The sequence below is a fragment of the Bacillus sp. UMB0893 genome (assembly GCF_002858905.1).
GTDB lineage: Bacteria > Bacillota > Bacilli > Bacillales > Bacillaceae > Bacillus_P.
On sequence record NZ_PKLB01000003.1, the window covers coordinates 57672 to 112739 of the forward strand.

At 38.4% G+C, this 55068-nt stretch carries 69 protein-coding genes, 1 tRNA gene, 1 pseudogene and 2 riboswitches (1 of these 73 cut by a window edge); of the genes and pseudogenes, 13 read left to right on the forward strand and 58 right to left on the reverse strand.

Annotated features, from left to right (window positions below; translation table 11 throughout):
* Positions 1-90: 90 nt before the first annotated feature.
* The 17 genes from CYJ36_RS08120 to CYJ36_RS08200 form a co-directional block, all read right to left on the reverse strand.
* The gene (locus CYJ36_RS08120; RefSeq protein WP_101566653.1) at positions 91-975 is read right to left on the reverse strand and encodes a polyprenyl synthetase family protein; all 885 of its coding nucleotides are present in this window, start codon (positions 973-975) and stop codon (positions 91-93) included.
* Positions 975-1208 carry an exodeoxyribonuclease VII small subunit gene (locus tag CYJ36_RS08125; protein WP_101566655.1) on the reverse strand — a complete coding sequence of 78 codons (234 nt, stop codon included), beginning with the start codon at positions 1206-1208 and terminating at the stop codon, positions 975-977. The genes CYJ36_RS08120 and CYJ36_RS08125 overlap by 1 nt, the downstream gene beginning before the upstream one ends.
* Complete coding sequence (gene xseA, locus CYJ36_RS08130) at positions 1201-2553, reverse strand: exodeoxyribonuclease VII large subunit (protein WP_101566657.1); 1353 nt, start codon at positions 2551-2553, stop codon at positions 1201-1203. The genes CYJ36_RS08125 and xseA overlap by 8 nt, the downstream gene beginning before the upstream one ends.
* A gap of 15 nt (positions 2554-2568) precedes the next feature.
* Positions 2569-3444, reverse strand: a complete 876-nt coding sequence (folD, locus tag CYJ36_RS08135; protein ID WP_101566659.1) for a bifunctional methylenetetrahydrofolate dehydrogenase/methenyltetrahydrofolate cyclohydrolase FolD — start codon at positions 3442-3444, stop codon at positions 2569-2571.
* Between the two features lie 28 nt (positions 3445-3472).
* A complete protein-coding gene (gene nusB / locus CYJ36_RS08140; protein ID WP_101566661.1) occupies positions 3473-3865 on the reverse strand; it encodes a transcription antitermination factor NusB in 393 nt (130 codons plus the stop codon).
* A gap of 340 nt (positions 3866-4205) precedes the next feature.
* Entirely contained in the window at positions 4206-4613 is a 408-nt protein-coding gene (locus CYJ36_RS08145; RefSeq protein WP_101566664.1) for an Asp23/Gls24 family envelope stress response protein, read from the reverse strand.
* 23 nt (positions 4614-4636) lie between these two features.
* A complete protein-coding gene (gene accC / locus CYJ36_RS08150) occupies positions 4637-5989 on the reverse strand; it encodes an acetyl-CoA carboxylase biotin carboxylase subunit (protein ID WP_101566665.1) in 1353 nt (450 codons plus the stop codon).
* 11 nt (positions 5990-6000) lie between these two features.
* Positions 6001-6501, reverse strand: coding sequence for an acetyl-CoA carboxylase biotin carboxyl carrier protein (gene accB, locus CYJ36_RS08155; protein WP_101566667.1), 501 nt, complete (start codon positions 6499-6501; stop codon positions 6001-6003).
* 397 nt (positions 6502-6898) lie between these two features.
* Positions 6899-7492 carry a SpoIIIAH-like family protein gene (locus CYJ36_RS08160; RefSeq protein WP_180850217.1) on the reverse strand — a complete coding sequence of 198 codons (594 nt, stop codon included), beginning with the start codon at positions 7490-7492 and terminating at the stop codon, positions 6899-6901.
* 17 nt (positions 7493-7509) lie between these two features.
* Entirely contained in the window at positions 7510-8163 is a 654-nt protein-coding gene (gene spoIIIAG, locus CYJ36_RS08165; RefSeq protein WP_101566671.1) for a stage III sporulation protein AG, read from the reverse strand.
* A complete protein-coding gene (gene spoIIIAF / locus CYJ36_RS08170) occupies positions 8160-8783 on the reverse strand; it encodes a stage III sporulation protein AF (protein ID WP_101566673.1) in 624 nt (207 codons plus the stop codon). The genes spoIIIAG and spoIIIAF overlap by 4 nt, the downstream gene beginning before the upstream one ends.
* Before the next feature lie 12 nt (positions 8784-8795).
* Positions 8796-9962, reverse strand: a complete 1167-nt coding sequence (gene spoIIIAE, locus CYJ36_RS08175) for a stage III sporulation protein AE (protein ID WP_101566675.1) — start codon at positions 9960-9962, stop codon at positions 8796-8798.
* Between the two features lie 27 nt (positions 9963-9989).
* Entirely contained in the window at positions 9990-10379 is a 390-nt protein-coding gene (gene spoIIIAD / locus CYJ36_RS08180; protein WP_224768358.1) for a stage III sporulation protein AD, read from the reverse strand.
* Between the two features lie 12 nt (positions 10380-10391).
* Entirely contained in the window at positions 10392-10598 is a 207-nt protein-coding gene (gene spoIIIAC / locus CYJ36_RS08185) for a stage III sporulation protein AC (RefSeq protein WP_029279768.1), read from the reverse strand.
* Positions 10599-10619: 21 nt separating this feature from the next.
* Positions 10620-11135, reverse strand: a complete 516-nt coding sequence (gene spoIIIAB / locus CYJ36_RS08190; protein WP_101566679.1) for a stage III sporulation protein SpoIIIAB — start codon at positions 11133-11135, stop codon at positions 10620-10622.
* A complete protein-coding gene (spoIIIAA, locus tag CYJ36_RS08195) occupies positions 11132-12052 on the reverse strand; it encodes a stage III sporulation protein AA (protein ID WP_101566681.1) in 921 nt (306 codons plus the stop codon). The genes spoIIIAB and spoIIIAA overlap by 4 nt, the downstream gene beginning before the upstream one ends.
* A gap of 73 nt (positions 12053-12125) precedes the next feature.
* Complete coding sequence (locus tag CYJ36_RS08200) at positions 12126-12407, reverse strand: YqhV family protein (protein WP_101566683.1); 282 nt, start codon at positions 12405-12407, stop codon at positions 12126-12128.
* A gap of 117 nt (positions 12408-12524) precedes the next feature.
* On the opposite strand from CYJ36_RS08200, the gene CYJ36_RS08205 reads away from it, so the two are divergent.
* A complete protein-coding gene (locus CYJ36_RS08205; RefSeq protein WP_101566685.1) occupies positions 12525-12755 on the forward strand; it encodes a hypothetical protein in 231 nt (76 codons plus the stop codon).
* A 246-nt stretch (positions 12756-13001) separates the two neighbouring features.
* Here CYJ36_RS08205 and efp read toward each other — a convergent pair whose 3' ends face one another.
* From efp to CYJ36_RS08225, 4 genes are all read right to left on the reverse strand, one after another.
* On the reverse strand, positions 13002-13559 hold the full coding sequence (gene efp, locus CYJ36_RS08210) for an elongation factor P (protein WP_101566687.1): 558 nt from the start codon (positions 13557-13559) through the stop codon (positions 13002-13004).
* Positions 13560-13608: 49 nt separating this feature from the next.
* Positions 13609-14670 carry a M24 family metallopeptidase gene (locus tag CYJ36_RS08215; RefSeq protein ID WP_101566689.1) on the reverse strand — a complete coding sequence of 354 codons (1062 nt, stop codon included), beginning with the start codon at positions 14668-14670 and terminating at the stop codon, positions 13609-13611.
* A 1-nt stretch (position 14671) separates the two neighbouring features.
* Positions 14672-15112 carry a type II 3-dehydroquinate dehydratase gene (gene aroQ, locus CYJ36_RS08220; RefSeq protein ID WP_101566691.1) on the reverse strand — a complete coding sequence of 147 codons (441 nt, stop codon included), beginning with the start codon at positions 15110-15112 and terminating at the stop codon, positions 14672-14674.
* Positions 15113-15326: 214 nt separating this feature from the next.
* Positions 15327-15863, reverse strand: a complete 537-nt coding sequence (locus tag CYJ36_RS08225) for a YqhR family membrane protein (protein WP_101566693.1) — start codon at positions 15861-15863, stop codon at positions 15327-15329.
* Positions 15864-16145: 282 nt separating this feature from the next.
* Between CYJ36_RS08225 and CYJ36_RS08230 the strand changes: the two genes are divergently transcribed.
* Both CYJ36_RS08230 and CYJ36_RS08235 read left to right on the forward strand, forming a co-directional pair.
* Positions 16146-17093 (forward strand): DUF1385 domain-containing protein, encoded by a 948-nt coding sequence (locus tag CYJ36_RS08230; RefSeq protein ID WP_101566695.1) that lies wholly within the window; start codon positions 16146-16148, stop codon positions 17091-17093.
* A 42-nt stretch (positions 17094-17135) separates the two neighbouring features.
* Positions 17136-17513 carry an SA1362 family protein gene (locus CYJ36_RS08235; protein WP_101566696.1) on the forward strand — a complete coding sequence of 126 codons (378 nt, stop codon included), beginning with the start codon at positions 17136-17138 and terminating at the stop codon, positions 17511-17513.
* A gap of 79 nt (positions 17514-17592) precedes the next feature.
* Here the strand turns inward: CYJ36_RS08235 and CYJ36_RS08240 are convergent, their stop codons facing one another.
* The 5 genes and pseudogenes from CYJ36_RS08240 to CYJ36_RS08260 form a co-directional block, all read right to left on the reverse strand.
* Positions 17593-18477: a patatin-like phospholipase family protein gene (locus CYJ36_RS08240; protein ID WP_101566697.1), complete on the reverse strand. Its 885-nt coding sequence runs from the start codon at positions 18475-18477 to the stop codon at positions 17593-17595.
* A 214-nt stretch (positions 18478-18691) separates the two neighbouring features.
* The gene (gene mntR / locus CYJ36_RS08245; RefSeq protein ID WP_101566698.1) at positions 18692-19123 is read right to left on the reverse strand and encodes a transcriptional regulator MntR; all 432 of its coding nucleotides are present in this window, start codon (positions 19121-19123) and stop codon (positions 18692-18694) included.
* 130 nt (positions 19124-19253) lie between these two features.
* Positions 19254-21056, reverse strand: a complete 1803-nt coding sequence (locus CYJ36_RS08250) for a vitamin B12-dependent ribonucleotide reductase (protein WP_374702795.1) — start codon at positions 21054-21056, stop codon at positions 19254-19256.
* 315 nt (positions 21057-21371) lie between these two features.
* Positions 21372-22160, reverse strand: a pseudogene (locus CYJ36_RS08255) (ribonucleotide reductase N-terminal alpha domain-containing protein); the annotation flags it as partial.
* A 313-nt stretch (positions 22161-22473) separates the two neighbouring features.
* Positions 22474-23310: a lipoate--protein ligase family protein gene (locus tag CYJ36_RS08260; RefSeq protein ID WP_101566700.1), complete on the reverse strand. Its 837-nt coding sequence runs from the start codon at positions 23308-23310 to the stop codon at positions 22474-22476.
* Between the two features lie 221 nt (positions 23311-23531).
* On the opposite strand from CYJ36_RS08260, the gene CYJ36_RS08265 reads away from it, so the two are divergent.
* Positions 23532-23903, forward strand: coding sequence for a rhodanese-like domain-containing protein (locus CYJ36_RS08265; protein WP_257962441.1), 372 nt, complete (start codon positions 23532-23534; stop codon positions 23901-23903).
* A 219-nt stretch (positions 23904-24122) separates the two neighbouring features.
* Here the strand turns inward: CYJ36_RS08265 and gcvPB are convergent, their stop codons facing one another.
* From gcvPB to gcvT, 3 genes are read right to left on the reverse strand one after another with little or no spacing between them, the layout of a single operon-like run.
* Entirely contained in the window at positions 24123-25583 is a 1461-nt protein-coding gene (gene gcvPB / locus CYJ36_RS08270) for an aminomethyl-transferring glycine dehydrogenase subunit GcvPB (protein WP_101566701.1), read from the reverse strand.
* Positions 25576-26922, reverse strand: coding sequence for an aminomethyl-transferring glycine dehydrogenase subunit GcvPA (gene gcvPA, locus CYJ36_RS08275; protein ID WP_101566702.1), 1347 nt, complete (start codon positions 26920-26922; stop codon positions 25576-25578). The genes gcvPB and gcvPA overlap by 8 nt, the downstream gene beginning before the upstream one ends.
* A 25-nt stretch (positions 26923-26947) precedes the next feature.
* Positions 26948-28051 (reverse strand): glycine cleavage system aminomethyltransferase GcvT, encoded by a 1104-nt coding sequence (gene gcvT / locus CYJ36_RS08280; protein WP_101566703.1) that lies wholly within the window; start codon positions 28049-28051, stop codon positions 26948-26950.
* A gap of 155 nt (positions 28052-28206) precedes the next feature.
* Positions 28207-28329, reverse strand: a riboswitch (glycine riboswitch).
* 304 nt (positions 28330-28633) lie between these two features.
* On the opposite strand from gcvT, the gene CYJ36_RS08285 reads away from it, so the two are divergent.
* The 4 genes from CYJ36_RS08285 to CYJ36_RS08300 all read left to right on the forward strand — a co-directional run bounded on the left by CYJ36_RS08285 (position 28634) and on the right by CYJ36_RS08300 (position 32125).
* The gene (locus CYJ36_RS08285; RefSeq protein ID WP_101566704.1) at positions 28634-30316 is read left to right on the forward strand and encodes a DEAD/DEAH box helicase; all 1683 of its coding nucleotides are present in this window, start codon (positions 28634-28636) and stop codon (positions 30314-30316) included.
* Between the two features lie 27 nt (positions 30317-30343).
* On the forward strand, positions 30344-31138 hold the full coding sequence (locus CYJ36_RS08290) for a YqhG family protein (protein ID WP_101566705.1): 795 nt from the start codon (positions 30344-30346) through the stop codon (positions 31136-31138).
* 305 nt (positions 31139-31443) lie between these two features.
* A riboswitch (cyclic di-GMP riboswitch) is annotated at positions 31444-31530 on the forward strand.
* Between the two features lie 31 nt (positions 31531-31561).
* Positions 31562-31693: an anti-repressor SinI family protein gene (locus CYJ36_RS08295; protein ID WP_224773256.1), complete on the forward strand. Its 132-nt coding sequence runs from the start codon at positions 31562-31564 to the stop codon at positions 31691-31693.
* Between the two features lie 96 nt (positions 31694-31789).
* Positions 31790-32125, forward strand: coding sequence for a helix-turn-helix domain-containing protein (locus CYJ36_RS08300; RefSeq protein WP_101566706.1), 336 nt, complete (start codon positions 31790-31792; stop codon positions 32123-32125).
* Between the two features lie 126 nt (positions 32126-32251).
* Here CYJ36_RS08300 and CYJ36_RS08305 read toward each other — a convergent pair whose 3' ends face one another.
* The 3 genes from CYJ36_RS08305 to CYJ36_RS08315 form a co-directional block, all read right to left on the reverse strand.
* Positions 32252-32449, reverse strand: coding sequence for a hypothetical protein (locus CYJ36_RS08305; protein WP_101566707.1), 198 nt, complete (start codon positions 32447-32449; stop codon positions 32252-32254).
* Positions 32450-32461: 12 nt separating this feature from the next.
* Positions 32462-32761 carry a DUF5658 family protein gene (locus CYJ36_RS08310; RefSeq protein WP_101566709.1) on the reverse strand — a complete coding sequence of 100 codons (300 nt, stop codon included), beginning with the start codon at positions 32759-32761 and terminating at the stop codon, positions 32462-32464.
* Positions 32762-33204: 443 nt separating this feature from the next.
* The gene (locus CYJ36_RS08315) at positions 33205-33432 is read right to left on the reverse strand and encodes a hypothetical protein (RefSeq protein WP_101566711.1); all 228 of its coding nucleotides are present in this window, start codon (positions 33430-33432) and stop codon (positions 33205-33207) included.
* 230 nt (positions 33433-33662) lie between these two features.
* Here CYJ36_RS08315 and CYJ36_RS08320 point away from each other — a divergent pair, with 230 nt between their 5' ends.
* On the forward strand, positions 33663-33986 hold the full coding sequence (locus tag CYJ36_RS08320; protein WP_180850173.1) for a DUF3889 domain-containing protein: 324 nt from the start codon (positions 33663-33665) through the stop codon (positions 33984-33986).
* Between the two features lie 162 nt (positions 33987-34148).
* Here CYJ36_RS08320 and CYJ36_RS08325 read toward each other — a convergent pair whose 3' ends face one another.
* The 9 genes from CYJ36_RS08325 to comGA form a co-directional block, all read right to left on the reverse strand.
* A complete protein-coding gene (locus CYJ36_RS08325; protein ID WP_101566715.1) occupies positions 34149-34328 on the reverse strand; it encodes a YqzE family protein in 180 nt (59 codons plus the stop codon).
* Positions 34329-34361: 33 nt separating this feature from the next.
* Entirely contained in the window at positions 34362-34871 is a 510-nt protein-coding gene (locus tag CYJ36_RS08330) for a shikimate kinase (protein WP_101566717.1), read from the reverse strand.
* Between the two features lie 77 nt (positions 34872-34948).
* Positions 34949-35323: a competence type IV pilus minor pilin ComGG gene (gene comGG / locus CYJ36_RS08335; protein ID WP_101566719.1), complete on the reverse strand. Its 375-nt coding sequence runs from the start codon at positions 35321-35323 to the stop codon at positions 34949-34951.
* The gene (comGF, locus tag CYJ36_RS08340) at positions 35323-35814 is read right to left on the reverse strand and encodes a competence type IV pilus minor pilin ComGF (protein WP_257962443.1); all 492 of its coding nucleotides are present in this window, start codon (positions 35812-35814) and stop codon (positions 35323-35325) included. Before comGF ends, comGG begins: the two co-directional genes overlap by 1 nt.
* Positions 35744-36079: a competence type IV pilus minor pilin ComGE gene (gene comGE / locus CYJ36_RS24795; RefSeq protein WP_374702792.1), complete on the reverse strand. Its 336-nt coding sequence runs from the start codon at positions 36077-36079 to the stop codon at positions 35744-35746. Before comGE ends, comGF begins: the two co-directional genes overlap by 71 nt.
* On the reverse strand, positions 36063-36512 hold the full coding sequence (gene comGD / locus CYJ36_RS08345) for a competence type IV pilus minor pilin ComGD (RefSeq protein WP_180850177.1): 450 nt from the start codon (positions 36510-36512) through the stop codon (positions 36063-36065). Before comGD ends, comGE begins: the two co-directional genes overlap by 17 nt.
* On the reverse strand, positions 36496-36798 hold the full coding sequence (gene comGC, locus CYJ36_RS08350) for a competence type IV pilus major pilin ComGC (protein WP_101566724.1): 303 nt from the start codon (positions 36796-36798) through the stop codon (positions 36496-36498). Before comGC ends, comGD begins: the two co-directional genes overlap by 17 nt.
* A gap of 16 nt (positions 36799-36814) precedes the next feature.
* Positions 36815-37849, reverse strand: coding sequence for a competence type IV pilus assembly protein ComGB (gene comGB, locus CYJ36_RS08355; protein WP_101566726.1), 1035 nt, complete (start codon positions 37847-37849; stop codon positions 36815-36817).
* On the reverse strand, positions 37839-38906 hold the full coding sequence (gene comGA / locus CYJ36_RS08360; protein WP_101566728.1) for a competence type IV pilus ATPase ComGA: 1068 nt from the start codon (positions 38904-38906) through the stop codon (positions 37839-37841). The genes comGB and comGA overlap by 11 nt, the downstream gene beginning before the upstream one ends.
* Before the next feature lie 195 nt (positions 38907-39101).
* Between comGA and CYJ36_RS08365 the strand changes: the two genes are divergently transcribed.
* A tRNA-Gln gene (locus CYJ36_RS08365) sits at positions 39102-39173 on the forward strand.
* 161 nt (positions 39174-39334) lie between these two features.
* On the opposite strand, the gene CYJ36_RS08370 is transcribed toward CYJ36_RS08365, so the two are convergent.
* Complete coding sequence (locus CYJ36_RS08370; protein WP_101566730.1) at positions 39335-39715, reverse strand: Spx/MgsR family RNA polymerase-binding regulatory protein; 381 nt, start codon at positions 39713-39715, stop codon at positions 39335-39337.
* 270 nt (positions 39716-39985) lie between these two features.
* Between CYJ36_RS08370 and CYJ36_RS08375 the strand changes: the two genes are divergently transcribed.
* Positions 39986-40231, forward strand: a complete 246-nt coding sequence (locus CYJ36_RS08375) for a DUF2626 domain-containing protein (protein ID WP_070876617.1) — start codon at positions 39986-39988, stop codon at positions 40229-40231.
* 58 nt (positions 40232-40289) lie between these two features.
* Here CYJ36_RS08375 and CYJ36_RS08380 read toward each other — a convergent pair whose 3' ends face one another.
* Both CYJ36_RS08380 and CYJ36_RS08385 read right to left on the reverse strand, forming a co-directional pair.
* Positions 40290-41381, reverse strand: coding sequence for a class I SAM-dependent methyltransferase (locus CYJ36_RS08380; protein ID WP_101566732.1), 1092 nt, complete (start codon positions 41379-41381; stop codon positions 40290-40292).
* Positions 41382-41383: 2 nt separating this feature from the next.
* The gene (locus CYJ36_RS08385) at positions 41384-42016 is read right to left on the reverse strand and encodes an MBL fold metallo-hydrolase (RefSeq protein WP_101566734.1); all 633 of its coding nucleotides are present in this window, start codon (positions 42014-42016) and stop codon (positions 41384-41386) included.
* Between the two features lie 83 nt (positions 42017-42099).
* Here CYJ36_RS08385 and CYJ36_RS08390 point away from each other — a divergent pair, with 83 nt between their 5' ends.
* Both CYJ36_RS08390 and CYJ36_RS08395 read left to right on the forward strand, forming a co-directional pair.
* Positions 42100-42564 carry a hypothetical protein gene (locus CYJ36_RS08390; RefSeq protein WP_101566736.1) on the forward strand — a complete coding sequence of 155 codons (465 nt, stop codon included), beginning with the start codon at positions 42100-42102 and terminating at the stop codon, positions 42562-42564.
* Positions 42565-42649: 85 nt separating this feature from the next.
* Positions 42650-42823, forward strand: a complete 174-nt coding sequence (locus CYJ36_RS08395; RefSeq protein ID WP_101566738.1) for a DUF2759 domain-containing protein — start codon at positions 42650-42652, stop codon at positions 42821-42823.
* Here CYJ36_RS08395 and CYJ36_RS24040 read toward each other — a convergent pair.
* The 14 genes from CYJ36_RS24040 to CYJ36_RS08465 all read right to left on the reverse strand — a co-directional run.
* A complete protein-coding gene (locus CYJ36_RS24040; protein WP_101566740.1) occupies positions 42815-43048 on the reverse strand; it encodes a hypothetical protein in 234 nt (77 codons plus the stop codon). The genes CYJ36_RS08395 and CYJ36_RS24040 overlap by 9 nt on opposite strands.
* 200 nt (positions 43049-43248) lie before the next feature.
* Complete coding sequence (locus CYJ36_RS08405; protein WP_101566743.1) at positions 43249-43560, reverse strand: MTH1187 family thiamine-binding protein; 312 nt, start codon at positions 43558-43560, stop codon at positions 43249-43251.
* Positions 43561-43584: 24 nt separating this feature from the next.
* Entirely contained in the window at positions 43585-44691 is a 1107-nt protein-coding gene (locus tag CYJ36_RS08410; protein ID WP_101566745.1) for a hypothetical protein, read from the reverse strand.
* Positions 44692-44754: 63 nt separating this feature from the next.
* Positions 44755-45894: a M14 family metallopeptidase gene (locus CYJ36_RS08415; protein WP_101566747.1), complete on the reverse strand. Its 1140-nt coding sequence runs from the start codon at positions 45892-45894 to the stop codon at positions 44755-44757.
* Positions 45895-46198: 304 nt separating this feature from the next.
* On the reverse strand, positions 46199-48109 hold the full coding sequence (locus tag CYJ36_RS08425; RefSeq protein ID WP_101566751.1) for an LTA synthase family protein: 1911 nt from the start codon (positions 48107-48109) through the stop codon (positions 46199-46201).
* Between the two features lie 331 nt (positions 48110-48440).
* Positions 48441-49409, reverse strand: coding sequence for an ROK family glucokinase (locus CYJ36_RS08430; protein WP_101566753.1), 969 nt, complete (start codon positions 49407-49409; stop codon positions 48441-48443).
* A gap of 61 nt (positions 49410-49470) precedes the next feature.
* On the reverse strand, positions 49471-49677 hold the full coding sequence (locus tag CYJ36_RS08435; protein ID WP_101566755.1) for a YqgQ family protein: 207 nt from the start codon (positions 49675-49677) through the stop codon (positions 49471-49473).
* Between the two features lie 328 nt (positions 49678-50005).
* Positions 50006-51172, reverse strand: coding sequence for a rhomboid family intramembrane serine protease (locus tag CYJ36_RS08440; protein ID WP_101566757.1), 1167 nt, complete (start codon positions 51170-51172; stop codon positions 50006-50008).
* Positions 51173-51279: 107 nt separating this feature from the next.
* Complete coding sequence (locus CYJ36_RS23590) at positions 51280-51456, reverse strand: hypothetical protein (protein ID WP_180850179.1); 177 nt, start codon at positions 51454-51456, stop codon at positions 51280-51282.
* 242 nt (positions 51457-51698) lie between these two features.
* The gene (locus tag CYJ36_RS08445) at positions 51699-52457 is read right to left on the reverse strand and encodes a DUF92 domain-containing protein (RefSeq protein ID WP_257962429.1); all 759 of its coding nucleotides are present in this window, start codon (positions 52455-52457) and stop codon (positions 51699-51701) included.
* A 4-nt stretch (positions 52458-52461) separates the two neighbouring features.
* Complete coding sequence (locus tag CYJ36_RS08450) at positions 52462-53025, reverse strand: 5-formyltetrahydrofolate cyclo-ligase (RefSeq protein ID WP_101567134.1); 564 nt, start codon at positions 53023-53025, stop codon at positions 52462-52464.
* Between the two features lie 380 nt (positions 53026-53405).
* Positions 53406-53555 carry a 50S ribosomal protein L33 gene (gene rpmG, locus CYJ36_RS08455; protein ID WP_070875478.1) on the reverse strand — a complete coding sequence of 50 codons (150 nt, stop codon included), beginning with the start codon at positions 53553-53555 and terminating at the stop codon, positions 53406-53408.
* Between the two features lie 117 nt (positions 53556-53672).
* The gene (locus CYJ36_RS08460) at positions 53673-54722 is read right to left on the reverse strand and encodes a sugar phosphate nucleotidyltransferase (protein ID WP_180850181.1); all 1050 of its coding nucleotides are present in this window, start codon (positions 54720-54722) and stop codon (positions 53673-53675) included.
* 13 nt (positions 54723-54735) lie between these two features.
* Positions 54736-55068, reverse strand: partial view of a 1,4-alpha-glucan branching protein domain-containing protein gene (locus tag CYJ36_RS08465; RefSeq protein WP_180850183.1) — the 3' end only. Its footprint extends 2322 nt past the window's final position; only the last 333 of its 2655 coding nucleotides appear in the window; the start codon falls outside the window, past its right edge; its stop codon occupies positions 54736-54738.

The following is a 55068-nucleotide window of genomic DNA, read 5'->3' on the forward strand; positions in this document are numbered from 1 at the left end:
TTACATGCAAAATTGAAAAGGGTGAGGTGGAACAGTTACTTAGTGGTTTAACATAAAAAAACGTGACATCCACAAGTCACGTTTTCCTTCTTAATGATCTCTCGAAGCAATCAAGTCGCATAAATCTCTAAGCAGACCAGACTGAATATTGATTTTTTCAAGGATGTGTTTCGCTGAGGAAATATGGTCTTCAAGCTTTGCCTTAGCCCCTTGTAGTGATAATAAAGAAGGATAGGTTGTTTTTTGATTGGTTTCATCAGATCCAACAGGCTTTCCTATTTTCGATTGCTGCCCTTCAATATCCAAAATATCATCCTGAATTTGAAAAGCGATGCCAATATGATAGGAAAATTCACGAAGGAGACTTATTTCTTCCTTTTTTGCATCAGACAGAATTGCACCTGCAACTATGCTGAATGCTAATAACTTTGCTGTTTTATGCTCATGAATATATTGTAAATCCTCAAGGGACAAGCTTTTCGCTTCACCAAGCATGTCTGCAACCTGACCGCCGACCATCCCTTCGATACCTGCTGCAAGAACCAATTCGCTGATGAGTTGTAAGCGTACATCAGCAGAAATACTTTGCTGTTCAGCAATCAGCCCAAAACTATGTGTCAGCAGTCCATCACCAGCAAGAATAGCAAGGGCTTCACCAAACACTTTATGATTTGTCGGTTTTCCCCTTCTAAGATCATCATCATCCATAGATGGCAAATCATCGTGGATGAGGGAATATGTATGGACCATTTCAACTGCACAAGCAGCCGGGATGCCAATTTCTTCGTTTTTCCCAAATGCATGCAGCACAGCTAAAACCAGGATAGGACGCAGTCTTTTGCCGCCTGCACTTAACGAATAAATCATGGATTCTTTAATGGATGACGGTGCCTGAAGCTGACTTATATATACTGGCAGCTTCTCTTCTATTCGTTCTTTTCGTGAAGAAAGAAAAGCGTCGAGAGCTGCCGTCATTATTCTTCCACCTGAAGATCAAATGGTGCAAGTTCCCCGTCCTCGCGAAGAATAAGATCCATTTGTTTTTCAACGGCCTGCAGTTTGTCATGACAAAGTTTAGATAATTTCATGCCATCTTGAAAATAAGCGATTGCTTTTTCTAAAGGCACATCACCCTCTTCAAGCTTTTCTACAATTTGTTCCAGCTCTTCCATTGCTTGTTCAAAAGTAACTTCCTTTTTCTCACTCATGCGCTTTTCGTTCCTCCACTCCTGTTACTTGACACACTAGTTGTCCATCTTGCATCTGAACGTGAAGTTCATCGCCTGATTTCACTTGGGAAATGCTTTTCACAAGATCTTCTTCATGGTAGGCGATGCTATATCCGCGTTCCATAATTTTCAGCGGGCTTAGTGCGTTCAGGTTTGCTGCCATGGCTTGAAATTTTGCCTGCTTTTGGCGATAAAGAACAGACATATCACGAGTCATTTTTGCAATTAACCGTTCATGCTTTTCTTTTTCCCGATTCACTTGGTCACGGGGATGCAGCCGGTATAATCGATTTTTCAATTGATCATACTTGTCCTTTTTCAGCTGGATGGACCTCATGCTTTCTTTTTGCAAAGACTCTACTAAATCATCAAGCTGCTGTTCTTTTTGCTGATACAGCTGCTTAGGATATTTGAAAGCATATGATTTTTGATAATATGCCAATTGTTCTTTTTTTGATGAAAGTTTTTCCTGCATGGCACGCAATAAGCGCGTTTGTCGATTTGACGTTCTTTCTAACAGTTCAGCAAAATGCGGCACTGCAAGTTCCGCTGCTGCTGTTGGCGTTGGCGCTCTTAAGTCAGCAACAAAATCCGCGATAGTGTAATCTGTTTCATGTCCAACAGCTGAGATGACCGGCACATCAGAATGAAAAATTTCTCTTGCCACTATTTCTTCATTGAACGCCCATAATTCTTCAATCGAACCTCCGCCGCGACCTACAATTAATACATCCAAATAACCTAATTCATTTGCATGTTTAATCGCTTTGACAACAGACGGACCAGCATGAATCCCTTGAACGAGTGCAGGCAGAATGATCACCTTTGCAGCTGGATAACGGCGGTTTATTGTGATCAATATATCTCTGATTGCTGCGCCAGTAGGCGAGGTAATCACGCCTACTGTTACAGGGTATTTAGGTATCGGCTTTTTATGCTTTTGGTCAAAAAGCCCTTCTTGTTCGAGTTTCTTTTTTAGTTCCTCGTATGCCAGATAAAGGTTTCCAATTCCGTCCGGCTGCATTTCTTTCACATACAGCTGGTAGTTTCCGCTCGGTTCATAAACAGATATTTCTCCTCGAAGGAGAACCTTCATGCCGTTCTCAGGTTTGAATTTCAGGGATGAATTCTGTCCTGCAAACATAACGGCAGCGATTCGCGCCTGTTCATCTTTTAACGTGAAATACATATGTCCGCGGCTGTGCATCTTAAAATTTGAAAGTTCACCTTTAATCCAGATATCTTTCAGATGAGGATCAGCATCAAACTTTCGTTTTATATACTTTGTTAAAGCCGTGACTGTCACATGCTTGATTTCACTCATTTTTAAACTGCTCCTTTAAAGCTCTTTTGCTGCATGTTTTCTTTCTGCTGAGATTTTAGCAGATTTAACGACGTTGTGTGCAAGCATTGTAATCGTCATTGGGCCTACTCCCCCTGGAACAGGTGTGAGGTGGCTTGCTATTTGCTTCGCATCTTCAAATACAACATCTCCGCACAGTTTTCCAGTCTCGAGTCTGTTGACGCCAACATCGATCACCACTGCACCTTGTTTAATATGCTCACCTGTAATGAAGTTCGCTCTGCCTACTGCTACAACCAAAATATCTGCCTGATTCGTAACTTCACTTAAGTTTGGCGTTCGGGAATGACAATAAGTTACTGTAGCATGTTCATTTAACAAGAGAATCCCGACAGGTTTGCCTACAATATTACTGCGTCCTACAACAACTACATGTTTTCCGGAAATCTCGATATTGGCAGATTTGATCATTTCAACAATTCCTGCTGGTGTACATGGCAGAAATGTATCTTCTCCAACCATCATTTGACCAATATTCAAAGGATGAAATCCATCTACATCTTTATCGGGAGAAATTTTTTCAATGACTGCTTTTTCTTTAATATGATCAGGAAGAGGAAGCTGAACAAGGATGCCATGGCAGCTGTCATCATTGTTATATTTATCAATTACATCAAGCAGCTCTTTCTCTTTCATTGATTCAGGAAAATGCTCGAGCGTAAATGCAACACCGATTTCTTCTGATGCTTTTTGCTTTCCTTTGATATATGAAATAGAAGCCGGGTGATTGCCTACTAAGATAACAACAAGACCAGGCTGAACACCTTGCTCTTTTAACTCTTGTACATCTTTTGCAAGCTGGGTTCTTTTTTCCTGTGCTAATTCTTTTCCGCTAATAATTGAAGCTGTCATTGTGTTGTTCCTCCTCTAGAGTGATTGGTTAACGTTCAATCGTTTGTTTAATATTCGAGAGGACACCATTAATAAACTTAGGTGATTGATCATCTCCAAAAGTTTTAGCAAGTTCAATCGCTTCATCAAGAGATACATTGACAGGGATTTCATCAATGTACATCATTTCGTATACAGCGAGACGCAAAATAGACCGATCCACATTTGCAAGTCTTTCAAGTTTCCATTTCACTAAATGCGGTTTAATTTGTTCATCAATTTCTGCTTTGCGTTCAATTGTTCCTAAAACAATTGAAGTCATAAACTCGTCTAATTCTTCTCCGTCAAGCGCATGTGACATCGCTTCTTTTGGATCAATATCACTTACATCTATCTGAAATAGTGCCTGAAGGGCTTTTTCCCTAGCTTCTCTACGTTTCATTTGTTCTTGCTCCTTTATGTACAAAAATGTCGAAATGTCATAAAAAGATAATATCATATTTTAAGGATAGAAGCACATCGGTAAAATCGATTTTTATAGAAATGACGAATAAAAAACTCGAATTATCATTTAATATTCGTCCTTGATTAAATGTTCAATCTATTTCAAGATCAAAAGCGCAGTCGTCTTTTACATCTAGCAAAGGGAATAAGCATTTTAAAAGGAAGGAGCTTTTTGCTTTTCTGTGAAATTGTCTTTATCACAGGGAGCAAGACGGGGATATCCACAAACAATAATTTTTAAAGGAACAAAAAAAACCAAAGGAAGAACTCCTCTGGCTTTACATTTCCTGGTCGATTTCAATTTCCTGTGATTTTGTTTCAAATTGAATTCCGACTACATGGATATTAATTTCGTTGATTTCAAGTGCTGTCATGTTAAATAAAGCTTGTCGCGTATTATCCTGAATACGCTGGGCTACCGTAGGGATTGAAACTCCGAACATCATGACACAATAAACATCAATTGTAATGCCATCTTCTGAAAGATCAACTTTTACACCTTTGCCGTGATTTTTTTTCCCTAAACGCTCAACTACTCCTGATGCAAAATTGCCGCGCATTTGTGCCACGCCTTCTACTTCAGAAGCCGCTATCCCGGCAATGACTTCAATTACTTCTGGAGCAATTTCAACCTTGCCAAGACCAGTTTCTTCATGAGTCATCTCAAGCAATCTGTTTTCTTTCAAGAGTCAGCACCTCCATATATTTTTCAAGCTTCCATTACTTTATGGATTTCTAAAAATTTAGTATTGAAATCACCTGAAACAAACGTTTCGTTTTCGAGCAGTTTTTGATGAAAAGGAATCGTTGTATGAATTCCTTCAATTACGAATTCCCCAAGTGCACGTTTCATCCTGGCAATCGCTTCATCCCGTGTAGATCCATATGTAATTAGTTTAGCAATCATGGAATCATAATAAGGCGGAATGGAATAGCCCGGATACACTGCTGAATCAACTCTAACACCTAGTCCGCCGGGCGGCAAGTACATTTCTATTTTACCAGGTGAAGGCATAAAATTCTTCTCTGGGTTCTCCGCATTTATGCGGCATTCAATCGCCCAGCCATTAAAAGTGACTTCATCTTGTTTAACAGACAGCGTCTCGCCAGAAGCGACCTTTATTTGTTCTTTAATCAAGTCAATTCCTGTTACCATCTCTGTGACAGGATGTTCTACTTGAATGCGCGTGTTCATTTCCATAAAGTAGAATTTGTCTTCCCGGTAGTCAAAAATAAATTCAACTGTACCCGCACCTGTATAATTCACTGCTTCTGCTGCCTTCACTGCAGCTCTACCCATTGTTTCGCGCATTTCCGCTGATAAGGCAGGAGAAGGCGTTTCTTCAAGCAGTTTTTGCAGACGACGCTGAATGGTACAGTCTCTTTCTCCTAAATGAATGACATTTCCAAGCGAGTCAGCCATCACCTGAATTTCTACATGTCTGAAGTCTTCGATGAACTTTTCAATATAGACTCCAGGATTGCCAAATGCTGTTGCAGCCTCCTGCTGAGTAATTTGAATGCCTTTAATCAGCTCCTGCTCTGTTTTCGCAACCCGGATTCCTTTACCTCCGCCGCCTGCTGTCGCTTTGATAATAACCGGATAGCCAATATCATTTGCCAATGAGACTGCATCACCGCTGTCTTTAATGATCCCTTGTGAACCTGGGACAATCGGCACTCCCGCTTTTCTCATCGTTTCCCTGGCAACATCTTTCGTACCCATTTTAGAAATAGCGTCTGCACTGGGACCGACGAAAATAATATTGCATTCATGACAAAGCTCTGCGAAATCTGCATTTTCTGCAAGAAATCCATATCCAGGATGAATCGCGTCACTTCCGGTCAGTTTTGCTACACTTATGATGTTCGTAAAATTTAGGTAACTGTCCTTTGAAGCTGTCGGCCCGATGCAAAATGCTTCGTCCGCAAGCTGAACATGCAGAGAGTCTCTATCAGCTTCAGAGAAAACTGCAACCGTTTCTACCCCCATCTCCTTGCATGCCCGGATAATCCGTACCGCAATTTCTCCTCTATTTGCAATAAGCAATTTGTTAATCATAGTTTCTCTCCTTACTCTGGTCTAACAAGGAATAATGGCTGGCCGTATTCTACAAGCTGCCCGTTCTCAGCTAAAATCTCAACGATTTCGCCTTTTACTTCTGATTCAATTTCATTAAACAATTTCATCGCTTCAACGATACAAACGACTGAATCTGCAGTAACCTTCGAACCAACCTTCACATAGTCGTCCGTCTCAGGTGATGATGCGGCATAAAATGTTCCGACCATAGGGGATGTGATTTTATGTAATTCCTCTTCTTGAACAGAAGCTGTTTCCGTTTCTTTCTTAGGTTCCGCTTTTACTTCCTGAAGTGCTTGAGCTGCTTGCGGCACAGGCTGCAAGTATTGTTCTCCAGCCGGCATTGCAACAACTTGACTAACAGATTTCTCAAGTTCATCTGAACGTTTTTTTAATTTAATTTTAGAACCTTCATGCTCATACATAAATTCATCAATGGAAGACTGGTCAATGAGTTTGATCAGTTCTCTGATTTCTTGTATCTTCAACATCTGTTGGCACCCCTATTCAAATTCTTGATGATTTTGACCATCTTAATTTAGTGATTAAGAAAGTATAAATGGTGTTCTGCATACATGTCTAGCTCCATCGCCCAACTCCTAGGCCTGACATCAATAAATCAAATCCTGGCCATTATTCTTATCTGTCATGCGTGCGCTAAACGGGCGATTCCGCTTTTCTTATTATAGTCTAGTACTAAAACGTAGTCCTATATTATACATCTTACGACAGGTGGGTGATATAATTCAATATTAATTCTTTCCTATTCTAGTTGATCTTAAAATGTGAGACTACTTTAAATTATAAGTTAAATCTGTAAAATATGAAACGTTTACAGCCAGAAAAGAAAAATTCCCGCTGTGCAAACGCACGGCGGGAACAAGATGTTTACTGATTTGACGGCTGTAAGGTAACGGCTACATCCTTCATATCTTCCATTTCACTGCTTACTAGCTGAATAATTTTATTTGCTTCAGTTTTAGAACTTTTTTCCGCTTTAACCGTTACTTGAACTTTCTGGCCATCGATGCGGACAAGTGCATCATCATATCCTTTTGCTTTTATAAAAGTTTCAAGCATTTCTTCTGTTGCATCAGCCTCGTCAATCGCATTTATTTCATCTTTGGCTGCACTTTTTTCTGCTGCAGAAGCATCTTTGCTGACAATTGTATCTTCAAGATTTTCTTTTCTTTCATTCCTTGAGTCTTCCAGCTGCATACGAATCGCTGCGAACAGATCATCATTTGAGACAGATACAACTGTCCCATCTTCCGCTTCTTCTACAGTTACTTCCCCTTTTTCATCTTCAGTTACTTCTTTTCCAATGTCTTTCGCAGCTTCAGCTTTTTCCCCTTTCTCAGCTTCGGCACCGGTTAGAGCTACATCCTGTTTCGTTTCTTCAGGAGTTGTAATATAGTAAACAGACAGAACAACAACTAAGCTTAACATTGTTAATAACCAAACCGTTTGTTTTTTCAGCATCATTCATGAATCCTCCTTTATTTCCCTTTTTTAGCTGCCACTGCAACACGATGGCTGGGGACTCCCAGCACTCTTGTTACCGCCTCAACTATTGATTTTTTTATTTGAATGTTATCAGCACCCGCTGCTACAACAAGCACTCCTCTAATTTCAGGTTTTTTCGTTTGCAGGATAATCGGAGTTTCCTGTTCGCCCTTTCGGATAATGACAACTGATTCTTCTGTATTACCATCATCAACTGTCCTCTTTCCCCCTTGAGGATCTGTTTCTTCTGTCGTCTGGTTTTGAGTCACGGTGTTTTTTTCAAGAACTTGTTCTGATGTTGCTTCCACATTGACAACAACCGTAACGTTCTCAATGCCTGCCATAGACTCCAGCGCTTCTTTTAGTTGATTTTCATATTCCTGCTCATATTTATCGATCGATCCTGTCCCCCCCTCGTCTCCAGAGGGCTTAAAAACATCGGTATCTTTATCTGAGGAAGATGTTAGACCGGAAACTTGTTCTATTTGAGTTAAACTGGTGTCCTTTGAAAGAAGATTGCTGACAAGCATAAATCCGATTCCAAGAGCCAGGACGATTAAAAAATAATGATACTTGGCAGGTTTTTTTCCGCCTTCTAAACTTAATAAATTTTTTATTTTATGAAATAAATTCTTTGAATCACTCATTTGTGCTGCCCTCCCCCCCCGTCCATCTTCAAGGATATTTTCTCAGGTTCGATCTCCCAAATATTAGCTAAATATTCTTGTATCTCTGATGCTTGATCTATCTCTTTTTCAGGCTCCGACTTCTCTGAAGAATTTATATCTACTGGCTGAATGGTTTCTATTGCTGCAGAACCTTTTTCTGCTGCTTCAACAAAAACATTAATTCCAAGAAGTTTTTCATGATTCCCTTCAAAGGACTCATCTACTGAAAGTGAGACTTTTTTAATCGTTAGATCATAGCTTCGCACCAGCTCCTCTTTTGCCTGCTCTTTTAATTGGACAGCCATGTTTTCTAAAATATATGCATCATTTGAAGCTTGTATTTCTTTTTTCTGCAAATCTATCAAATTTTTTATTTCTTCTTCGTTTGAGGGGTTTTCTGACTGAAGTTCAGCTACGAGAGAATTGATGTCTGCTGATAATAAATGAAAGATTGGTGTAAGGATAATGACAATGAGCAGAAGGCTGATGACCATCTTGGCATACTTTTGCATCGCTGAATTAGGAAGAAGCAAGTCAATGATGACGGCAAGCATAATAAAAAGAATGATATTCGCAATCCACTCTGTTAAAAAAGACATGCTTGCTTCCCCCTAACGCACCATCATGGTAATATTTCCAGCCGCGATAATGACGGTTATGCTTAAAAAAAACATTAACGAGACAATGGCGAGCGCTGCAAAAATATAGATGACACTTTTGCTTATAATATCGAGGCATTTAATAATGGGTCCTCCGCCCAGGGGCTGCAGCAGTGCAGCGGTAAATTTATAGATAAAGGCAAGCGTCAGTACTTTTATTGCCGGAAATGCAGCAATTAAGAGCAGGATGGCCACCCCGATAATTCCAACGGTGTTTTTCAATAGCACAGAAGCACTTATGACTGTATCTGTGGCATCTGTAAACATCCGCCCAAGTACTGGTATGAAGTTGCCTGTCACAAATTTAGCCGTTCGGATCGCCATACCGTCAGAAACTGCAGCTGATGCGCCTTGGACTGAAATGACTCCCAGAAAAACGGTAAGAAATGTACCAAGCAGGCCAACTCCTATATTCCGCAGAAGCTGTGCAAGCTGAGTCACTTTGTATTGATCAGTCAATGTACTTACAATGCTGAGCAGCGCTGACAGGAATAAAAGCGGAAGAACTATCTTTTCAATCAAAACCCCGCTTGTGTTCATGAGGAAAAGAATGACAGGATGGAAAAACGCCGCTGATATTAGTCCACCGGATGACGCCATTAATGCAAGAAGCAGGGGGATGAGAGCCAAAATAAAGCTAGTCATTGTTCGAATGGCTTCCACTGTATAGTCAATCGCAATATGAAAACTATTCAGGGCAATAATTATTAACACCATATAGACAAGTGCATAAGCCACCTTGCTTACAGTACTCTGGCTGAAAGCATCCTGCAGCAGCTGCAAAAGCATACTGAATATCGTCAGCAGAATGAGGGTGCCAAGCAATTTACCGTTTGCAAGAATTTCGTGGAAAATATATTTAAAAAGCGCTTTTGTCCATTCCTGGAAGGATAATTCCTTTTCTCCATTTAAAAATTGAAGCAAGCTTCCCTTTTGACTCTCTGGAAGATACCCTCCATACTCTGTCATAATGTCATCCCAGAATTTTTTGATTTCCTGAATTCCGAGCTTGTCTATTTGCTGATCAACTAAATCCTGATGCGGTGGAGGGGGAGAAGCTTGTACAATGACAGGAGATAAAAAGAAAAGAAAAAAGATAGCAATGATTCCTTTTTTCATTTTACTCACCCCTTAAAAACCTCACTATTATGCTGGTATAAAACTAATAATTGTTTCGATAATAACGGTCAAGATTGGAACAGCCATTGCAAGAATCAGGATTTTTCCGCCAAGCTCAATTTTTGAGGCAATGGCGCCTTGTCCAGCATCCTTTGTGATTTGTGCCCCAAATTCAGCAATGTAGGCAATTCCAATAATTTTCAAGATGGTTTCGACATACATCATGTTTATATTTGCATTCAGCGCTATTTTTTCAATCATCGTAATGATTTGGGAAACTTGATCAACGAGAAATAAAAAGATGACACAGCCGACAAAGACGACAAGCATAAACGCATATGTCGGCTTTTGTTCTTTTACAATCAAAGCAAGAAAAGTAGCGACTAAACCAAGTCCGACAATCTGAATAATTTCAATCGCTAAGCCCCCCTAGCCCTGGAAAAGGAAGACTGATTTTATTTTTTGGAAGAGATCCTCAACAATGGAAGCTACCATGAACAGAATATATATAAATCCAAGCAATGTGACCCATTGTGCATACTCTTTCTTTCCCATTTGATCGAGTATTGTATGAAGAAAGGCTACTACAATTCCAATTCCAGCTATCTGAAAAATGATATTTACATCTACTCCCATTGCATGTAATCCTCCTGACTGCTACATCAATAAAATAACGAGCAATAATCCAGATAAAAAACCTAAGCTTTTAAGCATTGTTTCATAACGGCTTTGTTTATCAAGCGCGTCTGCTTCTTCTCTTTCCAAATGTGTCAAGGTTAATCGGATATGCTTTTGCTGTGAGGAAATATCATGCTGGCCAAGCGTTTCTCCAAATTGCTTTAATATTTCATATTCACCCTGCTTGAAAGCGGTCATGCGCCAAACTTCCTGAAGACTGCTTTCCCAAGCAGCCTTGACGCTCGTATGTCCCGCTGATAAGCGTTTGGAAAACTCTTCAAAGAACCAGGAAAGCGGCTTGGGCATTTGTTTTGAAAGAGTCGCGGCAGCTTCCTTTAGCGGTGTATGGGCATACATAATTTCAGCTTCTAAAGCCTGCAGCGCAACCTTAAGCTGTCTTAGCTGCCTCGGACGCTCGCTTATGTGTCTAGCCACTTCAAAACCTGTCCATGTTGTCGCCAGCAAGATAAAAACAGCACCAAGTATTTTAATCATGAAGGAATACTCATTTCATTTTTTAATAGACGATGGTCTCCGTCCAATATTCTTTGAACGGTTCCTGGTCCTCTAGATCTAGATAGCTCGAAATAGCGTTTAAAGATTCCGTGATCCAGCAACGGCTTAATGGTCGGACGGGAAAGCAAATCTGCCAGAGAATGCCCATGAACTGAAATGAATAGTCCGACACCAGCATGCACGGCTTCTAAAATAGCTTCTGTATCTTCCATTCTTCCAACCTCATCTACTACCAGAACTTCGGGACTCATTGATCTGATCATCATCATCATCCCTTCAGCTTTCGGACATGCATCAAGCACGTCCACTCTCTCGCCGAATTCATGCTGCGGAATTCCATTAATGCACCCTGCAATTTCTGACCGTTCATCGACAATTCCAACTTTAACGGATGGAATGCTGCTTTTTCCTGTACTCATAATCCTGGCGAAATCACGGAGAAGTGTTGTTTTTCCTGTTTGCGGAGGCCCTATAATCAGTGTGTTAAGCCATATTTTGTCATAACAGCTTGGAATATAAGGTTCAGCCATTCCAAGTTTCTGTCTTGCAACCCGAATGTTAAAGGAAGTCACATTTCTGATTGCTTTTACTGAACCATTTTCAGTAATCACACGTCCGGACAAACCGACACGGTGTCCTCCCTGAATCGTAATAAACCCTCGCTTAAGCTCTTCCTCTAACGTGTAAATCGAGTATTGGCTTAACTCATTTAATAAAGAAATACCATCTTGATGCGTCGCTCTGCATGGTAAAAACACAGGCTCGCCTGAAATCACAATTTCTACTCTTTTTGAAATCCTGATGCGGATTTCCTCCATTTTATCCAGAGCTCCCTGCGGCAGGTTCTGAATTTGATTTCTAATTGCTTCAGGAAGCAGCTCGAAAATCTCGTCCAATTGGCTTCCTCCTTGCATAGTTCTCTTGATACTCTAATGTTTATGCCAGCTTGGACACAATATGACTTTAAAGTTACTTGTAAACGCCAATTAATATAAAGGCTACGCCGATTGCGATAAAAATAAGTTTTGCATAGGAAAGCTGTTCGGCAATCTGAAAAATTCCGATTGTCATTGTCAAAATGAAAATGATGGGACCAACGATAGCTAACAAGGAATTAATTAATACGGCTTTCCTCACATCATTAAAAACGAGCATCAAAATAGCTGCCGTCATTTCAATGCTTGCAGATAAAAACCGTAAAAGAGCCATTGACCTTACAGCTGGATCTAAATTAGCGAGGTAGTGTTTCATCTTGTCCTCCTCCATGTTTATTACTAAAACTTATGAGGAGAGAAGGATGATTAGACAAAAAGAATTCTTGACAGAATTTTCAGATTTAATAATAATTAGAAGAAAGGGGGATGTGTCATGGGATTTGGAGTAGAAGCTTATGAATTATATAACTATTTGCAATGGGTACTTGGAATTATGATTTATATCTTCCTTCCTGCAGTATTTCTTTTTAAAACGGGGAAAAGAAAAGAGGAGCAAGGACAAGCCTTTCAGACGCAGCCAATATTTAAGGATAGAACAATAGAGGATGCGCCTTGGTCAGCTCCGACAGGCAGAAAAGGAGCTGACAGAAAAGTCCGGTTTTGACTTGACTGGCAGATCCGTTCTGACCGAGGAGTTAGGCGCTGTAGCTGGACGCAGATAACTTTATTTTATTTTCCACAACCAATTACCTTTTATTATTTCCTAAATAACAAAAAACTCCATCTGAGCCAGATGGAGTTTTTTAAAGTGATACGAAAGTATATGATTTTGCGCAATGATGGCGAGCGTAATCACCCAACTCCTCGGCTTTTCGTGTCTGCGCAAAACGGGCGATTCCGCTTTTCTAAATTACGCTCTTGATACGTATGAGCTGTCAGTAGTATTAATAATAAGAACGTCTCCTTCATTTACGAAGAAAGGCACGTTAACAACTAAGCCAGTTTGAACCTTAGCAGGTTTTGTTCCGCCTGAAGCTGTATCGCCTTTAATGCCAGGTTCTGTTTCAACAACTTCTAATTCAACTGTATTTGGCAGTTCAACACCAAGTGTTTCGCTTCCGAACATCATGATTGAAACTTCCATGTTTTCTTTTAAAAATTTCAATTCATATTCAATTGCAGCTTCAGATAATTCAACTTGATCGTAGGATTCTGTATCCATAAATACATGCTGATCACCATTTGCATATAAGTATTGCATTTTACGGTTTTCAATTTGAGCTTTCGCTACTTTTTCTCCTGCACGGAACGTTTTTTCCTGTACAGCACCTGTGCGCAGGTTACGAAGTTTTGAGCGAACGAATGCAGCTCCCTTACCTGGTTTTACGTGCTGAAAATCCATTACACGCCAAATGCCGTTGTCCACTTCAATTGTTAAACCAGTACGAAAATCATTAACTGAAATCATTTGTGTTCCTCCTATGTAAATCTTGCTTTTTATCAGTTGGAAGCTTTCATTATAAAATGATAAGCTCTTTTGGAGAATGAGTTAGAGACTCATTGCCAGCTTCTTTTACGATTGTATCATCCTCGATACGCACTCCGCCAAGCTGTGGAATATAGATGCCCGGCTCAACTGTTACAACCATGCCCGGTTCAAGTACTGTTTCAGATTTCATGGAAAGTGACGGACCTTCATGCACTTCCATTCCAAGACCATGCCCTGTTGAATGGCCGAAATATTCCCCGTAGCCGTTCTCAGAAATATAATCTCTGGTGAGTGCATCTGCCTCGATACCAGTCATGCCAGCTTTAATTCCTTTCATTCCGCGCAGCTGTGCTTCAAGTACAATTGAATAGATCTTTTTCAGTTCATCACTTGGATCTCCTACAGCAATCGTTCTTGTAATATCTGAACAATATCCCTTGTAGTATGCGCCAAAATCCATCGTTACAAAATCGCCTTTTTCAATTTCTTTTTCGCTCGCTACACCATGCGGCAATGCAGAACGGTGTCCTGATGCAACTATAATATCGAATGATGAAGAAACAGCCCCCTGCTTTCGCATAAAAAATTCAAGTTCATTCGCTGCTTCGATTTCTCTTATGCCTGGGCGAATAACGGTTAAAATGTGCTTAAATGCAGCATCTGCAATCTCCGCAGCTTCCTTTAATATCTTAATCTCTGCTGCAGACTTAATCAAGCGTAACTTTTCTACCGCACCAGACACAGGAATAAACTCGATTTCTTTTAATGCTGCCTTGTATGCTGAATAAGAAGCAAAGGATAAATCATCCTGTTCAAAACCCAGTCGTTTAATATTCATTTTTTCTGCTTGAACTGCTACCTCTTCAAGGATTGGACCTTTGTGCTGAACAATCTCAAAGCCTTCCACCTGTTTCGCAGCCTGCTCTGTGTATCTGAAATCGGTAATAAAAACAGCCTTGGAATCAGTAATAAGTGCAACACCTGATGAGCCTGTAAAACCTGTCATATAACGGCGGTTATAACTGCTCGTAATAAAAATTCCATCCACATCAAGTTCTTTTAATCTGTTTCTCATTTTTTCAAGCTTCATATCATTTCTCCCCCATCCTATTATATAAAGCGAGTAAAGCATATTGATAACCATGGAAACCAAGACCGATAATCTGTCCAGCTGTTACAGGAGCTGTTACAGACTGATGCCGGAAAGATTCACGGCTATGTACATTTGAGATGTGCACTTCAATAACCGGGAGTGAAACACTTGCAATAGCATCTCTTATTGCATAGCTGTAGTGGGTGAAGGCACCGGGATTCATCACGATTCCATCATATTGCTCATCAGCCTCATGAATAGCATCGATGAGATCCCCTTCATGATTAGATTGAAAACACGTAACCTGAAAACCTTGTTTTTCTGCAAAAACCATCAGTTCCCGTTCTAAGTCAGTAAGGGTTTTGCTTCCATAAATATCTGGTTCCCTAAGTCCCAGCCGATTGAGGTTTGGTCCATTAATAATTAAAAAATGTCGCATCTAAAAACTCCCTTTTAAGAAATGCGCAGCACCTTGTTCAGTTCTGACAATCCGCCCTTTATTGTACGATACCCTTCAACATAAGGTCAGCTTGTGCAGGAAGGTCTAAAGAGCTGCCCCTGACTGCTAAGCAGAAAACGAATACATTAATATACGACAAAAAAATAGAATGTTCAATTTATGAACATTCTACCATAATTGCTGATGACTTTCCTTAATGTTGGGAATGCGCTTGAGCATTTTTTTTGCTTACTATTTCATTATGCTCGAAGGAAATGGTATAGCCTACAAAAACTCCATATAAGATGTATAAACAGATTGTAGTCACTGAAGTCATCCGATCAAGCTCAAAAACAGATTTTAAGTTTGGAAAAATTGGATTGAGAAGAAAGAAAACAAGCGCCCACAATACAATTCCATAGGCAAGACCCACATACATGGATGAGAATCTTTTCAGCACAAAAAAGTAGATGAGGGCAGCCACAATCGACAGAAGTCCGATGCCGAAAACAGCAACAAAATTTCCGAGCACACCATTTTTCCAATCCCCTAAAATAAATGGCTGCAGAAGTAAATTCGGGCTGATCTCTGTAAGGTTTAATGCATAAGCTAAATAACCGAGCAAACTCCAGAAAACACCACCGGCAAATCCAGTGAACATTACTCTGACAATAAAAGGAATTGATTCACCTGGCTTATCTGGATCCCTTTCTTTTTCACCGGCAGAATTTGACTGAAAATCATCTGACATATGTACACCTCCTGCTATTAGTATGTACACATGACATGATCCATCATGCATAATAAGGAAATCCAGCTTGGGTAATAGGATTGGCAGCTAATTTTAAACAAAAACAAATGTCTAGTAAAAGAATCGAAGGATATACTAGTAAAAATGATGAAGTTCACAAAGAATTAAATACAACTGCCTAGAGGTTTATCTTGTTTTTATGTAGAATATAAACATAACATTCTCTTCACCCTTAGTTTAAAATCATTTAAAAAAGAGAATAGATAGGTAGGTTGGTGAAACATGTCAAAGCAGAACAAGCCTGCATATGGCGGGCAAGCAGTGGTAGAGGGCGTCATGTTTGGCGGAAAGCATCATTATGTTACGGCAATCAGGCGCAAAAATAAGGAAATTGAGTATCTTCGATTACCGCGAAAATCAAGCAGTATGATGACAAGCTTAAAAAAGATTCCATTTATTCGCGGCATCGCAGCTATTATAGAAGCAAGCGCAAATGGAACAAAGCACTTGAATTTTTCCACAGAACGGTACGATCTCGATCCTGCCGAGGATGATATTTTAAATCAGCCTAAAAAAGAATCAAAGCTTACCATGCTTCTAGGTGTTGCAGCAATCGGTGTCCTTTCCTTTCTCTTTGGAAAATTCATTTTCACTTTAGTCCCGCTCTTCCTGGCAGAGCTTACAAGACCTGTATTCTCTTCTGATTTCGCACAAATATTAATTGAAGGGTTTTTCAAATTAATTCTTCTGCTGGTCTATATTTACGCAATATCGTTTACTCCGCTGATTAAGCGTGTCTTTCAATATCACGGTGCAGAACACAAAGTCATAAATTGTTATGAAAATGCTCTGCCATTAACAGTGGAAAATGTCCAAAAGCAAACCCGTCTGCATTATCGATGCGGCAGCAGTTTTCTCTTATTTACAGTCATCGTCGGGGTATTTGTCTATATGCTCGTACCAACAGAACCTTTATATGTACGTGTATTAAACAGACTTGCCTTGATTCCAGTCGTCATCGGCATTTCATTTGAAGTCCTGCAATTCACAAACAAATTAAGAGATGTTCCGGTATTAAAATGGTTAGGCTATCCCGGTTTAAGTCTTCAGCTGCTGACAACAAAAGAACCAGGTAATGACCAAGTCGAAGTAGCAATTGCAAGCTTCAATGAATTGCTCCGAATGGAAAAAGAAACTGAAGAAGGTATAAAAACTGAGCAAATTGTATAAGCTGAACTTCATTAATTCATTTTCATCTTGGGAGGTGGACTCATGAAAAATCGTATGAATCCATTTGTGATGATTGTGTTAGCTCTTGGAGGAATTGGGTTTATCTTGACGCTGATCAACAGACCCGCATTCCTATTTAGAGAAATGCTGATATTCGTTATTGTTCTAGCCATCATCTTTTTTGTTGTTCGTTACTTTACTAAACAAAAAATGGGGAAAGACTCCTCCTCATATTCGAAAGCTGCTAAACAATCTAAAAAACGTTTCAGTGAGCGCAATTCAAACGGCTCCCATTTGAAAAGTGTTTCAACGCCAAAAAAGAGCAGCAAAACATCGACTGCCCTGAAAAAGAAACAAGCATCTCATTTAACGGTCATTGAAGGGAAAAAAGGAAAAAAGAAAAGCAGGGCATTTTTTTAAAAAGCTCATAACTTGATATTTAAAGTCAGTTTACGCGGAAATAAATTTCTGAGCGAAACAACAACCTATTGAAAACCTTTTAATACGTCCATTTCTTCAAAAATAATTCAGTACGACTTCTTCCTAGCTCAATGAGAGCTAGTTTTTTTTGTTCAGTTAAGTCAAATTCTGTCGTCAGAATACTTTCCACTGGCAAGAAGATTATGTTCTTTTCATGTCTGCTTGCAATATGACGGGCATCATGCGCCTCCTTCATTGTTTCAAAAAGAGCGCCATACATTTCAATGGCGTTGCGTATGTTGTTTCTTGGTCTCTCTTCTTCCCTCGGACTCAATTTCACCCCAAGAACAGGTCGTGCTTGAATAGATTTCTTCTCCTTAAAAAGCCATATTGGAAAATTGCTTAATACACCGCCATCTACAACGATATTGGTTCCACTGGAAGTTGTCAGTTTAACAGGCTCAAAAAAATAGGGAAGACTGCAGCTCATTCGAACAGCTCTTGCAACAGAAAATCGTTCTGGAATTAGGCCGTACCTGGGCAAATCATCAGGCAAAACAATAATTCTTCCGTTGGTAAGATCAGAAGCAATTATTTTCAGTGACCCGTGCCTTAAATCTCCAAATGTAGAAACCCCCCTGTCTTTCAGCTTGCCGGCTATCCACTCTTCAAGCTTTACACCTTTATATAGCCCAAGCCGCCAATATATATTAATCCATTTCATAAATTTAAACGGAAGAATGGATGGATTTTTATCTAATAATTTACCAATCTCTATTTCATCCATCATTCTTTCGACTTCATCGCTGCGATATCCTGCAGCAATAAAAGCAGCAATGATTGATCCAGCGCTGGTTCCTGCAACCCTGATAAATTGCAGCCCTCTCTGCTCAATTGCCTGATATGATCCAATAAGTGCAAAACCCTTTATTCCGCCGCCAGAGAAGACGCCATCAATGTACAAAGAAGTTCCCCCCCTTCTCCCTATCTTACATTGTAAGATGAGTATGCAGGAAATAGACCTTTGATATTTATGATGGATTCATGCTTCACTAATCCAATAATATAAGAAAAGCGCAAGCGCCCTTGCAGGCAGAAAAGCCGAGACATCGATTCGCAATATTATCTACGTTCCAACAACTTAAAAAAGACGAGGGCTATTGTTCACCCTCGTCTTTTTAAGAATCGCTGTCTTGTTCATTTTGTTTTTGAATGGCACGCAGAGCTGCAACTCTTGTTTCGTCTCCTTCAAAGAACTGCACGAGATCACCAATGCGATCAATAGCATTCCAGCTGAGATGATGTTCGATGCCTTCTACATCATTGTAAATTTTTTCTTCATCCACGCCAATCAGCCTCATGAATTGTTCAAGCAGTTCATGGCGATAAACAAGGCGTTTTCCAATTTTTTTGCCTTTCGGCGTTAATATGAGTCCACGGTATTTTTCATATATGAGATATTCATCTTTATCAAGTTTTTGGACCATCTTCGTTACTGAGGAGGGATGAACGGATAAAGCTTCCGCAATATCAGATACGCGGGCATACCCTTTTTCTTCTATTAATATGTAAATCTGTTCAATATAATCTTCCATACTTGGTGTTGGCATATGGTCCCCTCCAAAAAAACGTTCAATACATAGGAAATCATTACAAGTGTACACTAGTTTATATTCAATGACAAGGAAGCCTTCGATTTAAAACCCGAAAAGAAAAGAGCTGGAAATCCAGCTCTCTCTGTTATAGCCCACACTTTAATTGTGCACCACAGCTCGTACATGTATTACAGCCGCCGATATCTTCAACCGTACCTTCGCGGCAAACCGGGCACGTATTACCTACTTCGTTCCCGATTGTCACATTTGTTGATCTTAATGCTTGAATCGTATCTACAAGCACGACTTTTCCCTTATCCTGAGCAGGTGCCTCTTCGTTTTCAGAGAACGTATTTTCCTCCGCTTTTAAAGTAAGAACCTGCGTGTCACGGCTTCCGTCAACGTAAACCGTTCCGCCTTTTGCTCCGCCTTTATATAAACGTTCATATACTTTTTGAACTTTATCAACCGTATATCCTCTTGGTGCATTGACTGTTTTGCTGATTGAACTGTCAATCCAGCGCTGAATCACACACTGTGCATCCGCGTGAGCTTCTGCGCTGAGCTCCATTGCTGAAATAAACCATTTAGGCAGATTGTCAGGATCTGCTTCTGGATGCTGATCCAGATATTCCTGCACGATATCCGCTTTCACTTCAATGAACTTTCCTAATCTTCCGCTTCTGTAATAAGAGAAAGAGAAGTAAGGCTCTAAACCAGTGGAGACGCCAACCATTGTCCCTGTGCTGCCTGTTGGAGCTACAGTTAATAAATGTGAGTTTCGAATGCCGTATTCTTTAATTTCATCTAAAAGATCAGCCGGCATTTTGCTCATAAAACCTGTCTTTGTGAATGCATCACGTAAACGGTTTGTTTCTTTTTCTGTTTCACCAGTCAAGAATGGGAAGCTTCCTTTTTCTTTTGCAAGCTCCACAGAAGCCTTATAAGCCGTTACAGCAATCGTTTCAAATACTTGATCGATTAATTGATTGCCTTCTTCTGAGCCGTACTCTGTTTCACAGTAGATCAGAAGATCGTGCAAGCCCATAACACCAAGTCCTACGCGGCGTTCGCCTAAAGCTTGTTTTTTGTTATCTTCTAAGAAATAAGGTGTAGCATCTATTACGTTGTCCTGCATGCGAACACCGACTTCTACAGTCTTTTTCAGTTTTTCAAAGTTAACCGTTTTGTTCTCTTTATCTGCCATTTCAGCAAGATTTACTGCTGCGAGATTGCAGACAGAATACGGTGCGAGAGGCTGTTCTCCACACGGATTTGTTGCTACTACCTTCTGACCATAAGCCTTTGCATTCGTCATGTCGTTCGCATTATCAATGAAGAAAATGCCTGGCTCTGCTGAATAGGTCGCACAGATGTTAATTAAGTTCCAAAGCTCTTTTGCTTTAATTTTACGGTATGTGCGGACTTTGTAGCCAAGCTTTTCCCATTCACGAACATCTCCATGATTATGCCAATCTTCGTTGTAAGCTTTCATTTGCTCTTCATCATAGCTCTCAACATCCGGGAAGCGAAGTTCATATTCCTCATCATTTTCAACAGCATCCATAAAGTCTTTTGTTAATGTGACTGAAATGTTGGCACCTGTAAGGAATTCAGAGTTATGAACGCTGTATGTTCCTCCAGTAACCAGCTTCAGCTCTGCATCTTTAATGATTTTTTCATTAAATCCGCCTAAGCCCGGAATTTGTTTGTAGTTCATAATGCTCTGGTACATCGCGGTTTCCTGCTCTGTCAGCGGTTTGAACTTTAATTTTTCCTGAGCGTATTTTTTGATTGTATCGTCATTCGTATTTTCTATTAAATAGCGTAAAATGCGAGGATTCTGCATTTTTGAAATAATGAATTCAATAATGTCAGGATGCCAATCGGCAAGCATGATCATTTGGGCGCCACGCAAATTGTTACTCCTCTTTTCTAGAGGGGCCAGGTCATTTCTGCCTGGCTCTCATGTTTTCACATGAGTTCGGACTCTATCATCAAAACCTTTATTAAAGGCTTTGTCTCGCGCCTCGGAAGAATGCTCTCCCGATTTACTCACACCACGTATTTAAAGGTGTTTTCAATAGTCTCTGAACGTTCGTCTTCATTTCCAAAGACGCTTCGCTGCTGATTGCCCATTGTATATCTTTTTCATTTTTAAACCTTCACGCTCACTGTTGCCAGTCACGTTGTGGTTGAAAAAGCTTTAGGGTGTTCCAGCAATTCACGAGATTTTAATCCCGCCGTGTGGACTTATTTTTTAACGGGATCCGCCCTGCTCAACAAGATGAGTCAGCTTTGCTATATCATCAAGCCATGATACAGAGCCTGAGGATTTGCCGTTCACTCCTCGTGCAAGCGTATTTCTTGGACGAAGTGTTGATCCGTTCGTGCCAACTCCGCCGCCTCTGCTCATAATTTCCATGACTTGCTTGCGGTGTTCTGAAATGCCTTCCCTTGAATCTTGGACAAATGGCATCACATAACAGTTGAAGTAGGTAACGTCAGTTCCTGCCCCAGCTCCGTACAGCACACGTCCTGCAGGAATAAAGTTCATGCTGACTAATTCCTGATAGAATTTTTGAAACCATTCCTGGCGCTTCTCTTCAGTTGTCTCAACAGATGCAAGTCCAGTAGCATTTCTTTTTGCAATTTGCTCATAGTAGACTTCAAGCGGCTTTTCTATCACATCTAATGAGCGAAGAATGACTCCTGTTTCAATCTCTTCAGGCTTATCAAGAGAATGGCGGTATTCTTCCTCAACTTGAACAGTTGCCATTTTTGTCTGCCAATCAATCTCTAGGATGTAGCCAAGTCCTCTAGCCGGGAATTTAGGATCTTCTTTGATCGTCAGAACAACGAAATCACCTTTTGACAGCGTCAGCTTTTCTGTGTCTTTAAACGTGTATCGGTCAAGCATGACTAAACGAGATACACCTTTGTGAGTCAATTTCATATCTTCTGTTATTGGGTGAACTTGGGGAAACAAAGAAATATCGTGGTTCAGTTTGTCCACATCAAGTTTTAAGTTTTCATTAAGGGCAACGGTCATTCAAACAACTCCTCTATCTATCTTTTACTTGATTAATTTATCATATCATCTTCTAAATATCAATATATAGTACTTCGTTTTTGTTTGATAATACTATATATTGATCGAAATTCAAAATGATTTTATTTTGTCAAATTGAAAACTGCATAAACAAAGCTGAAATAATGAGGAAAAAGAAGATAAGAACTCATTAATCGCTTTTTTTGAAGAAATTTGTCGGTTGCAAAATCTTCGAACAGCACAAAGCTAGAAAATTAAGGAATTTATTAAAAATATCAAAAAATTAAACAAAAGCGACAATTAAACTCGTCGCTTATCGTTTATAATTCCATTCTTCCGTACTGTACTTTTCTCTTGCTATTTTTTCTACATATGCCTGTTCTTTATCGGACAATGTATAGGATTCAAGTGTGATATCAAGCCCTTTTTCAAAGCCCTTTTTAAAAGCTTCTTTCGCTTCAGCAATCGTAACAGGGGTTGCTCGCACAGCATTAACAGCAACAGCTTTGTTTTTAAAATTCTTTTGCATCCGTTCTTTAACCCGTTCACTCGGGTACTTAAACAGATTGAAAAGCTTTTCTTCGTCCAAATCCAGCAAAATGGATCCGTGCTGGAGAATAACTCCTTTTTGACGTGTCTGGGCGCTTCCTGCTACTTTTCTTCCCTCAACAACAAGTTCATACCATGATGGTGCATCAAAGCAAACGGCAGAACGGGGATTTTTCAAGCCTTGCCGTTCTTCCTCTGTTTTCGGTACTGCAAAATAGGCATCCAAGCCAAGCTCCCTAAACCCTTGCAAAACCCCTTCAGATATCACTCTGTAGGCTTCAGTTACCGTTTTTGGCATGTCTGGATGTTCTTCTGATACTATGACGCTGTATGTCAGCTCTTGATCATGCAATACGCCTCTGCCGCCAGTAGGTCTCCGGACAAAGCCTAAGCCATACTTTTCTACTGCTTCGAGGTTGATCTCTTTTTCCACCTTTTGAAAATACCCCACAGAAAGTGTTGCTGGGTTCCATCCATAAAAACGGATCGTCGGAGGTATGATTCCTTCGCTATTCCAATCGAGCAACGCCTCATCCAAAGCCATATTAAAGGAGGGAGAGCAATTGCCTGAGTCAATAAATCTCCAAATTTCCTTCGTCATCATCAGCCCTCATTTTCAACTATTAGTTATGTAATTATTTTTCTTCGCCTAACCTAGTCTATCAAAAAGAAGGACCGGATGAAAATAATTATGTCTTATTCATAGATGACAATTTGTTTAAGCTTATATATAATAGTACTTGTCAAATAAGTATCAAGTTCATTGGAACTTAACATTAGAAAAGTAGCGTATAAAGGAGTCGGGTCAGCTTGACAACATGGATTTTTTTATTGATTTTATTAGGTACATTAGCAGCCTACACCATTTTTTCATATTTCTATCAGCGTAAAATTATGAAAACATTAACGGAAGAAGAATTCCGTGCCGGATACAGAAAAGCTCAGTTAATAGATGTGCGTGAGCCAAATGAATTTGATGGCGGACATATTCTTGGTGCAAGAAATATTCCTTTATCGCAAATGAGACAAAGACATAAAGAAATCCGCAAAGATCAGCCTGTCTTTATTTACTGTCAAAATACAGTGCGCAGCGGACGTACAGCTCAGATGCTTAAAAGAAAAGGCTACAACGACATATCTACATTAAAAGGCGGCTTTAAAGGCTGGGGCGGTAAAATAAAAGCGAAAAAATGAGATAAAGTCTGCATACTGTTCTGCAGACTTTATTATTTGTATATAAGATAAGCGCAAGCGCCCGTTTAGCGCAGGCATGACAGATAGGAATCGGGCAGAAAAGTCCGGTTTGTTCTGGCCGAGGAGTTGGGCGATTCCGCTCGCCATCAATGCGCAAATTCTTATACTTTCTTATCTCTTGAAAAAAGGATCCGCTTATGGCGAATCCTTTTTTGTTTCTTATTGTTTTTGGTAACGCAAAATCGGCTTTCTTGCTGCTGTTGTCTCATCAAGCCGGCTGACGACTGTTGTATGAGGTGCTTCCTGAACAATTTCAGGATTTTCTTCTGCTTCTCTTGCAATTTGCAGCATTGCATCAATAAAGGAATCCAGTGTTTCTTTTGATTCTGTTTCAGTAGGCTCAATCATGATGCATTCTTCAACATTCAATGGGAAGTAAATAGTTGGCGGATGATAACCAAAATCCAGCAGCCGTTTTGCGATGTCGAGTGTACGAACACCTAATTTTTTCTGACGTTTTCCTGAGAGTACAAATTCATGCTTGCAATGTCTGTCAAAAGGCAGATCGTACGCATCTGAAAGTCTTCTCATCATATAGTTTGCATTTAATACCGCATATTCTGTCACAGCTTTTAATCCATCAGGTCCCATTGTTCGGATATACGTGTAAGCACGGACGTTGATGCCGAAGTTTCCGTAGAAAGGTTTCACACGGCCAATAGACTGAGGACGATCATAATCAAATGTATATTTATTATCGCGTTTCACCAAAACTGGTTTTGGCAAATACGGAATTAAATCAGCTTTTACTCCAACAGGACCAGATCCAGGGCCGCCGCCTCCGTGAGGACCCGTAAATGTTTTATGAAGATTTAAATGAACGACATCAAATCCCATATCTCCTGGGCGTGCCTTACTTAAAACAGCATTTAGATTGGCACCGTCATAATATAGCTTTCCCCCAGCATCATGGACGATTTTCGCCATTTCCAAAATATTCTCTTCAAAAAGTCCAAGTGTATTAGGATTTGTCAGCATTAGTGCAGCTGTATCATTCCCAACAACACGTTTCAAATCTTCAAGATCAACTAATCCTTGATCATTCGACTTCACCGTGATGGTTTCGAAGCCCGCAACTGTTGCAGAAGCCGGGTTTGTGCCGTGAGCTGAGTCAGGAACGATTACTTTCGTACGCTTATTGTCTTTGTTTGCTTCATGATAAGCGCGGATCATCATTAGTCCGGTCCACTCACCATGAGCTCCTGCAGCAGGCTGAAGCGTAACCTCATCCATACCTGTAATTTCAATAAGATGCTCCTGAAGATCATACATAAGCTCAAGTGCACCTTGAACTGTGCTTTCATCTTGCAGAGGATGAATATGAGCTAAACCGGCCATACGCGCAACATTTTCATTGATTTTAGGATTATATTTCATCGTACAGGATCCGAGGGGATAAAAACCTGAATCAACACCATGGTTCCGATTTGATAGAGCTGTATAATGCCGCATAATATCCAGTTCTGAAACTTCCGGCAGTTCAGCTTCTTCAGAACGCAAATATTCACTTGGAATCAATTCCTCCGCTGATGCTTCAGGGACATCTAATGAAGGCAGACTGTAGCCTGTTCGGCCTGATTTTGTCAGTTCAAAAATTAATGGCTGATCTTGATTATTCATGTCCATCCCCCAATTCCTTAACAAATAAATCGATTTCATCTTTTGTGCGCAGCTCTGTTACAGCTACGAGCATATGGTTTTCAAACTCCGGATACACTCTTCCCAAATCAAAACCGCCAATGATGCCTTTTTCAATAAGCTGTGCATTTACTTCTTTTACCGGTTTGTTCAATTTAATGACAAATTCATTAAAAATGGCTCCATCAAATGCAGCTTCAACTCCATGCGCAGCAAATGCCATCTTTGCATAATTTGCTTTTTGTATGTTTTGCATTGCCATCTCTTTTACACCTTTTTTGCCAAGTGCTGTCATGGCAACAGAAGCAGCCAGTGCATTCAGAGCCTGATTTGAACAAATGTTAGATGTCGCTTTGTCGCGGCGGATGTGCTGTTCACGCGCCTGCAATGTTAAAACAAAACCGCGTCGGCCTTGATCATCTGTTGTTTGTCCGACTAGTCTGCCTGGGACTTTACGCAGCAATTTTTGAGTGACTGCAAAATACCCGCAGTGAGGACCGCCAAAAGCTGTTGGAATTCCGAACGGCTGTGCATCTCCAGCGACAATATCAGCTCCAAATTTTCCAGGAGGAGTTAAAGCCCCAAGCGCAAGCGGATTAGAAGATACGATAAACATGCTTTTTCCAGTATGGGCAATTGGTTCAATTTCTTTCAGCGGCTCAATTTGGCCAAAAAAGTTTGGATATTGAACAATAACTGCAGCTACTTCTTCTGACATTTCCGCCTTTAATGCATCAAGATCTGTAACACCATTCTTTACTGGAATTTCCACTACCTCAATATATTGACCTTTAGCATACGTTTTAAGAACGTCTCTGCTTTCTGGATGAACAGCTTTAGAAACAATGACCTTCTTCTTTTTCGTTTGTCCAGCTGCCAGCATTGCCGCTTCAGCTAATGAAGTGCCACCATCATACATAGAAGAATTAGCTGCATCCATGCCAGTAAGTTCTGCAATCATCGTTTGAAACTCAAAAATGGCTTGTAGCTCGCCTTGAGAAATCTCAGGCTGATATGGAGTATACGCCGTATAAAACTCCGATCTTGAAATCACATGGTCAACAATGATCGGCATGTAATGATCATAAACACCCGCACCCAAGAAAGATGCGTTGCTTCTTAAATCTTTATTTTTCGAAGCAAGCCCGCTTAGTTCCCTTACGAGTTCAGTTTCTGATTTTGCTTTCTTAATCTTATATTCTCCTTGAAAACGCACGCTTTCAGGAATATCTGAAAAAAGCTCATCTATTGAAGATACTCCGATCGTATCAAGCATTTCTTGCTGATCTTGATCTGTCATCGGCAAATAACGATGTTTCATGGATGTGTTCCCCTTTCAATCTCGTTCATTTTTTTGGTCGCTTATAAAAAGGTGTTGCCACTACGATTGCTTTTAAGCGCTTTTTACGGACTTGCACCTCTACCTCTGTTCCTGGCTCTGCAAAATCTTTTTCCAAAAGGGCCCAGCCAATGTTCTTCTTTAAAGTAGGTGATTGTGTGCCAGTAGTGACTTCCCCAATCTGTTCATCACCATTAAAAACTTCATATCCATGGCGGGGAATGCCTTTGTCGACCATTTCAAGTCCGACAAGCTTTCGAGCCGTACCATTTTCCTTCTGTTCTTTTAAAACCGCTTTTCCGAAAAAATCAGCCTCTTTATTTGGTTTTACAGCAAACCCAATGCCTGCTTCAATCGGAGTTATTTCCTTTGAAAGCTCCTGGCCATACAGCGGGAGGTTCGCCTCAAAACGAAGTGTATCTCTTGAACCTAGACCGCAAGGAAGGATTCCCTCTTCTTTCCCTGCTTCAAGGATGGCTGCCCACAATGAAGATGCGTCACCAGATGCACAATAGATTTCAAATCCATCTTCACCTGTATAGCCTGTTCTTGAAACAAGAGCTTTTACATGATTGATCTCAACGTCATCTTTAAATTTAAAGAACTTAATTTCACTTAGATCTGTTGATGTTAATTTTTGAAGAATTGATTCAGCTGAAGGTCCCTGAACTGCCAGCTGGGCAACATCTGATGATATGTTATGTAACTCTGTGTCTCCAAATTTGTGCGAGTCGAGCCAATTGTAATCCTTCTCAATATTCGAAGCGTTCACTACCAATAAAAAATGCGTATCTGATTTTTTATAAATCAATAAATCGTCAACGGTTCCTCCATCTTCGTAGCACATAGCAGTATATTGGGCACCGCCGTCTTTTAACAAGGAAACATCATTAGTCATCATTTTTTGAAGGAAAGCAAGACTGTCATTTCCCATAACGTCAATTTCACCCATATGTGAAACGTCGAATAAGCCCGCTCTTTCCCTGACTGCCTCATGTTCTTCTTTAATAGAAGAAAACTGAACGGGCAGATCCCATCCGCCAAAATCAATCGTCTTTGCACCATGTTCTTTATAAACATCAAATAAAGGTGTTCGTTTTAAATCCGTCATGATTCATTGCCTCCCCAAAATGGTATAAAAAAAGGACAGAGAACTCCCTATAAAAAAGGAAGTCTCTGTCCTTGCACCTGAAAGTTTACCTTGCCAAAATAACAAGGCTTTCCCCTTTGGTGGTTTGCTGCTTTCACAAACTCTCTCCAGAGTTGCGTCAAGCAAGAGTTCTTTTGCCTGAGAGATTCACAGATGTTTGCTCCTTCGGCGCTGCATGGTGCGGCATCTCAGATAAGTAATCTAAATAAGCCGCCAGCAGTCTCTCCCCTTGCTCTCATTCGCTCATATTTTCTATAAAACTGGTCATACTAAAAGATAACATTCTTTGACATTTTGACATTTTTGACAAAAGAAGCTAGCTAACTGAAAAGTATGTATGTTAGCAACTTTCTTACTTATTAACATCCTACCATTATGAACATCATTCATCAATCTATTTTTTTATTAATAATAAATAAAATTTATCATTTAATGTTCGTGTTTTACCCTAATTACTCGTATTTTATCATAATAACTTTCTTATTCACACCTTAAAGTGAACAATTTCATTTTATTCCACCTTTTTTGAAAGGGCTGTCATTTATGAATGTAAAAATCAATTTCGATTCATCCTGGCAAGATGCTTTCTTTACTAAATTAGAAGATGATGGACCTTGGGCCAACTGGGAAAATTATAAATTAGCCTGTGAAGTACAGAGGCATTTGATTGTTCCTTCATTTGAAGGTTTACAGGCACCAAGTCATCTGCCAGATTTCACACCGCTTCCTCACCAGTTGGAGGTCGCAAAGCAAGTAGTTGAGAATATGAACGGAAAAGCCATTCTTGCCGATGAAGTAGGGCTTGGAAAAACGATTGAAGCTGGCCTCATCGTAAAAGAATATATGATTCGTGGATTGGCTAAGAAAATCTTAATTCTCGTGCCGGCATCGCTTGTTTCTCAGTGGGCAAGAGAATTGCATGAAAAATTCTATATTCCTGCTGTTGAACAAAAGAAAAGTTATGTTTGGGAAGCATGTGATGTTGTTGTTTCATCTATTGACACGGCAAAACGAAGTCCTCATAGAGAAATCGTCCTTGAGCAGCAATATGATTTAGTCATCATCGATGAGGCTCACAAACTCAAAAATAATAAAACAAAAAACTATGAATTTGTTCAAAGTTTGAAGAAAAAATATTGTCTGCTGCTTACAGCGACTCCCATACAAAATCGTGTGGAGGAAATCTTTAATCTTGTTTCACTTCTTAAACCAGGCCACCTCGGGAACGCAGCTTATTTCACTGAAGTTTTTTCAGCTAAGAACCGTTCGCTTGATCATCATGAGCACTTACAGGAGCTTGTGAACAAAGTGATGATCCGAAACCGGCGCGGCGATACCGGAATTGACTGGCCTAAACGTCATGTCGAAACGGTCCAGATTGAGCTTTCTCCGACCGAAAGGAATTTGTATACTGCTATATCAAGGTTAAAATCATATGGAACAGCTGCAGCAAGCATGTTTTCTATAATGACGCTGCAAAGAGAAGCTTGCTCAAGCAGGGAAGCGGTTTATATGACATTAAAAAAAATGACCGAGCGTCCTGATGGGGAATCATCGCCGCTGCCTGATTCGATTATACGGGAATTAATGCAATGCATTGATGAAGTGGATGGCAACTCAAAAGCCAAAAAAACAGTTGAGCTGATTCAAAAAATTGATGACAAAGTAATCATTTTTACAGAATATCGGGCAACACAATTTTATCTGCAATGGTTTTTGCAGCAGCATGGCATCACTTCTGTTCCTTTCCGCGGAGGTTTTAAACGGGGGAAAAAGGATTGGATGAAAGACTTATTTAAAAATAGAGTACAAGTGCTGATTGCAACGGAGGCTGGCGGAGAAGGGATTAACCTCCAATTCTGCAACCACATCATCAACTATGATTTGCCCTGGAATCCAATGAGGCTTGAACAGAGAATTGGAAGAATTCATCGGCTTGGACAAGAAAAGGATGTTTATATTTACAACATGTCTACTAAAAACACGGTTGAAGAACATATTTTAAAACTGCTTTATGAAAAAATAAATCTCTTTGAAAAAGTGATTGGCGAACTCGATGAAATCTTAACAAAATTAGAAATTTCCAATTTTGAAGATCATCTTCAGGACATTCTTTTTCAATCTAAAAGTGAAGGTGAAATGAAGATAAAAATGGAAAATTTGACATCAATCCTTCATTTTGCAGAACAGGAGCATTCAGAAAGCAAAGCAGCAAATGGAGAATAAACCCGAGTCACTAAGGAGGCCACAGTAATGCAGCAGCAGCAAATTAGCCAGTTCTTAGAAAGTTTCTTTACCGCAAATTCATGTCAGATCACCAATAAACATCCGGGCTACATGACGGTTCAATTAACAATTGAGATGGATAAAGAGTTAATGAACCGTCCCTTTTATTGGACATATCTCGAAAAAACCGGTGGAACGCCAAACCCAATGGAGCTGACGTTGTTAACAGATGCTAAACTGAGTCCTACTGAAATAAAAGGAGAGACGATACACTTTGGATCGCCTAGGCTTCATCAAATTTTTCGAACGAGTAAAAAATTGGGAGGTCATATTCGACTCTATGAAAATTCACCTCATAAAGGCAGTTCACAGTCACTTCACCCATGGCTTGGAGTAAATGTAATCGTTTCTTATCAAAGTGATAAAAAAAAGGATCATCTTTATTCAATTGGCCTTCACCTTATCAGCGGGGCAATCATTGAAAATTTTCAGGAGCATTTAGAGAAAATCACTTTAACACCAAGGATTCCTGATTTATGCTTTACGACTACTCCAATGATTAAACCGCAGAGCGGGCTACATCGAATTCAGAATTATATTCAAAGTAAAATTGAACAAGATGACCATTCATGGGCAGATGACGCCAGGCAGCGCTGGAACGCAGATATGATGCTGTTAAGCCATTTTTATGAGGATCTTGAAGAGAAACCTGAAGCTTATCGATTAGAAAAAGAAGCTTTGAGAGAATTGTATGATCCCCAAATAAATATATCGATTGTAAACGGCGGTATTTTTTATTTATCGCAGCATGCATTCCATTAATGTCGAAAACTGCAAAAATTAATTTTCAGAGTCGAAAATTAATTTTTGCAGTTTCTTTATATTGAACAATTTTACTGTCGATAACGATGTTCCTTCTCTTTCAAAATACCTATACAAAAGGGATATTAAACCATATTATGTTATTTATTTGCAATGTTTTCAAAAAAATGAAAATATTTTTTGTTATCGACATGATTCAGCACAAACCGTAAAAATCTTTTTTTATAATTGTAGTAAATAAGATATACAAGCTTTAAGGACTATAGCAACACTGTAATTCAAGCTGGCTGTTTATTTTGAATATAATCAGACAAAGGCAAACCAGCTGAAAAGCTGGGACGCAAAGTCACAGATCTAACGTTGCGATTAACTAAGATGGCTGGGCTGCCTGAAATACAAATACGTATTTTAGGAGGAGAAAAAATGGAGATGGTAATCATGGAAGTTGAAAAGATGGATCCTGAGTGGGAAGAATTAATCTTATCAGCACTTGAAATGGGTATAAGTAAGGAAGAAATCCGAGATTTTTTGCAAACGCAAACACTTAATAGTTGACACAGACAAAAAACTACATATTTTTTCAGTTTAATCGTTCTATATATATAACAATTCCTTCGTTATATGCTATAATGGCACTGGGAAGGTGATCATATGATTGGTGAACGCATCCGTAAATACCGCAAAGAACGTGGACTATCTCTATCAGAACTTGCTGATCGCGCTGGAGTTGCTAAATCATACTTAAGTTCCATCGAGCGTAATTTACAGTCAAATCCGTCTGTACAATTTCTTGAAAAAGTCTCAACCGTATTGGGAGTATCAATGAATACCCTTATTCTAGAAGATTCTATCTATGAGACAAAAAAGGATAATCTTGATAATGAATGGGCAAACCTCGTAAAAGAAGCGATGGACTCTGGTGTTACGAAAGATCAATTTCGTGAATTCCTTGAATTTAATCGGTGGAAGATGAACCAAGATAAATAAGAAAAGCGCTAGCGCCTGTTCAGAATAAGACCCACTTGCTGGTCTAGATGGAAAGGTGCTTTTTCATTTTTAGTTCTTTATGACAATAAATAAAAAGCGTTCTAGATATATGCTAGAGCGCTTTTCTCATGCCAATTTATCAAAACTGTTTTTACTTATGGATTCTTTCTTCACATATCTGTCTAAATTTGCTTTAGGCTGATGTATGGCCCTGATTGGTTTCATTTTCGTTAAATCATTTGAGCAAATTGGACAAGTCCATTTTCCTGTCGAACAGCTGCTGAACGAGGGCTGATAACAGCGATTGCAAAGTTTTTTGTACATCCATATTCTCCTTTATATCAGAATTCCCTTTAACCAGATGGCATGCATGAATAGTACTATTGCATATGCGATTAAAGCTATGTAAGAAACGAACTTTACAGCATTTGTAGCAGGCAAGCATTTAAATTGAATAAACATATACAAGAAAAGTGAAAATGATAACTTAAAACCAATAAAGATTAAGGGATGCACCTCATAAAGCCATTTCATGATTGGGTTTGCTTCACTGATGACATGCAGCTGAAGCCCTGCAACTGTCAGAAACGCATCAAATACATTGACAACTGCCAAAAGTATGAAAGCATATTTCAAGGGATTCATCCCCTTTTTGTTTGAAATAACGAATTAATTTCTTAATAAAGAACATTTTTAGGAACAGGAACTATTACTTAGTATGATATGTTCTTATGGCAAAAATAATTCTTTCGCTTCGTCTAGTTGGTCTTATTACTGAAGGAGGTTCTTTTATTTTATAGTTCCGTTATCTTAGAATATCCTCGAAAAGTGCATTCTACTGATTTATGCAAATGATCCTTTTTATTTTAGAGAATTAAAGTTCTTATTAATGAACTCATTTAGTCTATTATAAAACACGTTCTTTATAAAGAAAATCAATACATAGCTTCAATTATTGGCTATATTCTTTTTTTTCTGCCATTTCCTTCGTTTTACTATTTATTTCATATTATTTCAAAATGAAACTTTATGAATAACAAAAAAATAAAGTCGCCTCTATGGACGACTTTATTCTTCAATTAATCTCCGCCGCCTCCACCGCCTCCATCACTGCCTCCGCCGGAATCTCCTCCGCCTCCCCAATCAAAAAAACCAGAGTCTGAGCGATCTCGATCATCTGCATCTGAACCTAAAAATGGAAAAACAGAGGATGAATCTGTACCTCTATGTCTTTTTTTACTTTTCGTTCCAGCTGAGATAATTGCAACGATTATAAAAACAAAGAAGAAAATCATAAAGAATGCCATTCCATTACCCCCTTTATCCTAATTAACAAAAAGATTACTATCATATTGAAATTTATAAAGCGGAACTCCATATGAAAAAATAAAAATTAAAGCAAGATTGCAGCACCTAGTGATCCATTAAATAACATGAACAAAGTACGCTGTAGTTTTTTTAGATCATACATTCCATCCCCCCTTGTGAATAGCAATCAAGTTTTTGGTAAAAATAACTAAAAAGGATGGTGAAACGTTTGAAAAAGACAATTGCGCTATTGCTACTTCTCTTTATATACGGAATAACGCCTTCATTGGTTTCATTTTCCAGCGAGGTTTCTGCTGCTGAGCAAACCGATTGGAAAAATTTCGCCATAAAAGAAACGAAAAAGCGTTATCCTCTCTCTCAAGTCCTATTTGCACAGAAGATCTGGGATAATACAAAAAAGAATCAAACGGTTAAACAATATAAAGTGACAGTCCGTGAAGGTATGAAGGACATTGGCGTTTTCGTTACGATCTCGTACGATGCGAAAACAGAAAAAGTAAAAAAAATTCAAGTCTTAGAAGAAGCGGATTAAAATAAGGTACCCTGATGGGTACCTTATTTTAATGGAGCAATATTTGTTTTAGCCTCTCAATATTAATGCACTTTTATCCCGCAGAATTTTACAAATCAAAAACTGCACCCCCAAATGTTAGATCATATCTAATATTTGTGGTGCAGTTCATAGAGGCACTTTTTATTTTCTTTTTTTCATTAATAACATGACAGCGAAAGGCAATACGCCAAACCATCTGCTAAAAAGGGGCTGACGTTCTTTTTTACGGTTCGTCTTTTTTACTTTACGTTCTTCTTTTGGTGTATCCATATATCGCACCAGCTGCTGGGTCATATATTTCACATAATCATTTGTAGACAAAACACAACACCTCACGTACATTTTTTTCTTAGTTTAGCCAAGGCCGTGTTTTTTTAATCTGACAATGATTTCTTCCGTGATATCCTCTATTTCCTTCCCCGTCGTATCAATCATAAACGAGCAGTCGTCATAGGCATTTTTCCGTGACGCATATAATTCAGCCAAATCTAATTTTGAAGCATTCATCGCAAGAGGACGCTCCCTGTCTTGCTGAAGACGTTCAAAGATTACATCTAAATCCGTATATAAAAACACAATCGTTCCATGTTTTTTCATCCATTCCCGATTCTGTTTACGAACAGGAAGTCCTCCTCCTGTCGTGATTACGATATTTTTTAAGGAAAGTGTCTTAAGAGCATCTGTTTCAAGATCCCGGAATGCCTCTTCGCCTTCTTTATTAAAAATTTCTTTCACTTCTTTTCCTGTCTTTTTCACGATATGTTCATCTGTATCATAAACAGGAAGATTCAACGTTTTCCCTAAAGCTCTTCCGATCGTAGTTTTTCCTGTCCCCATAAAACCAGTTAAATAAATTGCCTTCACAAATCATTCACTCCGTATTTTTTTCATAACTTTACCACAGTTTCAATCATAATGGGAGACGTTCTTTTTAGAACGGTTTAAAATCTGGACCAATAAATGATTTTTTCTTGAGAAACGCTATACTTGTATGTCGCTGAATTTGATAGGTTTTCATCCATTTCACACGTGATTTTTACAAGAATATGTTCCTCATCAGTCTGATTAACTTGATAAACGATTGTGCTCTGATCAAGCATGAGGGTTTGCTGTCCAGTTAAATTTCCTTTCTGTATCTCTGCTAAAGAATGCTTTAATCCATAAAGCATTCGATTCTCCAAAAGTATGGTTTGCCCCCGTTTATGGTAAAAATTTATTTCTTTAACATATAATGCACTGTGATGAAAAATGATCATTAAACAAAACATGGCCAAAATTGCGGTTGATGGGAGGATTAAGCCTTTTTCGTTTCTCATCAGTTGACCTTGATTTCATGAAAATTTCTTAGTTTGCTGTGGTATTCACTGTCAGTAATGCTAGTTGCGGTTAGTGATACTCCACCATAAATTGGCTTAAAAACAATATTCTTTATATTGCGGAGGCAAATGATATGTCCTTTACCATCAACTTGTCTTCTTACTAGTTGACCGTACTTTTCATATTCAATTATTTCTCCGGACTTTGAAGTAAAGGAAATTCTTTGCGGTTCTACTTGTAAATTAGTGCCTTCACTCAGTTCAAGCAATGCCTGCTGAAGAAAAATCTCCCATTCTAATGGGTTTATGTCTGTTTTTCTCTCTGAAATGGAATAAAGGTGTGGAATGAGAATGGCAGTAGAAGAAACAATGATCATAAAAATACTGAAAGAAAAAATCATATTAAGTAATGTAAATCCGCTATTCCCCAAAATAATAGAGGCATTTTTCTTCTTTTCTATCAACATAATCTTGCCATTGAATACACGCATGTTCACTTTCCCCCTCCTTCTTCCATAAAATCTGGAATTTGGTATCATTGCTGAAACTTCCTTGTTTTTCCTTTGCAGAATCATCGAATTCAACATCCTCAATATGCTCTTTCAGAACGATTAAAGCTTCATGATTCAATTTGATGTTTGCTCTTTCTTTATTAATATAAATTGACGCTGGGAGCAGAATTAGGGAAATCATTGTCCAAATACTGAAAGAAACAAGAGCCTCTGCCATTGAAAATCCTCTACAATTCTTCAACATACATTCGTCCCATTCCCATATAGAAAATCATCTTGTATTTTTTTTTATTACAGTATACATTCATGGTCCCGCTTTGCGAGATCCCGCCAATATTATTAAATAAAATTCTTGCATCCATTGTTAAAGGATCAACTGTAATACTCGCATCATAATCCACTGTTAATATTCTCTTAGATTCTAATCCACCCTCTACAGCAAAGTACTTATGATTTGCAGGATCAAACAGGATACTGACACTTTTTTTATTTACAATAGCATGCTGCTGAGCATGCAAAACATCTCTTTCAAGTGCTTCAAAGAATAATTCAGCCGTTTTCTGGCTTTGCACGGATTGAGCTGAGATAAATGTCATCAGCATTAATATGGCAACAATGCTCAGTACGATAATAGCTTCTATAAGTGTATAGCCTTTTTGGCTATTCAGACTTTTCAATAACCTTTCCAGTTGCATCAATAGTCAGCTCAGTTCCATTCGGACATACGGGCATATCAACAATATATCCTGCCGTTTGCAATTCATCTAAAGAAGGAATTGCTTTTTCCTCTATTTGATAGGCCGTTGACTGAGCCTGAACAGTATTTTTCAGCCCTTCACACCCTTTTTCCTGAATATTGCCATGGTGCTTTGTAATGTTTGGAATGGTAATCAAAAGTAATACAGAAATAACTAATAATACGATAAGCATCTCAATTAATGTAAAACCCTTCTCACTTTTCATCTTTTTCCTCCTTTTTTCACAAAGCTTCCATCATATGATACATTGGCAAGATCATCGATAAATACATAATTAGGACTGTCAAGCCAACCGCAAGATAAGCTGCAGGCTGAATCAGCATTATCCATTTCATCATTTTAGTCTCAATCCGTTCGAGTACAAATTGGCTGTATGTGTATAGTTCACGGGCTAAATGCCCGTTTGCTTGTCCATAAGCAACAACTTGTGTCAATTCTTTTTCATAAAATTCATTTCGTTCAACTAAAACTTCAAACCGGTCTCCTTTTTTCAGCTGCCTAATAAACCATGCAGCCTCATCTCGAAAAAACGGAAGCAAATTCTGATTCTCAAAAACAGTTAAGCTTTCATAAATGGATAACCCGCTTTTTAACAAGTTGCTTAACTGCAGTGAAAAATAGTAGCTGTTTAAAAGTAAAGCAAACTTTTTCCAAAGTGGAATTTTCAAAGACATTCTCATTTTTTCCTGTGGTAAAAGGTTTTTAAAAAATGCCACATAAAAGATCAGGCCACAAATGAATAAAAGAACTAGGAATACCATAAAAAAAGTCGATCCTCGAAAAATAAAGAATAAAACTTCTGTTAGAAAACTTTGCTTTAAATTCATAGAACGGTAAATTTGTTCAAACTGCGGAGCGATAACGGACTGAGAAATGTACATGAGGATACCAATCGTGAAAAATAGAAAGAGAGGATACTGCAGCACTTTTTTTAATTTTTCATGCTGAATCATCTTTCTGTTCAGCATTTCCCCTCCTTCACGAAGAGCGAACTCGAGGTTACCGTGCTTTTCTGAGAAATATAGATAACTCAATACTTCAGAATGAAACTGCAGTTTTTCAAATGTGGTTCGCAAAAGAACACCTTTTGATAATTCATTTAAACAGAAGAGAATGTCTTGTTTTTTTTCTTCACTCAAATCAATTGCTGTGAATTTCATAGCTTCATTCAATGAATAGCCTTTTTCAAGCAGGCTGCTCAGTCTTTTCAGAAAAATCGCCTGATCTTTAAGAACCCACCTTTTTTTAATCCTCATATTGATAGATCCATTTATGCATCGAATGAGTCGTTAAATAGCCAAGAGCAATTCCTTTTTTAATAACATCTTTTAACGTTGTATAATCACACTCAACATCTTCGCCTCGTGCTTCCTTTAATGCAAGGCTCAGATTTTTGCCATATAGCATTTCAAAGATCCCAAGCCTTTTCGTTTTTCTCATTTTTTTGCAATGAGGCGAGCATTCATCTTCACAAAATGGACATTTAACGGCTACCAGTCTTTGAGCTACCACGGCTAAAAATGTTTGCTCTATTTCAGAAAGACTGACATCAAACTCAAGCATTCGGTAAATTGCCCCCTTTGCATCTCGTGTATGCATCGTCGACAATACTAAATGTCCTGTCAGGGCAGCCCTAATCGCTATTTGGGCTGTTTCCCGATCACGGATTTCACCAACCATTATAATGTCCGGGTCATGCCTGAGGATTGCTTTTAATCCGACCGCATAAGTAATCCCTGCCTTCTCATTAACTTGCACCTGCAAAACTTCAGAGCTTTTGGTTTCTACGGGATCCTCCAGTGTAATAATGCTTCGGTTAAAGTGTTTTTTTGCATAGTGTATCAATGAATATAAAGTGGTCGTTTTTCCCGAACCTGTAGGACCCGTAAACACCATCAGGCCATGTGAGTGGTTAATAAAGGATAGAAGTTTATTTGCAGACTGAGGAAAGAGTGAAAGATGCGAGAGTGACGGAATGACTTCATTGGGAAGAATTCGAATGACGAGGCTTTCTTCATAGATTGTAGGTAAGGTTGACATGCGAAGCTGTACATTTATCGTTTCGTTTGATAAAGCTAGCGCACCATTTTGCGGCCTCCTTCGTTCTCCAATATCCATTGATGCCAAAAATTTATAATGTGCGATAATTCGTTCACAAACCTCTTTGCGGATCGAGCGTTTTTCAATCAAATCATCGTCGATTCGATATTGAATGACAGCATCTTTTTCCCTTGGAACAAAGTGAATATCTGACGCATTTAATGAGCATGCTTCTTCGACTATTCGTTCACTTAATAGTTCAATTGAATTCATAACATCCTCCTTTCAAATTCTTAATCAAAGCTTACTAAAATCCCATAAAAAAATCACATCGCTAAAAATAAGTTTTAACCTCTAAAATCAACAAATTCGATTATGATTATTTACTTTTCCTTTATAGAAAATAAAAATTTCCGAACCAATAACATAATTTTCATCATTTCTGTCAATAATGTAGGAGGTGTTCATTGGGTTATAGCCAAGCGGTAAGGCAACGGACTTTGACTCCGTCATGCGCTGGTTCGAATCCAGCTAGCCCAGTACTTTTAAAGCATAAAAAAACCTGGAGCGGCAGGTTTCTTTATGCTTCTCGTTTTGCATAGTATATATATGGCTTTCCTTTTTGATTTAAATAAAGAAGGCTTCTCTCATATATTCTCACTATTTCGTTATTAATAAAGAACAATCCGTTCTTTATTGAATTATGAAACATACTTATGATTTTCCTTCTTTTTTGCAAGTTTTGTAAAAGCTTGGGGATTATAACCTACAACAAGCTTTTTTCCATCTGTGATAATCGGTCTTCTTAACAGCTTTGGTTCTTCAATGATTAACTTTAACACTTGAGATAATGGCAGTTCATCAATATTAAGATTTAAATCTTTATAGGTTTGGCCTCTAGTGGTCAGAATTTCATCCATGCCGTCTGTTGTCAGGTGAAGAATTTTTTGCAATTCTTCATACGTAGGAGTTTCACGGAATAAATGCTTTTCCCTGAAATGGATGTTATGTGCTTTTAACCAATGCTTTGTTTTCCTGCATGACGTACAGCTGGGGTAACTATAAAAAATCAAGTCATTCATTGTTCTTCATCTCCCATTCTTGTATAAGGTTTGCTTAATAAAAACTCTTGGCCGTTAACAATTTTTTATTTCTAATTTAATTGTATAGCATTTGTTTAACTTATGTACAGTAATAAGCCATACAAAAATTTGATTTTTTTTCAATATTGCTTACACATTGTTACATATTTGGCACTTCTAGAATGTAAACGCTATTTACAATGGTATTGGACGTACATTATAATAAAAAAAGTGATGGACTTAGGGACAAAACAAAGGAGGGATTGACATATGGATCGCATGTTCCGAGTATTAGGCTTCTGGACTGGAATCTTTGCTGTCATGTTTTATTTGGGAGATATGAAAACGACTTCATTATTATTCTTCGGACAGACTGGGTTTTTCGTCCTCTTATCTTATTTGAAATTATCAGAACGGATGTATATTTACATTTTCGGTGCATATTTGACGGTATTCTTCGTTGGCTTTACATACTGGACAACATTTATGATGGTGCCTGGACAAGGCGGACATTAATGAAATTAAAAAGGGGTAACCTGCAAATTTTCTTGCAGATTACCCCTTTTATTTCTATCTAAATTTTATACTTTTCACTACGATTCGTACCTTTTTCATGTACATACACTTGAAAAAAAGAACTTATCCCTTCTGGCATGATTAAACTTCGAATGGCTCGATTTTGTGTAGCGATTGCCCCAAAAGGATTTAACTCATCATTATCTTTAAGGAAAGCAAGGATCCCCGCCTTTAGTAAAAAGTCATCTTGTCTTTCACTCTCCAGCAAGTTCCAGCCAAATTCTTCCGCTCTTTTTTCTAATGCATCAAAATGAATGTGTGTTGTTATGTCCATATCAAATGGATGCTGTAAAGGATGCATCATTTGGTGCCGATAATATCCTCGCATACTTCCTTTCAATCGCGCAGGATGCTGCCATTCTCTATTTGTATATCCATAGTCTACAGTAACAATAACTGCCCGCTCGGTACACTCATTTAATTTATCCATGTATTCCAGCATCTTTAAAGGTATCTCATATCGCTGGCCTTCTAATAATTCAATCTCCTGCCATTTCAGATACTGAATTATTTTTCTATTCGTTAAAGGCATCAGCTTTTCAACTAGATCGTTATTTTGATTAAACGTTATGTATACTTCATATAATTTGGAATCTCTATTTTCGATCACTTCAACAGGAAAGGCATCAAATAGCTCATTTGAAAAAATGATGCCGCTGTAAGGCCTTGAGAGCTTGTCTATTGAAGGAATAACTGTAATGGCATGAGATTCAGCCTGATCCACTTGGAGCTCTCTATGGTACCCGCTCTTTTCAATTGTAAACACATTCAGGTTAGAGTATGTCTCAGGTGAAATTCTCTTCCACTCATCCAGCATCTCTGCCAAAAAACGGCCTGTTCCTCCGCCTATTTCACAAAAGCTGGGATTCACTTCATCACGTTCCACCAGCTCAGCAAAATACTTGGCAAAAAGTTTCCCAAATACATTTGAAACATGACTAGACGTATAGAAGTCACCATTTCTGCCGATTTTTTGTTTGTTTTTCGAATAATAACCCAGCACAGGGTGATAAAGAACAAGATTCATATATTGTGAATACGAGATAGCCCCGCCTTGTTTTATTATATAATCGAACAATGTCTTCATCATTCTTAAAATCCATTTAAATAGGGATTGCTTTCCATTTCTATTTCAATAACCGTGTCAGGACCATGCCCTGGAAGAACGATTGTGTCCTCTGGAAGGGCAAGCAGCTTTTGATGGATGCTCTTAATTAATTGCTGGTGGTCTCCTTGCGGCAAATCTGTTCTTCCAATACTGCCTGCAAATAAAGCATCTCCAGAAACAACTATGCCGCTTTCCTCAAAATAAAACGAGATGCTTCCAGGTGAATGTCCTGGTGTTTCATATACTTGAAATGAAAATGAACCGATGGAAAGCTTGGTTTCCTGGTCTATTAAAAAATCTGCATCACGTGCAGAAATGGTCTGTGACATAAAAGCTGTTGAGCCATTCATTGCCGGATTTGCAAGCCACTTTTTTTCATTGCGATGAATATATACAGGTATATGATAGTGATCCCTGACATCATCAACAGCTCCAATATGATCAAAATGAGCATGTGTCAGAAGGATTGCGATCGGTTTTAATCCTCTTTTTTGAATGTGCTGAATTAATTTAGGCCCTTCACTTCCAAGGTCAATCACAAGGCAATCTTTCATTGAATTTGAGATAAGATAACAATTTGTTTGGAGAGGTCCTAAAGGCAGCTGCTCCCATTTCATACTAACACCCCAATTGCACGTTTTTTCTTTCTATTCTACACTATTCTTAACATGAACTAAATAAATTTGGGGGGATGCACTGCGTGAAGAGTTATTACGGAGTTGAATGGAACAAAAATGGCCGTTCAAAAGGTGTAATTCCAGAGTTTGAAAAATACGACAAAGATGAAAGTATACTGTTTACCGATAGTTTGGAGAAAGCCAATTTTATCAAATCACTGCTGGAAAGGGAACAACTATTTGAAGAAATGCATCAATTAATTAATGTACATCCAACCAAGATATATGATTCATTTACGGATTATGGATTCATTTCTGAAGCTGGTCATCATTATCTTATATCAAATATGGTGATCTCATTTAAGCTTTGGTCTAATGACTCTAATCAGCTGAAAATGTGCATGCTACAAGCAGAGGAGCATTTAATTGCAGAAAATCAATCAATATTGTTTGCGGATAGGAATGATCAAGAACTTGTTCAAAAAATTGCCCTTTCGTATCATGTAAGTGTTGATTTCGACCTCGACAAACAGAATGAAAACGTTTAAAATATTAAAAGGAATATTTTGTTTTTCATTCTATTTAAATTTTTGCGATTTCAAAAAAGAAATACATACGTCAGGGGGCTTCAAGATGGGATTAGTTATTATATTTTCTCTAGTTACATTACTTTCTGTATATGGATTATTCCGCTCGTTTAAAGGCAAAAACGTACTTGGTATTTTCTTTGCAGGGGGTACACTTGCAGTATTTGGCTGGTTCACTGTTATGACAATTATTAATCACGGATTTCCAACTTCACATTAACAAAAAAAGCGGAACCGCCTTGCTCAGCTCGCGAAGAAAATAGGAATTTTCCAGGGAAGGCGCGCTTTTTGCCTTTTCTGGAAAATTGTCTTTTTCACAGCGAGTTAGGCGGTGAAGCTGGACAATAGAAAAAAGCGGAACCGCCTTGCTCAGCTCGCGAAGAAAATAGGAATTTCCCAGGGAAGGACGCGCTTTTTGCCTTTTCTGGGAAATTGTCTTTTTCACAGCGAGTTAGGCGGCGGAGCTGGACAATATGAAAAGCTGAAGTGTTTTGGTCATCTTGCTTTTTGCAAGTATGTTCCAAGGCGCTTTTTATTTTATTCAAGTTAACACTATCGACTGACTGCCCTTTCGATTGAATCAAGATTTTAAACTTACATGATTCCAGCAAAAAACCTTGGCCTCAAAGTTTGGGCCAAGGTTTTTTATTTAACATGCGCATTCACACTTTTTAGCTTACTTTCCATCGTGGATTCTTTATCACGGCGGTCATCAATGCGAATGTTTGTGGCTACTCGCTTAATACCCTTTTCAAACGGTGCTTCATGAATTGCCTGAATGACTTCCAGCAATGTAGATAATTCCCCTTCTATAATCGTGTTCATTGGAGTCAGCTGATATTTAATTTTCCCTTCTTGCTCAAATCCTTTAAGTATTGATTGCACTGCTGCAACATACTCGCTTACACTTGCCGTTTTTGTGCCGATTGGGATGACTGTCACGTCTACGATTGCCATAGTCCTACCGCCTTTTTAATCTTTTCATTTAACGATACTCTTAATTTCTGCTTCTTTCAAGTCTATGACATTTTCCAGGTAAGAACCGTATAAAGCTAACTCTCCGCTTGGCGAAAGCATGATATCAGAGTTATCAGCATTTTCCAAGATAACAGAGGATGTTTTAGCTTGAAGATCAACAGCTGTTAAATCAAATTTATTTTCCTCTGAACCAGGTACAAAGGTATAAAATAACATGTTTCTGTCCGAGTAATCAAAGTGCGGTACGAGCCATTCGGAATAAAGAGGCAATAGCTGCACGTCAAAAGAATAAATGAGTTCATCATACTTTTCATGATAAAAAGAATAAGAGCCGATTGATTCTTCTTCGTCCTTAACTTGAACTGCTAATGAATAATCCCCAAAATTCGCATGGTTTATCATTTTTTCTTCAACCATAACTTCTTTATGATCAATTAATGACTGCCTGTATAAAGGAGCAGTAAGCTGAGGTTCTCCTTCATCCCATTTTAAATAGGTGATTTCTTCATCTGACAGCCATTGAATAAATGGAATATCAACTGGATTTTTCTCTAAAGAAAAATCCTTTATATTCAGGATAAACGTTTGAAACGTCCAATTTTCATCAAAAGAAGTCAAAAATATTCGTTCTCCGCTTGGGCTCCATGAATAGGTGAGCTCAGAGGAGGGAAATGTCCTTTTCGTTTGCTCATTACCCAATTTATCAATGACAATAACCTCTGCTTCGTAGCTTGACGGACTGACATGAACTAAAATTAAGTTTCTATTTGGACTTATTTCAAGCTGTACAATTGAAGAATCTGATTCATATAATTTTTCTTTTTCACCTGAAAAGAGGTTATATTTATAAACAGTCGATTTTTCGGCATTTTCGCTTAGATAAAGGATGTTCTGCTCGTCAAGCCATCCTTCTGCTGAAAAAAAGTCATCATCGGAAATTGGAATGACGTTTTGTTCTTCCAGAAAATCAACTGATAAGTATCTTTCTTCATTTGCAGGCTTCCGGATCTCTTCTAGGTCAGAAACATCTTGCGGTTGATGAGATTGCTGTGTACAGCCAGTTAATAAAATTGCCGTTATGAATACTATTAGTGTCAATCTGTATCTCATCAACTAATGCTCCTCTCAATTACTCTCATTCATTATTACGTTTAGAAGATTGGAATTGTTTCATTATTTTAAGGAATATAAAGAAGCCCAGAAAATTCCCTTGCTTTTTTCGTAAATTTCATCTAATTGATTTAATGGCAGCGGGTTAACACCTATGCCAAGTTCAATGGTAAATCCGCATTTTTTCTTTTCAAAAATGAACCAATCCCTGAAACCAGCATGACTGTCGATATTCCGAATTGGCTTATACCCGCTAAGACGGCTGTATTCAGTCACGATGGAGAGTGATTCATCTGGCTCGCAGTTCATATACCCCCAATAGATTTCCTCTCCTTGGGTGTGAACAGCAACGATGAGGTCAAATTCTTCTGCATTTGCCAAGTTTGCCATTGCAATTGATTCTGGCTCTGTCAGCGGTGCGTCTCCAGGATAATCTCTTGAAGCTGGTACTTTGGGGATTTTTCTTTCTTTTTCTATGTCCCAGTAAGCAGGAAACTGATTATTAAGATCGACTCCATTAATATTCGCTTTCCATTGCTCAAAATCAAGGCTGTTATTGTTAATTGCTAAGACCGATTGGTAATGAGGATGTTCTGGTGATAGTCCGTTTAGTACAAGCTGAACGCCATCTGGATTGACCATCGGCATAAAAGACAATGTCGTTTTTTCATATAGCTCGATCGCATCATGCCCTTGAAACGATTCACCGTCTACTATTGCCTGCAAATACTCATGAAGCCAGCACATTAAGACCGAAGTCGTGATCCATTCATTCGCATGAAAAGAACCATTCATATGAACCTTTTTTGTACCCTTCCCAATTTGCAGTTCAATAAGCGGCAATCCGAGTACACTGGTCCCAACCGTCCTTTGCTTTATAAAAGGAAAAGCTGTAAGCAATGTTTCAAGATCTTCTTGAAGAACATTAAAATCATAAGCCCTATGTTTTTGAATAAAGTTCGGAGAGTTCAGGGAAGTGAGCGAACTCTTGTAAAAGTCTATTATATTCCTAATGGAGGTCTCATTGGAAGTGGACGATATGTGACAATTTATTTCTTTAGAAAACGGGATATTAAATGTTTCACCTGCGTGAATCAAACTTGAAATTCGCTCAGGATTAGAATCATGGAGAAGCTGAATTGGTACTTTTAAAAAAGTGGAGATCTCATCAAAACTTGTTAGTTTCTTTGCTCTGACTTTCATCCTCATTCCTCCCTTTATTTGGGTTATTACTAGCATATGTTGCATAGGCCCCAATCTTGAATGAGGGTTTAAAACAGAATGAAAGACTGACAAATTTTAATAAGGGCAAGTTCCATGGAACGCTCCGAGAAAATGTGCGGATCATATCGACTGTGACTATGACAATTGTAAAAAGGGACATTACATTATTTGAATGCTTAGAAAAGCTGGACCTGAAGCAAGTGTTTTCAGATCCATACCTTCCACCATCGATCGAAAAAAAAGCTTTGGCTCAGAATAAGGAGAGCCAAAGCTTTATTCTTACTTATTTAGTTTCTTCTTTAGTTTCTTGTGGTGCTTTTTTATCTTTTCCATTTTTCATTTCATCATAGAAACGCAATAAGTCTCCATAGATGATTTTATCTGAATAATTCAGTTCTTGCTTGGCTTTTTCCATATATGGCTCACATGCCTGTTTGTCTTCAGCCGGCTCTCCGGTAGATTTATCATAGCAAGTTCCGCCTGTATATACGAATTTGTCAGTAATAAAGCTACCATCACGCAAAACAGTCAGCGGCAGTTTATCTTTTGAGAATAAATCTTTGCCAAATTCGATCTCATCTTTCGTCTCAATGCCTAATAAATGCATGAGCGTTGGACGGATGTCAATTTGACCAGATACATCAGAAATCGTTTGAGGTTTTTTATCGGTTACACCTGGAATATGAACTACGAATGGAACCTTTTGCAGCTGAATTTCATCGAATGGTGTGACCTCTTTGCCTAAGAATTCACCCATTGCAGCATTATGGTTCTCAGAGATTCCGTAGTGATCTCCGTATAGAACGATAATTGAATTATCGTATAAACCTTCATCTTTCAGCTTCTGAATAAAGTTTTTCAGAGCTTCATCCTGATAACGAACAGTTGGAAAATAATTGTTCAATGTCTTACTGTTTGAATCAAATTCATCAATCATTTTATCTTCTTCATTCAGTTCGAATGGGAAATGATTTGTGAGCGTAATATGCTTGCTGTAAAATGGCTGTGGCAATTCCTTCATATGATCCACAGACTGTTCAAAGAACTCTTTGTCTTTTAATCCCCATCCAACAGAGTTTTCTTCATTTACATCGTAATCATTTACATCAAAGAATCGATCGTATCCTAAAGCCTGATACATAATGTCACGATTCCAGAAACTTTTATTATTGGCATGGAATACAGCGGAATAATAGCCTTTTTCCTTTAGTAATTCAGGTGTAGCAACATATTCGTTATTGCTGTTTGTAAAGAATACTGCACCACGGCCAAGAGGGTATAGGGAGTTATCAACGATGAACTCAGAATCTGATGTTTTTCCTTGGCCTGTCTGATGATAGAAATTGTCAAAATTATAACTCTCACCGATAAAGTCATTTAAGAACGGAGTAATTTCCTCACCATTAATCTTTTGATTAATAACAAAACTTTGTGTTGACTCTAATGAAACCATGATCACATTGCGATCTTTTGCGATCCCGAACATTTCATCATTAGGTTCTTTCTTATTTGCTTTTACATAGTTTTCAATTTCAGTCAGGCTATTGCTGTCTGCCAATGCACGCTGTGCGGATGTTTTTGACTGAATAATGCCATCATATACATGAAAATTGTAAACGCTGATGTTTTTAACAAGCATTTCACGGTCAAATGAACGGGTCAGAAGCTGTGGACGCTCAGTTTCAGCTAATCCTAAGTTAAAGAAAAATACTCCTGCAACTAAAAGATAAAAAGCTGTTTTTTCTTTTCTTGTTACCGTTGCATCAGTCATGAATCTTGGACGTTTCATTAACCAGAATAAAATAGCGATATCAACTACCAGCAATAAGTCAAATGGTTCGAATAAAGAAGAAATACTGCTGCCAAGATCCCCCATATTGCTTGTCTGGAATAAAACTGGAATTGTGAGAAAATCATTAAAGAATCGGTAGAAGACGATATTTGCAAGCAGCACTAATGTTACAACTATACTTGCACCTAAAATATATCTGTTTCGATTCTTTTCTTTCATAAACAGCCCAAATCCAAAGATAAACAATAAGAAGCTAAGCGGGTTTATGAATAAAATGAATTCTTGTGTAAAGTTTTCTATTTTAATATCAAAGCTAGTTTTGTAGACAATATATGTTTTAATCCACATAAACAATGTTGCAATCAGTAAAAATGAAATTTTCGAAAGTGATTTTATACGCATTTCATAACCTCCTCATACGTTAGAACGTGCGTAACATTTATTATTCATTCAATATTTTCCATAAATTAGGTTGAAATGAAACAACTAAACCATATCTTAATACTTCTTTAACAAAAAATCAATCGTTTTTAATATTTCCCTTACAATAGGATGATAGAATAATAATCTTCAGCTTATTCGCTTTACCCTTTAGTTAGACGTATGAAACCAAAAAAAGTTTCATTTATACCAAAGTAAAAATATTAAGAATATTACATAAAAGTAAAGGAGCCTTATCTGACAACGATAAGGCTCCTTTATATTATGACTTATTTTATTAATAATATGTGTGTCAATCTGATGAAAGTTTCGTTTTCACCAGCCAGGCTCCGCCTATGACTCCTGCATCATTTCCTAATGTTGCAATAGAGATCGAAGCTCCCTCAGCAACACGCGGAAAGGCAAAACGCTTGAAATATTTTTCTACGTTCTGTCTAAGGTGTTCCCCTGCTTTTGACACACCTCCGCCAATTACGATCTTCTCAGGATTTAATCCATTTGATAAATTAGCAATAGCAAGACCAAGCTGCATTGTAATATACTCAACAATTTCTGCTGCTAGGTAATCACCTTGTTCTGATGCTTCAAATACATCTCTTGATGAAATGCTTCCATTTTCTTCATATAATTTTCTTAAAACACTAGGTGAATCGTCCATGTTTAATTTTTCTAAAGAAAGTCTTACAATTCCTGTTGCAGAAGCAATCGTTTCCAGACAGCCTTCTTTTCCGCAGTTGCACGGGGCGCCGCCATCTGTTACTGAGGTAATATGTCCGATCTCCCCTCCTGCTCCATTAACTCCATGTACAACAGTGCCGTTTGAGATAATTCCCCCTCCAACTCCTGTACCTAAAGTTACACAGATTACGTCCTTAGCCCCATCTCCTGCACCTTTCCACATTTCACCAATCGCTGCAATATTTGCATCATTATCGATTACTGCCTTCAGACCCGTTTCTATTTCAAGATGATGCTTTAAAGGATAGTTCTTCCAGCCTAAGTTGACTGTTTCATATACGAGGCCTGTTTCTAAATTCACAGGACCAGGGGCACCCATTCCGATTCCTGCAAGCTTGGCCTTCGTTTGGCCTAATTCAGCGAGCTTGGCATCAATGGCTTTAGCAATATCTGTTGTAATGGTTTTTCCGCTTTTATCAGTTGGAATTTCCCATTTTTCAATCATTTCACCATAATGGCTGATAAATGCCATTTTTATTGTAGTTCCGCCTAAATCAACGCCCACTAGCCATTTGTCTGTCATTGTCTATGTCATCCTTTTTCTAAAAATTTAAGAAACCGTTTGCACAATTTATTAATAAAGTTTAAATCTTTTCTTTATCTTTTTCACGCTGCGTTTCTTGTCTTAAGAGCAAAATTGCCATTTGAAAGTCTTGAACTTCAATAAGGCCGGATTCAAACAGCTGTCTAACTTCCATTTCCATGAGTTCTAAATCGGCAGCACGATTCCCAATATAAATAATCGTTCCATACTTTTTCAAAAGCTGCTGAACATCGTAAACAGTTTTCATTTTTTCACCCGCTATATTGGAACTTGATCTATTTCATACTACATAAAAGTATAAAGGAATGTATAACCGCGTCAAGAGAATTATCATGAAAGACGAAAAATTCCTGAAATAAAAGGCTTTTTTTCTTCTGTTTTATTAATTTGTTACTTTACATTCGAATATAGTGTGTCTAATTGTTTTGTAAGATGGAGTTTCTAAGTGTTTGGATAGAAAAGGTTAACTAACGTGCATTGGTATTCATACGAAAAATAATTATCTCTGTTCACAAAGCAACTAAAAAAAGGACAGCTTCCTGTCCTCTGAGTTTTCTGGTCACTTGGCATTTGGATCAATTTTCTGCAAACTGAAAACCATACGTATAGGCAGCAATTATGAAGATTAAAGACAGAACGATTCCTGCAAGTCTCAAACCCCATTTGTTTTGCTTAGGCAGCTGCACAATGAGGGCTGCTAAAAATCCTCCAAGCAATCCCCCAATGTGACCTGCATTATCAATATTCGGGACAGCGAAGCCAAAAAGAAGATTTAGACCAATAATAAAAATCAAGTTAGAACCGATTGTTCTGAAAAACAATTTCGGATTGCTGATTCCGAGATATAGCAAGGCGCCGAAGCATCCAAATATGGCACCTGAGGCTCCTGCAGATATTGAAGGACTAAGGGCAAAGCTTGCAAGTGATCCGGCAGCGCCTGCAAATAAATAAATGAATAAAAATTTAGCTGAACCATACATCCTTTCAACTGCGCCGCCAATATAAACCAGCGCCAGCGTATTCATCAGAAGATGAAGCATTCCGATATGGAGAAAAACAGGAGTAATAAAACGCCACCATTCACCATCTATAATAAATGGATTATACTTAGCGCCAAACTGAACAAGTGTTTCTGTATTTTGACTGCCGCCTGAAGCTTCTAATAACATAAACATAAAGACCTGGATTGCTGTAAACAAATATGTGAATATAGGCTTACCGAAATGAAAGATTTGTTTTTCTTCTTTGATCCTCCGATTAGAATATGAAATGGCCTTTCTTTTTAGTTCTTGTGTGTCCAGGAATTCATTTTCTGATGGAAAGGTAAGAGGCACGTGCAGAAGTTTTTCAAGAAATAAAACACTTTCATGATCTTTCTCTTTATCAATCACAATTGATTTTAGAGTTGTTTGGCCATATTGATGCGGCCTCTCAATGCGAAACTCCCAATCATCTACCGGAGGATACGATGAAATATAAATATTCAAAATTTGTATTGGATGCTTCCATGATTGCTTACGGATATGATCAATTTGCGCTGCTGTTTTTTCAATATCCTGCTGAAGCTGGCTTCCCCAATCCAGCTCCATTCTGATCAAACGCACAATTTGAAAATCCTTATTCCTATAAGGATCAAGCAAAATCTCCCGCCCATCATCTGATAAACGGATAATCTGATATTCGTGTCTGGTTACAAATTCATAAATCAAACTCCAATAAAGATCATCCTGCTTTATCATCATGAGCTTCTCTCCGAACTTTTTATTATTAGTATACCAACTTAAACCGCAGATGTTAAAGAATTGAGCTTTATTAAAACAAAAAACACCTGTTACTTAACAGGTGAGCTTTAACGAAAAGCACGAAACATAAATTTTTCCCGTATAAAAGGTATTCTCATGGACAGCTGAATAAAAAAGTGACGTATACCCGGCTGACTGAGCACCGCATTCATCAGCCGATACCGATATTGATAAAATGCCAATACTCCAACCACCATCAGCAGGATTGAATTCAATTTTCGCATCATCATCCCTCCTTGTATTACTTTTTGCCCAATTCCTTGTTTTTATCCGCTTTTTTTAAGGCTTGTTTCGCATTGATTGTTGTTTTTTGGTTATAAATACAACCCATGGATTTAGCCATTTTTTCTAAAAGCAACAAACTTTACGAATAGCTTTTTTTAATGAAGATGTTTTCAAAAAGATTGTTTTATCCTTATAAGACCAATTTCCTCGCTTGATAAGAACAATATCCTGGAAGAGACGCTTAAATGAATAAACAGGCAAAGAAAGAAGTCACTAGTATTGATAAAAAATTAACTCCATCATTATTTAAGAAGCCTCTTAATTTCGTTCCTTTTGTATGACAGTGGAAGGATTTTTCAGTTTGCTTTCCACATGCTGGACATTGATATTGAACTTGTATTGATGCACCTAAAACGGTATCAATCATATTCCCCATGAATCCAAGGAAAAAAATGACCCAAAAATCAAAGATACTCATTGGAAAAAACAGATAAGAAGAAATCCCTATTAGAAAAGCACCTGCGGCTGCAGCAGAGGTGCCAAGCGCACTTACTGCCCCTGATGTACCTTTTTTGACTTTCTTCATTGTAAAAATCATTCTCGGCATTTGTTTACTAAGCGTGCCTATTTCAGAAGCCCATGTATCCGCATTTGCCGCTGCAATCGAAGCGGTGAAAACGACATCACTTCCGTTAAAAGGAATACAAGCATTAAGAATGCCGACTAAAGCAGGGATCCCTCCGTTGGCAAGGACCTGCACCACATCTCTCTGTTCACCTTTTTCAAGCAAATCATCTACACTTTTCTTTTGATCACGTTTAAACTTGCTCCAAAGACTTGAGCTTCCAAAAAAGAGTCCAAGCAAAATAAGTCCGGGGTATCCAAATCCGAGAAAAAAAGCACTGCCTACAAAACAAGCTGCAATTGCTCCGGATATGGTTAATGACTTAAGCTTTAGTCCTGCAATTGATATGACAAAGATGAATAGAAATGCAATCAATGTCTCATCCACCTGGAACAATCACCTCTTTTTCCGTCAAAATTTGATGGACAGGCATATCATAAGGCTCGACAGGAATTGAAGGTACAATTTGCGTTTCAAAAGCAAGGGAGATCGTCTGTCCCTTATACTCAGATAAATACCTGTCATAATATCCCCCTCCATAACCAATTCTAAAACCTTCTCTGTCAAAGCATATTCCAGGAACAATCACCAGATCGATATCTTGCGCTTTAATAAGGCTTGTTTTTGACACAATTGGCTCTTTTAATCCAAAATAAACAATTTCTAATTGACTCTCTGACTCGAATGTCCGGAACTCCATTTTAAATTGATCAGGGTAGCATTTAGGAATCACGACTTTTTTATTTTGACGCCATGCCTCTTCTATTATCATACTTGTTTCAATCTCTCTTCCTCTTGAAATAGTAAGTGCGATCGTTTCGCTTTGCTTCCAGAAGGCATGTTTGAAAAGTCTCTTATTAATACGTTCGCAATAACTTTCATATGTATCTTTATCTATTGACTGAAGACGTTTTTTCACTTGATTTCTAAGTTTTGATTTCAGCATTGATGCGCTCTCCCTTTTATCAGTAAAGTTTATGTATACAGAACAATAAAGCTGTTTTTCGTAAAAAGACTAGTTTTCCAACTTTTCTATGGTTTTGTGCTCTTTTCTCATGGCTCTTTTCATAAAGTTTGTTGCTTTTAGAAAAAAGGGTTAAAACCCTTTAGTGGATTGCAGCGGAAGGCTCTTGACTCCTGCGGGAATTAGAGGCTCCCATCCCTCACGCCGCAGCGGAAATCCACGGGTACAATTAATAACCAAAAACAACAAGCAATGCGAAAACAGCCTTAAAGGCATTAAGCTATTTATTGACCGGCAAAATAAATATGGATTAGAAAAAGGGCTATAAAAAAAACAGCAGGAAATAAAATTCCTACTGCTTACTTTGTTTCGCGGTGTAAAGTAACCTTTTTCTCTCTAGAGCAATATTTTTTAAGCTCCATACGATCTGGGTTATTACGTTTATTCTTTTTAGAAATGTAATTACGTTCGCCGCACTCTGTGCAAGCTAATGTAAGATTCACGCGCATGTTGATTTCCCTCCAAACTAAAAAACTTATACTAAATCAGACTTTACTATAATAGCATTTTTTAAATGCAAATTCCACATTATTTTATTTTTTTCTTTATATGAGGTAAACGATAAGTTAATGATCTTTATTCATATACTCTCTCCACGTACTGACAGCCTCATGATTTAAGTCAGCAAGCGTAGAATGAGCCTGTATCTTACAGTGTCCGATCATGCCCCCTAAGGTGCAGGATTTTCCCACGTCACTATTTTCCCATAAAATAGAATGAGTAATTTTAGAACCTTCCTGAATGGTGACCGCTTCTGAAAGGACTGTATTTGGACCTACAATGGCACCTTCATGGATAATCGTGTTTCCACTTAGATAGATAGGCCCTCTTAAAGTAACATCATCTTGAATGGTTACACCATCCTCCATCCAGATTCCTTTGGCAATTTCTTTACCCTTGGTTGGAAGATTCACTTTATGATCTAGCATATCAAATTGAGTTTGGCGATAATTTGCTATCGTACCGACATCTGACCAGTATCCAACAGCTTCATACAAACTGATTTTTTCATTATGGCTTAGAATGGCCGGAAACACATCTGTGCTGAAATCGTAATATGTAAAACCTTCTAGGTAGGTAAATACAGCAGGATTCAAAATATATATTCCTGTGTTTATTGAGTGCTGAGAAAGATCACTCCAATTTGGCTTCTCAAACATCTTTTTCATCTTTTTATTCGATGAAAGCAGCACGCCATATTCGATTGGAAAGTCCAATGGTTTTGTAAAGATCGTCACTGCTGCGCTATGAGCTGCGTGATGCTCTATGCCTGCTCTTAAATCAAAATCAGTAATAATGTCTCCGCTGATGACAAGAAACGGCTCAGTAAGCATGTGCTCAGCTAATTTAACACTGCCCGCTGTACCAAGAGGCATGCCTTCTTCACTGTAAGTTATCCTTACACCCCACTTTGAACCGTCTCCAAAATAGGAACGTATTGTTGAAGACAAATAATGTACAGTCATGATGATTTCGTGAATACCATGTTTTTTTAATAGCTCAATGCCATATTCCATGACAGGCTTATTCAAGATGGGTACCATCGGTTTTGGACAGTGATTCGTAAGAGGTCTAAGCCTGCGTCCTTCTCCACCTGCAAGGATCACAGCTTTCACATGTTTCATCTCCTTATCCGTTATGATAAAGTCCTTCATATTCCTGTATCACTTGATTGACAATGCGATTATAGGCATACTTGCTGTAGACGTCTTCAAATCCTTGTTGTGCCATCTCCTTTGCCCACTCTGTGTTATCAAGAGCTTTTAAAACGACTGAAGCTAGTTCTGCTGAATTTCCCCTCTCGAATAAAAGGCCATTTCTAAGATGACAGACAATTTCTTTCAATCCGCCTGTGTTTGACGCAATTGTAAGCCTTTTCGCTGCCATGCTCTCCAAAGCAACAATTCCAAATGGTTCATAAAAACTGGGGATAATGTTCATCATGCAATGATTAAGAAGTAT

What these genes read in the sequence shown, in the direction of transcription:
- CYJ36_RS08120 (WP_101566653.1), bottom strand. Translation starts at nt 975, where the DNA reads ATGACGGCAGCTCTCGACGCTTTTCTTTCTTCACGAAAAGAACGAATA.
- CYJ36_RS08125 (WP_101566655.1), bottom strand. Translation starts at nt 1,208, where the DNA reads ATGAGTGAGAAAAAGGAAGTTACTTTTGAACAAGCAATGGAAGAGCTG.
- xseA (WP_101566657.1), bottom strand. Translation starts at nt 2,553, where the DNA reads ATGAGTGAAATCAAGCATGTGACAGTCACGGCTTTAACAAAGTATATA.
- folD (WP_101566659.1), bottom strand. Translation starts at nt 3,444, where the DNA reads ATGACAGCTTCAATTATTAGCGGAAAAGAATTAGCACAGGAAAAAAGA.
- nusB (WP_101566661.1), bottom strand. Translation starts at nt 3,865, where the DNA reads ATGAAACGTAGAGAAGCTAGGGAAAAAGCCCTTCAGGCACTATTTCAG.
- accC (WP_101566665.1), bottom strand. Translation starts at nt 5,989, where the DNA reads ATGATTAACAAATTGCTTATTGCAAATAGAGGAGAAATTGCGGTACGG.
- accB (WP_101566667.1), bottom strand. Translation starts at nt 6,501, where the DNA reads ATGTTGAAGATACAAGAAATCAGAGAACTGATCAAACTCATTGACCAG.
- CYJ36_RS08160 (WP_180850217.1), bottom strand. Translation starts at nt 7,492, where the DNA reads ATGCTGAAAAAACAAACGGTTTGGTTATTAACAATGTTAAGCTTAGTT.
- spoIIIAG (WP_101566671.1), bottom strand. Translation starts at nt 8,163, where the DNA reads ATGAGTGATTCAAAGAATTTATTTCATAAAATAAAAAATTTATTAAGT.
- spoIIIAF (WP_101566673.1), bottom strand. Translation starts at nt 8,783, where the DNA reads ATGTCTTTTTTAACAGAGTGGATTGCGAATATCATTCTTTTTATTATG.
- spoIIIAE (WP_101566675.1), bottom strand. Translation starts at nt 9,962, where the DNA reads ATGAAAAAAGGAATCATTGCTATCTTTTTTCTTTTCTTTTTATCTCCT.
- spoIIIAC (WP_029279768.1), bottom strand. Translation starts at nt 10,598, where the DNA reads ATGGGAGTAGATGTAAATATCATTTTTCAGATAGCTGGAATTGGAATT.
- spoIIIAB (WP_101566679.1), bottom strand. Translation starts at nt 11,135, where the DNA reads ATGATTAAAATACTTGGTGCTGTTTTTATCTTGCTGGCGACAACATGG.
- CYJ36_RS08200 (WP_101566683.1), bottom strand. Translation starts at nt 12,407, where the DNA reads ATGAAACACTACCTCGCTAATTTAGATCCAGCTGTAAGGTCAATGGCT.
- CYJ36_RS08205 (WP_101566685.1), top strand. Translation starts at nt 12,525, where the DNA reads ATGGGATTTGGAGTAGAAGCTTATGAATTATATAACTATTTGCAATGG.
- efp (WP_101566687.1), bottom strand. Translation starts at nt 13,559, where the DNA reads ATGATTTCAGTTAATGATTTTCGTACTGGTTTAACAATTGAAGTGGAC.
- CYJ36_RS08215 (WP_101566689.1), bottom strand. Translation starts at nt 14,670, where the DNA reads ATGAAGCTTGAAAAAATGAGAAACAGATTAAAAGAACTTGATGTGGAT.
- aroQ (WP_101566691.1), bottom strand. Translation starts at nt 15,112, where the DNA reads ATGCGACATTTTTTAATTATTAATGGACCAAACCTCAATCGGCTGGGA.
- CYJ36_RS08225 (WP_101566693.1), bottom strand. Translation starts at nt 15,863, where the DNA reads ATGTCAGATGATTTTCAGTCAAATTCTGCCGGTGAAAAAGAAAGGGAT.
- CYJ36_RS08230 (WP_101566695.1), top strand. Translation starts at nt 16,146, where the DNA reads ATGTCAAAGCAGAACAAGCCTGCATATGGCGGGCAAGCAGTGGTAGAG.
- CYJ36_RS08235 (WP_101566696.1), top strand. Translation starts at nt 17,136, where the DNA reads ATGAAAAATCGTATGAATCCATTTGTGATGATTGTGTTAGCTCTTGGA.
- mntR (WP_101566698.1), bottom strand. Translation starts at nt 19,123, where the DNA reads ATGCCAACACCAAGTATGGAAGATTATATTGAACAGATTTACATATTA.
- CYJ36_RS08260 (WP_101566700.1), bottom strand. Translation starts at nt 23,310, where the DNA reads ATGACGAAGGAAATTTGGAGATTTATTGACTCAGGCAATTGCTCTCCC.
- gcvPB (WP_101566701.1), bottom strand. Translation starts at nt 25,583, where the DNA reads ATGAATAATCAAGATCAGCCATTAATTTTTGAACTGACAAAATCAGGC.
- gcvPA (WP_101566702.1), bottom strand. Translation starts at nt 26,922, where the DNA reads ATGAAACATCGTTATTTGCCGATGACAGATCAAGATCAGCAAGAAATG.
- gcvT (WP_101566703.1), bottom strand. Translation starts at nt 28,051, where the DNA reads ATGACGGATTTAAAACGAACACCTTTATTTGATGTTTATAAAGAACAT.
- CYJ36_RS08285 (WP_101566704.1), top strand. Translation starts at nt 28,634, where the DNA reads ATGAATGTAAAAATCAATTTCGATTCATCCTGGCAAGATGCTTTCTTT.
- CYJ36_RS08290 (WP_101566705.1), top strand. Translation starts at nt 30,344, where the DNA reads ATGCAGCAGCAGCAAATTAGCCAGTTCTTAGAAAGTTTCTTTACCGCA.
- CYJ36_RS08295 (WP_224773256.1), top strand. Translation starts at nt 31,562, where the DNA reads ATGGAGATGGTAATCATGGAAGTTGAAAAGATGGATCCTGAGTGGGAA.
- CYJ36_RS08300 (WP_101566706.1), top strand. Translation starts at nt 31,790, where the DNA reads ATGATTGGTGAACGCATCCGTAAATACCGCAAAGAACGTGGACTATCT.
- CYJ36_RS08305 (WP_101566707.1), bottom strand. Translation starts at nt 32,449, where the DNA reads ATGTACAAAAAACTTTGCAATCGCTGTTATCAGCCCTCGTTCAGCAGC.
- CYJ36_RS08315 (WP_101566711.1), bottom strand. Translation starts at nt 33,432, where the DNA reads ATGGCATTCTTTATGATTTTCTTCTTTGTTTTTATAATCGTTGCAATT.
- comGG (WP_101566719.1), bottom strand. Translation starts at nt 35,323, where the DNA reads ATGAGAAACGAAAAAGGCTTAATCCTCCCATCAACCGCAATTTTGGCC.
- comGF (WP_257962443.1), bottom strand. Translation starts at nt 35,814, where the DNA reads ATGCGTGTATTCAATGGCAAGATTATGTTGATAGAAAAGAAGAAAAAT.
- comGE (WP_374702792.1), bottom strand. Translation starts at nt 36,079, where the DNA reads ATGTTGAAGAATTGTAGAGGATTTTCAATGGCAGAGGCTCTTGTTTCT.
- comGC (WP_101566724.1), bottom strand. Translation starts at nt 36,798, where the DNA reads ATGAAAAGTGAGAAGGGTTTTACATTAATTGAGATGCTTATCGTATTA.
- comGB (WP_101566726.1), bottom strand. Translation starts at nt 37,849, where the DNA reads ATGAGGATTAAAAAAAGGTGGGTTCTTAAAGATCAGGCGATTTTTCTG.
- comGA (WP_101566728.1), bottom strand. Translation starts at nt 38,906, where the DNA reads ATGAATTCAATTGAACTATTAAGTGAACGAATAGTCGAAGAAGCATGC.
- CYJ36_RS08370 (WP_101566730.1), bottom strand. Translation starts at nt 39,715, where the DNA reads ATGAATGACTTGATTTTTTATAGTTACCCCAGCTGTACGTCATGCAGG.
- CYJ36_RS08375 (WP_070876617.1), top strand. Translation starts at nt 39,986, where the DNA reads ATGGATCGCATGTTCCGAGTATTAGGCTTCTGGACTGGAATCTTTGCT.
- CYJ36_RS08380 (WP_101566732.1), bottom strand. Translation starts at nt 41,381, where the DNA reads ATGATGAAGACATTGTTCGATTATATAATAAAACAAGGCGGGGCTATC.
- CYJ36_RS08385 (WP_101566734.1), bottom strand. Translation starts at nt 42,016, where the DNA reads ATGAAATGGGAGCAGCTGCCTTTAGGACCTCTCCAAACAAATTGTTAT.
- CYJ36_RS08395 (WP_101566738.1), top strand. Translation starts at nt 42,650, where the DNA reads ATGGGATTAGTTATTATATTTTCTCTAGTTACATTACTTTCTGTATAT.
- CYJ36_RS08405 (WP_101566743.1), bottom strand. Translation starts at nt 43,560, where the DNA reads ATGGCAATCGTAGACGTGACAGTCATCCCAATCGGCACAAAAACGGCA.
- CYJ36_RS08410 (WP_101566745.1), bottom strand. Translation starts at nt 44,691, where the DNA reads ATGAGATACAGATTGACACTAATAGTATTCATAACGGCAATTTTATTA.
- CYJ36_RS08415 (WP_101566747.1), bottom strand. Translation starts at nt 45,894, where the DNA reads ATGAAAGTCAGAGCAAAGAAACTAACAAGTTTTGATGAGATCTCCACT.
- CYJ36_RS08425 (WP_101566751.1), bottom strand. Translation starts at nt 48,109, where the DNA reads ATGCGTATAAAATCACTTTCGAAAATTTCATTTTTACTGATTGCAACA.
- CYJ36_RS08430 (WP_101566753.1), bottom strand. Translation starts at nt 49,409, where the DNA reads ATGACAGACAAATGGCTAGTGGGCGTTGATTTAGGCGGAACTACAATA.
- CYJ36_RS08435 (WP_101566755.1), bottom strand. Translation starts at nt 49,677, where the DNA reads ATGAAAACTGTTTACGATGTTCAGCAGCTTTTGAAAAAGTATGGAACG.
- CYJ36_RS08440 (WP_101566757.1), bottom strand. Translation starts at nt 51,172, where the DNA reads ATGATGATAAAGCAGGATGATCTTTATTGGAGTTTGATTTATGAATTT.
- CYJ36_RS23590 (WP_180850179.1), bottom strand. Translation starts at nt 51,456, where the DNA reads ATGCGAAAATTGAATTCAATCCTGCTGATGGTGGTTGGAGTATTGGCA.
- rpmG (WP_070875478.1), bottom strand. Translation starts at nt 53,555, where the DNA reads ATGCGCGTGAATCTTACATTAGCTTGCACAGAGTGCGGCGAACGTAAT.